Below are 54,653 nucleotides of genomic sequence, written 5' to 3'. Positions count from 1 at the left end.
CCGTCCCGGAGAGGACGATGCGGCCGGTCTCCATGACGTAGCCGCGGTCGGAGAGGGAGAGGGCGGCCTGGGCGTTCTGTTCGACGAGCAGGATGGTCGTGCCGGCGGCCTTGAGCTCGATGATGGTCGCCATGATCTTCTGCATCATCAGCGGCGACAGGCCCATGGACGGCTCGTCGAGCATGAGCAGTTTGGGCTGGGACATCAGGGCCCGCCCCATGGCGAGCATCTGCTGTTCGCCGCCGGAGAGGGTGCCGGCGGCCTGGCGGCGGCGTTCTCCGAGGATGGGGAAGAGGTCGTAGGCGCGGTCGACGTCGGCGGTGATGCCGGCGGTGTCGGTGCGCAGGAAGGCGCCGAGGAGGAGGTTCTCCTCGATGGTCATGCGGGGGAAGATGTGCCGGCCTTCGGGGGAGTGGGCGAGGCCGAGGGCGACGATCTTGTGCGCGGGGACGGTGGTGAGGTCCTGGCCGTCGAAGGCGATGCGTCCGGCGGTGGGTTTGAGGAGCCCGGAGAGGGTGCGCAGGGTGGTGGTCTTGCCGGCGCCGTTGGTGCCGATGAGGGTGGTGACCTCGCCCTGGTTGACGGTGAAGCTGATGCCCTTGACGGCTTCGATCTTGCCGTAGGCGACGCGGAGGTCCTCGACCTCGAGGAGTGCGGTCACTGGTCGGTCTCCGTAACGGTCTCCGCGACTGCGGGGGTGGTGCCTTCGAGCGGGGCGCCGAGGTAGGCGGTGATGACGCGTTCGTCGTTCTGGACGGTTTCGCGGTCGCCTTCGACGATCTTCTGGCCCTGGACGAGGACGGCGGTGCGGTCGCAGAGGTTGAAGATGAAGCGCATGTCGTGCTCGATGACGAGGATCGAGACGCCCTGGTCGCGGATGGCGAAGACGAGTTCCTCGGCCGCGCGGGTCTCCTGGGGGTTCATGCCGGCGGTGGGTTCGTCGAGCAGCAGGAGGCCGGGGTCGGAGGCGAGGGCGCGGGCGATCTCCAGCTTGCGCTGTTCGCCGTAGGGGAGGTTGCGGGCGAGGTGGTCGGCCTTGTCGGCGAGGCCGGTGAAGGCGAGGAGTTCCATGGCCTTCTCGCGGCTCTCGTTTTCGGCGCGGTGGTAGCCGGGGCCGCGGAGGATGGCGGAGAAGATGCCTTCCTTGGTGCGGGTGTGGCGGCCGACGAGGACGTTCTCCAGGACGGTCATGTTGGCGAAGAGCCGGATGTTCTGGAAGGTGCGGGCGATGCCGGCCTGGGTGACGAGGTGGGGCTTGGGCGGCAGGAGGGTGCCGCGGTAGCGGACGGCGCCCTCGGTGGGGACGTAGAGGCCGGTGAGGCAGTTGAAGAAGGTGGTCTTGCCGGCGCCGTTGGGGCCGATGAGGCCGATGATCTCGCCTTCGCCGACGGTGAGGCTGACGTCGTTGACGGCGGTGAGGCCGCCGAAGCGCATGGTGACGCCGGTGACTTCGAGCAGGGGTGTGGCGGTGGTGGTCATCTGGGTGGTCACGCCCCTGCCTTGGTGAGTGCGGCGCCGTCGCCGGCGGGCTGGGCCGGGATGGCGGCCTCGTGGAACTCCAGTTGGCGGCGCCGGTTGGGGATGAGGCCCTCGGGGCGGACGCGCATCAGGATGATGAGGGCGGCGCCGAAGGCGAGCAGCTGGTAGTCGGAGAGGAATTCGAGCTTCTTGGGGATGAGGAAGAGGAGGGTGGCGCCGGCGAGGGGCCCGCTGATGGTGCCCATGCCGCCGAGGATGACGGCGGCGAGCAGGAACGCGGAGTTGGGCGGGAGGGCCTCGGCGAAGGTGTACTGGTCGGGGGTGACGGTGTAGCTGACGTGGGCCTGGACGGTGCCGGCGAGGCCGGCGAGGCAGGCGCCGAGGGCGAAGGCGAGGAGCTTGAGGCGGAAGCCGTTGATGCCCATGGCCTCGGCGGCGGTCTCGTCCTCGCGGATGGCGACCCAGGCGCGGCCGATGCGGGAGTTGCCGACCCGGGCGAAGACGAGCACGACCAGGGCGGTGACGAGGAGCATCAGCAGGTAGTAGTTGGAGAAGCGGCCGAGCTCGATGCCGGCGACGGTGTGCGGCTTGCCGAGGTCGAAGCCGAGGATCTCCAGGTCGGGGATCCGGGGGATGCCGTTGGAGCCGTTGGTGACCTTGGGGCCGGTGGTGCCGTTGAGGTTGAGCATGGTGATGCGGAAGATCTCGCCGAAGCCGAGGGTGACGATGGCGAGGTAGTCGCCGCGCAGGCGCAGCGTGGGGGCGCCGATGAGGACGCCGAAGACCATGGAGACGGCGGCGCCGGTGAGCATCGCGGCCCAGAACGGGAACTGGACGTGGATGGGGGAGGCGGGGGAGCCGGAGACCAGGGCGGCGGCGTAGGCGCCGACGCCGAGGAAGGCGACGTAGCCGAGGTCGAGCAGGCCGGCGAGGCCGACGACGATGTTGAGGCCGAGGGCGACGGTGGCGAAGATCAGGATGTTGGTGGCGACGGACGTGTACTGGTCGCTCGTCTGGGTGAAGGGGAAGCTGGCGGCGGCGGCGAAGGCGGCGCCGGTGGTGACGGGGCGGTGCTTGACGGTCAGGGCGCGCAGCCGGGCGAGCAGGCCGGACCGGGTGAGGGCGGGGACGACGAGGGCGGCGAGCAGCAGGTAGCCGATGAAGAGTTCGCCGTACTCGGTGTCGATGCCGAAGGTGATCGTGAACAGTCCGAGGCCGAAGGCCAGGACGATGATCAGGACTTCGGCCCAGGAGGGGAGTTGGCGCGGCGCGGGCAGGGGCCGGTCGACGGTGCCCAGGCGCAGCCAGGTGTGGGCGAGGTGGCCGAGCTGGAGCAGCAGGACGACGCCGGCGGCGATGGCGAGGGCTCCCGCGAGGGCGGTCATCACGGGGGCGACGGGCTGGTCGCCGGGGATGGCGTGGGCGGCGAACCAGCCGGCGGGGGCGACGGGGACGAGCAGGAAGAGGCGCTTGTCGAGGATGCGCAGCGGGACGCGGGTGCGCCGGTCGAGGGGGAGGCCGAGGGCGCCGAGGACGGTGAGGAGGCCGCCGGCGGCGAGGATCCAGCCGCCGGCTTCGAGGTTGGCGAGGCCGCCGAGTTCGGTGGCGATGGCGGCGACGGAGAAGACGCTGACGGCGAGGGCGCCGGTGGCGGTGTAGAGGACGGCGTTGTGGCTGCGGGTGGGGGTGGCCCAGCGCAGGCCGGGGGTGCCGTGGGTGGCGAGGAGCAGGAGGAGGGTGAGGAGTCCGGCGGCGAGGGCGAGCCATTGGAGGCCGGCGGGTGAGCCGGTGTAGGTGAGGTCGCCGGGGAAGTCGGAGGTCCAGGTCCAGGGGAGGGCGGCGGAGGCGGCGGTGGTGAGGGCGCCGAGGCCGGTGAGGGCGGTGGCGGCGCGGGCCGGCAGGGGGATGACCGGGGTGGTTTCGGTGGTGGTGGTCATGGTGGTCACGCCCTGTCCGCGACGCGCTCGCCGAGCAGGCCCTGGGGCCGGACGAGGAGCACGAGGATGAGGAGTACGAAGGCCCAGACGTCCTTCCAGGCGCCGCCTCCGAAGAGGTGCATGCCGGGGAGGTGCTGGATGTAGCCGGTGGCGAGGCTTTCGGCGAGGCCGAGGGCGATGCCGCCGAGCATGGCTCCGTAGATGTTGCCGATGCCGCCGAGGACGGCGGCGGTGAAGGCCTTGAGGCCGAGGATGAAGCCCATGCGGAAGTCGACCTGGCCGCTGCGCAGTCCGTAGGCGACGGCGGCGACGGCGGCGAACGCGGCGCCGATGGCGAAGGCCATGACGATGATGCGGTCGGTGTCGATGCCCATGAGCTTGGCGGTGTCGGGGTCCTGGCTGGTGGCCTGCATGGCGCGGCCGGAGCGGGTGCGGGTGACGAACCAGCCGAGGGCGAGCATGCACAGCGGGGCGGCGATGAGCAGGAAGAGGTCGCTGCGCTGGATGGTGACGGAGCCGAGGCTGAAGGGGTCGCCGGGGATCTTGGGGAAGACCCGGGCCTTCTTGGCGTCGGGGTAGAAGGAGAAGACGAGTTGCTGGAGGAAGATGGACAGCCCGATCGCGGTGATGAGGGGGGCGAGTCGGGGGGCGTTGCGCAGGGGCCGGTAGGCGAAGCGCTCGGCGGCGACGGCGGTGAGGGTGGAGACCAGGATGCCGGCGATCAGCATGAGCGGCAGGGCCAGCCACAGGGTGGTGCCGCCGGGGAGGGCGAGGTAGGCGGTCAGGGCGCCGAAGCCGCCGACCATGACGATCTCGCCGTGGGCGAAGTTGATGAGCTGGACGATGCCGTAGACCATCGTGTAGCCGATCGCGACGAGTCCGTAGAGGGCGCCGAGGATCAGGCCGTTGGCCAGCTGCTGCGGTAGGTCGTGCACCGCTGGGCCTCCGTAGTGCGTTCGGGGTTGTCCGCGTGGGTGGTGGATGTGGGGGCGCGCGGGGGCACTCGTGGCGCCCCCGCGCGCTGTGCTGCTGGAAGGTGGTGCGGGCCGGCTCAGCGGTTGAGGTTCAGCCGTCGAGGGCTGAGCCGCTGGAGGCCCAGCTGTCGAGGGCTCAGCCGTTGAAGGCCCAGCCGCTGGAGGTTCAGCCGCTGGAGGTTCAGCCGTTGAAGGTGCCGGTCTTCTCCACGGTCCACTTGCCGTCCTTGACGGTGTAGACGGTGAGTTGCTTGTTGGTGGTGTCGCCGAACTCGTCGAAGGAGACCTTGCCGGTGACGCCGTCGAAGGAGACCTTCTGGACGGCGTCGACGACGGCGGCGCGCGGGTTGGCGGGCAGCTTGCCGTTGTTGGCGGCGGCGACGGCCTTGACGGCCTGGATGATGGCCCAGCCGCTGTCGTAGGAGTAGCCGCCGTAGGTCTCGTAGGGGTCCTTGTAGCCGGCGGCCTTGTAGTCGGCGATGAACTTGGCGGCGGTGGGGAGTTGTTCGACGGCGCCGCCGACGGCGGTGGCGTAGTCGCCGGCGCTCTTGGGGTTGAGCTTGATGAAGTCGGCGCTCTGCATGCCGTCGCCGCCCATCAGCGGGATGTTGACGCCGGCGTCCTTGAGCTGGAGGGAGAGCGGGCCGGCGGCGGGGTACTCGCCGCCGTAGTAGACGGCTTCGGCGCCGGAGGTCTTGACCTTGGTGACGATGGCGGAGAAGTCGCGGTCGTCGGGGTTGACGTGCTCCTCGCCGACGATGTTGCCGCCCTGCTTGGTGAATTCGGCCTTGAAGGTGGCGGCGAGGCCGGCGCCGTAGGTCTTCTGGTCGTCGATGAGGAAGACCTTGGACTTCTTGGCGTCCTTGGCGAGGAACTGGGCGGCGAAGGGGCCCTGGACGGCGTCGGTGGTGGCGGTGCGGAAGTAGGTCTTGAAGGGGCGCTTCTTCTCGCCGGTGACCCACTTCTCGCCCTGGCTGAGGGCGACGCCGGTGTTGGCGGGGGAGATCTCGACGAGGTTGGCGTCGTTGAAGATCTGCTGCATCGACTGGGCGACGCTGGAGTTGAGCGGGCCGACGACGCCGAGGACGCTGTTGTCGGCGACGAGCTGGGTGGCGTTCTGCTGGCCGGGGCCGGGCTTGGCGGTGTCGTCGAGGGCCTTGACCTGGAACTTGACGCCGGGGACCTCGTTCTGCTCGTTGGCCTTCTTGACCGCGAGGTCGACGGAGTTGCGGATGCCGATGCCGATGGCGGAGAGGTCGCCGGTGAGCGGGGCGTCGATGCCGATGGTGACGGTGGTGGCGGAGCCGCTGTTGCCGCTGCCTCCGTCGGCGGACTTCTTGTCGTCGCGGGAGCCGCACGCGCTGAGGCTCAGGGCGCCGATCACGGCAATGCTCACGACAATTGCGGAACGGTGACGCACGAGGGTCCCCTTCGGTTCGGGAGGCGCCGCGCCTGAGTTGGCGGGAGCCGGGATGCGCGGAGGGCCGGGCCCAATCCGTTGGCGCGGTGACTGGCCGTGACTCTAGATGCCTCTGGGCGACTCGGGCAGTGGTGTGGCGAGGCTGTGATTCTCTTGTTATGAGCACACAGAGCAGTTGTCTCAGCATGTGGTCGTTTTGGCGCGACCGATCCGCCGATGTAGGGCGTTTAGGGGCTGTTGGGGCGATGTAAGGGCCAGAAATGGGGGTTGCAGCTGGCCTGGTCGATAGTCGGACACCTGTGTCCGATTCACTTGTTCCGGTCATGCTCGTCCGGATTTCGGACAGCGAGGGCATGGCGAAGGAACTCCGGGCCGCCTGCGAGCCTCGGAGCGGGCCATTGCTCGGATTTCCTACTTGTTACGTAGCGTTACCTGCGCGGATTCCGGGCATGCTGCCGCGTCGGCCGCGCCCGGACATGCCGCCGCCCCCTTGTCCAGACCAACGCCTGCCCAGGGTGGCGGAAGGTCAAACAAGGGGGCGGTCAAGGGATTTGATGATCCGTCGGCACCGGGAAGGGTCCCGGCGCGGGGTCAGAGGTCGCGCAGCATGCAGGTCAGCCGGCAGCTGGTGACCCGCTTGCCGGTGTCGTCGGTGATCGCGATCTCGTACGTGGCGGCGGTGCGGCCCTTGAACACCGCCGTCGCCACCCCGGTGACCAGCCCGGAGGTGGCCGAGCGGTGGTGGGTGGCGTTGAGGTCCACCCCGACCGCGTACCGGCCGGGGCCCGCGTGCAGCATCGCGCCGATCGAGCCCAGCGTCTCGGCCAGCGCCGCCGACGCGCCGCCGTGCAGCAGCCCGTACGGCTGCTGGTTGCCCTCCACCGGCATGGTGCCGACCACCCGGTCGCCGGAGGCCTCGACGATCCGGATGCCGAGCTTCTCGCCGAGGGCGCCGCCGGAGAAGGTCTGCGGGTCGACGCCGAGCTTGGCGAAGTGGTCCAGCACGTCCTGCGGGACCTTCAGGACGGGGGCCGCGTCGGGGGCCGCGTCGGTCATGGGGAACTCCTGCCGCTCGGGGATCGTCATCGTGCTGCCTGTGATCGTACGACCGTCCTACTCGGCGGTAGCGGCCGTGTCCGGGGTCGGGGCGTGTCAACGGACGCCCCGGGCACGGCGGCCCCCGGCGCGCCCCCGCCGCCCGCGCCCCGCGCCCGATCGGCACGGCGCCCGACCGGCACGGCGCCCCTTTTGTCGGTGCCGGGCCATAGGATCGGTGGCCGGTAGTGGAATCGGCAGGAACGGGACGTTGACGTGGCTACGCAGAGTACGGACAAGGGCGCGACGGGTGGCGGCGGGGCCGGCCCGCGGCCCCGGCTGATGCTGCTCGACGGGCACTCGATGGCCTACCGGGCCTTCTACGCCCTGCCCGTGGAGAACTTCAACACCTCCACCGGCCAGCCCACCAACGCGGTCTACGGCTTCGCCTCGATGCTCGCCAACACCGTCCGGGACGAGCAGCCCACCCACCTCGCCGTCGCCTTCGACCTCTCCCGGCAGACCTTCCGCTCCGTCGAGTTCCCCGACTACAAGGCCAACCGCGCCAAGACGCCGGACGAGTTCCGCAGCCAGATCGGCCTGATCGGCGAACTGCTCGACGCGATGAACGTCCCCCGGCTGACGGCCGAGGGCTTCGAGGCCGACGACATCATCGCCACCCTGGCCACCGCCGCCGAGGCGGCCGGCTACGACGTCGACATCGTCACCGGCGACCGCGACTCCCTCCAACTGGTCACCGACCACATCACCGTGCTCTACCCGACCAAGGGCGTCTCCGAGCTCACCCGCTACACCCCGGAGAAGGTCGCCGAGAAGTACGGCGTCACCCCGCGCCAGTACCCGGACCTCGCCGCCCTGCGCGGCGACCCGTCCGACAACCTGCCCGGCATCCCCGGCGTCGGCGAGAAGACCGCCGCCAAGTGGGTCAACCAGTTCGGCTCCTTCGACGAACTCGTCTCCCGCGCCGACGAGGTGAAGGGCAAGATCGGCGAGAAGCTGCGCGAACACCTCGACTCGGTCAAGCGCAACCGCGTCCTCACCGAGCTCGTCCGCGACGTCGAACTCCCGCTCGGCGTCGGCGACCTGGCCCGCGCGCCGTTCGACAAGGCCGCCGTCGGCACGCTGATGGAGTCGCTGGAGTTCCGCAACGCCAACTTCCGCGACCGCGTCCACGGCATCGACCCGGCCGCCGGCGAGGAGGAGGCCGCGGCCGAACTCGCCCCCGGCGTCGAGGTCGACGGCGAACTCCTCACCGACCCGGGCACGCTGGCCGGCTGGCTGCGCGAGCACGCCGCCGACACCAAGGCCCCGGTCGCCCTCGCCGCGGTCTACCAGTGGGCGCTCGGCACCGGCGAGGTCGCCGAAGTCGCCCTGGCCGCAGGGGAGTCCGCCGCCTGGTTCGACCCGGCGCAGCTCGCCGAGGAGGACGAGCGGGCCTTCGCCGCCTGGCTCGCCGACCCGGCCGCCCCCAAGGCCCTGCACATCGCCAAGCAGGTCATGCGGGCCTTCGCCGAGCGCGGCTGGGCCATCGAGGGCGTCGTCGCCGACACCGCCCTCGCCGCCTACCTGGAGAAGCCCGGCCGCCGCACCTTCACCCTGGAGGTGCTCGCCGAGGAGTACCTGGCCCGCTCGCTCACCCCCGCCCCCGCCACCGAGGACGGCCAACTCGCCTTCGACGCCCCGGAGGAGGACCCGGCGGCCGGCGCCCAGGCACTCATGCTCCAGGCCCGCGCCGTCCTCGACCTCGCCGCGCTCTTCGACACCCGCCTCGCCGAGGTCGGCGCCACCGGGCTGCTGCGCGACATGGAGCTGCCGATCGCCGCCCTGCTGGCCCGGATGGAGCGCACCGGCATCGCCGCCGACCGCCCCTGGCTCACCAGCCTGGAGGCGCAGTTCGCCACCGAGATCCAGCGCGTGGTCGAGGAGGCGCACGCCGCCGCCGGGCGCGAGTTCAACCTCGGCTCGCCCAAGCAGCTCCAGGAGATCCTCTTCGGCGAGCTCGCCCTCCCCAAGACCAAGAAGATCAAGACCGGCTACACCACCGACGCCGACGCGCTCACCTGGCTCGCCACCCAGACCGACAACGAACTGCCGGTCATCCTGCTGCGCCACCGCGACCAGGCCAAGCTGCGCACCACCGTCGAGGGCCTGCTCAAGACGGTCTCGCCCAAGGGCCGCATCCACACCACCTTCAACCAGATGGTCGCCGCTACCGGTCGGCTCTCCTCGCAGGACCCGAACCTGCAGAACATCCCCGTCCGCACCGAGGAGGGCCGCGCCATCCGCCGCGCCTTCGTCGTCGGCGAGGGCTACGAGTCGCTGCTCACCGCCGACTACTCGCAGATCGAACTGCGCATCATGGCCCACCTCTCCGAGGACGAGGCCCTGTTGGAGGCCTTCGCCACCGGCGAGGACCTGCACACCACCGTCGCCTCCCAGGTCTTCGAGGTCCCGGGCACCGCGGTGGACGCCGAGATGCGCCGCAAGATCAAGGCGATGTCCTACGGCCTCGCCTACGGGCTGTCCGCGTACGGGCTCTCGCAGCAGCTCGGCATCAAGCCCGGCGAGGCCCAGGGCCTGATGGACACCTACTTCGAGCGCTTCGGCGGCGTCCGCGACTACCTGCGCCGGGTCGTCGACGAGGCCCGCGCCACCGGCTACACCGAGACGCTGCTCGGCCGCCGCCGCTACCTGCCGGACCTCAACAGCGACAACCGCCAGCGCCGCGAGATGGCGGAGCGGATGGCCCTCAACGCCCCGATCCAGGGCTCGGCCGCCGACATCGTCAAGATCGCCATGCTGCGGGTGGACGAGGCGCTGCGCGCCGCCGGCCTCACCTCCCGGATGCTGCTCCAGGTGCACGACGAAATCGTGCTGGAGCTGACGCCGGGCGAGCGCGAGCAGGTCGAGGCGATCGTCCGCGAGCAGATGGCCGGCGCCTACCCGCTGCGCGCCCCGCTGGACGTCTCGGTGGGCGTCGGCGCCAACTGGGAGGCCGCCGCGCACTGATCCGGCGGCGCGGTTCGGCGGTGCAGGGCTGCGGTGCGGTTCGGCGGTGCGGTTCTCGGCGGGCCCGGACACGGCTGGTGTCCGGGCCCGCCGCTCCGCTCCCGCGGGCCGTCGCGCAGCGGGCGCGACGATCGGCGGTGGGCAGCGGCGGATGGCGGAGAGCCCCTTGGCGGTCCAGAATGATCCGATGGTCACGCTTGAGACTCCGCGTCTGATCCTGCGTCGCTGGCGCGAGGAGGACGTCGCGCCCATGGCTGCCGTCAATGCCGACCCCGAGGTCATGCGGTGGATCCGTGACGGCAGCGTCCGTGACGAACAGCAGACCCGCGGCGGGATCCAGGCCTGGGAGAGCGAGTGGGAGACACAGGGCTTCGGCCTGTTCGCCGTGGAGATCCGGTCCACTGGTGAGCTGGCCGGGTTCACCGGCCTCTCGGTCCCCGAATTCCTGCCGGAGGTACTGCCGGCGGTCGAGGTCGGCTGGCGGCTGGGACGCTCCCACTGGGGGCGCGGCTTGGCCACCGAGGCCGCTGCGGCGGCTGTGCGGTTCGCGTTCGAGGAGCGAGGGCTGGAGCGGATCGTCAGCATCACTCAGGTGGGCAACGACGCCTCCGAACGGATCATGACCAAACTGGGGATGCAGCTGGCCCGTGAGACCGTCAGTCCCGCCGGCGGTCGGCGAGTACGGGTGTTCGCGTTGTCGTCGGACCAGTACGCCGCAACCCCTCGGCACTGAGCGCGGCCACCTCCCGCCGGCCCGCCTTCGGAGTCAGCTGCTCCCCGGCTTCCGTGCGTCGGCTGCGTCCGCTGCGTCCGCGGCGTCCGCGGCGTCGGCTACGTTCGCGCGGTGCAGGAACGCCTCGACGAGGCGGTCGGTGAAAGCCTGGTCCACGGGTTCCGCCGTCACCAGGACGCGGTGGTAGAGCGGTCCCACGAGTTGGTCGATCTCCGCCGCCATGTCGAGTCCGGCGGCGAGCTGGCCGCGTTCCACCGCGCGTTCCAGCGGGAGCCGGTCGCGTCGGCGCTGTTCGTCGAGGTACCCGGACCGCAGGGCGGCGGCGAACGCGGGATCGTGCTGGGCGTGCCCGATGAGGGCCTTGAAGACGGCGCCCGCGTCGGACCGGGTGAGGAACAGGGCCAGTTGGCGCAGGTGGGCGCGCAGGTCCGGGGCCAGGTCGCCGTGGTCCGGCGGGGTCAGGGCTTCGGTCGCGTCCTGGAGGAAGGCGTCCAGGAGGATGTCGGTCTTGGTCTTCCACCAGCGGTAGACGGTCTGCTTGGCGACGCCCGCCCGGGCGGCGATGCCCTCGATGGTGACGCCGGTGAAGCCCTTCTCGACCAAGAGGTCGTCGGCCGCCTCCAGCACTGCCTGCCGGGCCTGTTCGCTGCGGCCGTGCCGGTTGCCGTGGTGGCGTGCCGCCGGTTGTGACCCGGCCGCCGCGGCGGCCGTACTTCCTCGTTCCATGTCTGCCTCCTGGGGCCAGGGTAGGCCAGAACCGCTAGACGCAACGCAACGGTGCGTCTAGTCTAGGCCCATGACACCCACCAACACCCTCGAAGACCCCCGCGTCGCCACCGCCCTCGACCGGATGTTCCGGCATGCCGAGCAGGACGAGGCGACCAGCAGGCGGATCCGGGCGGCGTGGCCCCAGAACTCCGCGCCCCTCGGCCCGCAGGAGCAGGCCGACGCCAACGCCGAGGTGTACATGCCGATTTCCGCCCAGGGCGGCCGCCTCCTCTACAACCTGATCCGGGCCACCCGCCCCGCCACCGTCGTCGAGTTCGGCACGTCCTTCGGCATCTCCACGCTCCATCTCGCCGCCGCGGTGCGCGACAACGGGACGGGGCGGGTGATCAGTACGGAACTGAGCGCCGCCAAGGCCGCGGCCGCCCGCCGGACGTTCACCGAGACGGGACTGGACGACCTGATCACCGTCCTCGAAGGAGACGCCCGCGACACCCTCGCCGCAGTCGACGGCTCCGCGGACTTCGTCCTCCTCGACGGCTGGAAGGACCTGTGCCTGCCCGTCCTGCGACTCCTCGAACCACGCCTCGCGCCCGGCACCCTCGTCGTCGCCGACGACGTCGACCTGGAGGCCCTCGCGCCCTACCTCGACTACGTCCGCGACCCCGCCAACGGCTACCAGAGCGTCACGTTCCCCGTGGAGGACGGAATGGAGATCAGCTGCCGCCTCTAGACCCGTGTGGTGTCGTGATCGGTTGTGGGCACCGCCTTCTGCGTGGGGGTGGAACCCGGTACGACACTGGTCGTGACGCGTGGGCAACTCACGAATGCCCTGCGGGTGGACGGCCCGGATGAGGCCGACGTGGCCCCCCGGGCCGAGCCGGTCGCCGTCGGCCGACGGCCCGGAGGCCCGGCCCTGGGAAAAGGACGCGCGCCACTGTGTCCGGTCAGGCGATCATGGCTGCCATGACGGACGCAACCGGACCGGAGCCGCTGGGCGTGTGCCTCGTGGCCAATGTCGCTCAGGAGACCGGTCACGGCGAAGGCGGGTCGGAGATCCGCAAGGGGCTGCGGCACTTCGCGCCGGGGGCGAAGGTGTGGATCGCGCCGCCGGCCTGGGGCGACGGCGGTGACTGCGTCATCGTGGCCGGACGTCACCGGGGCAACAGCCGTCGCTACGTGCGGATCGTGATCAAGAGTCGGCTCCTGGCGAACTTCAGGGTCCACGCCGTCTACAGCCCGGCGCTGGTGCGCGCGTTGACGGAGGCGGGACCCGGCGAGGAGAAGGACTTCGGTGCCCGCTTCCTGTGGGACCCGGAGCAGGCGGAGAGCTGGGCGCGATCCCGGAACACGCCGAGGACGGGCTGAGGGCGGGCTGAGGGTGGGCTGAGGGCGGGCTGAGGGCGGCGAAACCGGCGCGCCGGTGGGGCGGCGCGCCGGGAACACTGCTCCGGGTCAGCCCGCGAGGTGCTCCAGGAGCAGCGGCACGATCCGCTCGGCGTCGGCCTCCGGCAGCCAGTGGGTGGCACCCTCCAGCGCGACGAACCGGTACGGGGCGCTGACGTGCTTGGCCGTCAGGTCGGCGGCGTCGCGGCCCAAAGCGCGGTCCTCGGTACCCCAGACGAAGAGCGTGCGGACGGTGATCTCGCCGGCCGGCACCCGGAGTTCCTCGTTGATCGCCCGGTACCAGTTGAGCCCGGCCGTCAGCACGCCCGGCTCGGTCAGCCGTCGGACGTTGGACTCGGCCTGGTCCGTCGGCAGTGCGCCCCGGTAGATCGCGCGCAGCCTGGCCGCGTCGTCGGCCAGCATGGCCTGTTCGGCCACGTGCTCCGGAAGGCGGAACTCCCTGATGTACTGGGAGCGTTCGCGCTGGTCGCTGTCGTTGTTCAGGGCCTCGTAGAGCGCCTCGGGGTGCGGGGTGGAGAGCACGGTCAGGCTGTGCAGCCGCTCCGGGTGGGTGGAGGCCAGCGCCCAGGCGACGAGGCCGCCCCAGTCGTGGGCGACCAGGTGGAAGCGCGGCGCGTCCAGGGCGTCGGCGAAGCCCAGCGCGTCCGCGACCAGCAGCTCGACGGAGTAGTCCGCGATGTCCGCGGGGCGGGCGTCGGGGGAGTAGCCGCGCTGGTCCACCGCCACCGCGCGGTAGCCGGCCGCGGCCAGCGCGGTCAGCTCGGCGCTCCAGCAGTCGGCGAACTCGGGGAACCCGTGCAGCAGCAGGACGAGTTCCCCGTCGGCGGGCCCGGCGGCCAGCGCGTCGAAGGTGTGCCGGCCGACGGTCAGACGAACGGCGGTGGGCAGGGGTGAGGACATGATCAGCTCCTGTTGGTAGCGCGTCAACAGGGCGATCACATCATAGGGTTGGGCGGGCGGATGCGGCGGGCGCTGCGGTGGCCGACGCCAGTGCTCGCCCTTGGCGCGAGGGCCCGGGCGCAGGAAGTCGGCGGGGCCGACTTCCTGCGCCCAGCTCGGCCCGTCGCCGTCGACGACCGCGCGCGGGGTCGCCGCCTTCGAGGTCTCGGGCGACGAGTGGAGCGGCGATCACGGCCGTGGATGCATGGCAGGCTGGCCCTGCATGGTGATCAGTGATGTGTCGTGGGCCGATGACGAGGTGTTGGCGGTGTGTCCTGAGCTGACGGATGCCGAACTCGACGAGTTGTTCAGCGCGTCGTGGCCGAATCACAAGCCGACCTCCTTCGCGCCGATGCTGGCCCGCAGCCTGGCTTGGATCGCGGCGCGCCGGGGGAACCGGCTGGTCGGATTCGTCAACGTCGTCGGCGACGGTGGTGTGCACGCCTTCGTCCTGGACACCACCGTGCACCCGGACGAGCGCGGGCAGGGGCTCGGGACCCGGTTGGTGAGGGCGGCTGCCAGCGAGGCGAGCGCACGCGGTGCCGAGTGGCTGCACGTCGACTACGAACCGCACCTGGAGTCCTTCTACGGTCAGTGCGGATTCCGGCCGACCGCCGCCGGGCTCATGCGACTCTGAGCGTTCCGCCTCCGTCGCAGGGATGACTGGGCAGTCTGAAGCGGTGGGTGATCGGTGAGGATCGTTGCCATGACTTACGTGATCGAAGCTGCTCGTCCGGGCGACTCCGCGCAGCTGGGGCCGTTGCTGCTGAGGGCTTGGCTGCAGACATACCCCAACCCGGAGGTGGGGATCGACGAGGACTGGATCCGTGAGCACCGCGGCTCGTCAGCTACCGCGGAAGGCATCAACCAGTGGCGGGAGTTCATCGAGGCAGCGAACCAGGACCCGGATCTGCTGTTCTGCCGTGTTCTCCGTTCTGAAACCGAGATCGTCGGCGTTCTCTGCGGGCGCCGCGGCGAGGTGGTCACTCTCGGACCGATGTATCTGCTGGAACACGTCCAGGGCCAGGGACTCGGTGGCCGCATGATGACCGAGTTCCTCACCTGGGCCGGAGCCACACCCATATGCCTATGGGCCACCGATTACAACGACAGCGCGGTCCGCTTCTACCAGCACCACGGATTCAAGGTCACGAGCGAGCGAGAGCTTTGGCAAGGAAAGCTGCCCAACCTCCGTATGACCCGCGAGGTCGCACCCAGCATCAACAGCTGAGCTACCCGCGTTGGCAGCAACTACCTCGAAGGCCAGCTGCGGGAGAACCCACGCCACGAGCTCGTGGGTGGGGCGAATGCAGACTCGACGGCCCGCCGCCGGAAGGGGTGGCGGGCCGCCCCGTGGACTGCTGCTGTTTCTCGTGAACATCCACGGTCCTCAAGATCGGCAACCGCGGCTCAAACCGGCAGACAAACGCTACTGCTGAAAGTGAACGAAGCCAGGGCGGTGTGCGGCGGGTGGACTCTGCGGGGGTTGGGGGCGGGTGTGCGCAGGAAGTCGGGTGGGTCGACTTCCTGTGTTCATGGGTGGGTTGCGTGGGTGGCTTGGGCTTGGGTGCGGCAGTGGGTGAGGGCGGGTTTGAGGCGGGGGTCGGGGGAGGGGCGGGCTGTGAGGAGTTCGCCGGCGGTGGTGAGGGTGGTCCAGTAGTGGGTGGGGTCGCCGGTGGTGGGGTGGGGTTGGGTGGCGGTGAGGGAGAGGTAGGCGGTGGTGAGGTTGCCGGTGGTGAACCAGCGGGTGAGGCCGTGTTGGTGGCCGGCGCGGATGCTGCCGTGGGCGTCGATGGCGGTGAGGAAGAGGTCGATGACGGCGAGGTCGCGGTCGTCGGGGGTTTTGGGGATGTCGAAGACGCCGAGGGCTTCGAGGAGTTCGCCGGTGTCGTTCTCTGTGCCGGGGCGGGGGTTGGCGAGGAGGGCGTCGTAGCAGTCGTCGAGGCGGCGTTGGGTTTCGGCGGCGGGGATGCCGAGGGCGGTGCAGACGGCGCGGGCTGAGCGCAGGGGTTGGCGGGTGCGGCGGGCGAGGGTGGCGTAGGTGTCGGCGGGGGTGGAGCCGGTGTCGAACAGGTGGCGGGCGGTGAGGGGGAGTCGCATGGTGGGTGCCTGTTCAGACGGTGAGGAGGGTGGAAGTGGGGGAGGGTGCGGGGGCGATCAGGGCCCAGACGAACTTGCCGACGCCGCCGGCGCGGGGGCAGCAGCCCCATTTCTCGGCGAGTTCGTTGACGAGGAGGACGCCGCGTCCGTGTTCGTCGTCGGGGGTGGGGGTGTGGAGGGAGGGGCGGCCGGTGCCGGCGTCGTGGACTTCGAGGCGCAGGCGGTCGGCGGTGAGGGAGAAGCGGATCTCGATGAGGCGGTCGGTGGGGGCGTCGGTGTGCTGGACGGCGTTGGCGAAGAGTTCGCCGAGGAGGAGTTCGGCGGTGTCGCGGTAGCGGTCGCCGGTGGGGAGGGCGGCGAGGTAGGCGCGGAGCAACTGCCGGGCGACGGGGGTGGATTCCGTGCGGGAGTCCAGGCGCGCGGCGAACGTTCGGGGGCGGGGCGCGGTACGGATTTTGAGCATGGCGGGGCACCTCAGGGGGCGGATGGGGGCGTGCGAAGGTAGTGCGCAATCACGCTTTGCATTCGAATGATCGCGTTCTGGTGTCAATCATCGAGGTTCCAGAGGTACGGTGATGGCCGAAATCGGGTGCCATGGGCACGTGGTGCGTGAGGGGGCCGGCTGTGGCACATCGGCGGTTCAAGCGGGAGCTGACAGCGAGTTCGGCGGAGCTGTTCGGCGAGGAGCTGCGGTTCTACCGGGAGCTGGCCAGCTACACCCAGGAGGAGCTGGGCAAGCTGCTGCACTGCAGCCGGACGAACATCACCCGGTACGAGACCGGTCAGCGCCGCATGCCGCCGGAACTGGTGGAGAAGGCCGACGAACTGCTCAACACGGGCGGTGCGTTGAGGCGGATCTGGGGGAGGGTGGACTGGAACGCCGGGATTGAACATCCGGACTGGTTTCAGAGTCACGTCGACATGGAATCCGAGGCCGTGGCTGCGAGGATCTTTCAGCTGGCCGTCGTGCATGGCCTCCTGCAGTGTCGCGAATACGCCGAATCAGTCCTGGCGGTCAGTGATGCGGCTGGGAAGCCCAAAGTGATCGAAGAGCGAGCGGCGGCTCGATTGGCGAGGCAGCGGCGGTTCCTGGAGTTGGATGGGCCGACTCTGCTGGTGATTCTGGACGAGAGCGCCATCCGAACTGTTGTCGGCGGGCCAAAGGTGATGAGGCGGCAGATGCAGCACCTGCTGGACGTTTCGAGACTTCCGAACGTGATCGTCCAGGTTGTGCCATTCACGCGTCGACCGGCCAATGCTGACAAGTCCATGGTGATGCTGGAGATGCCCGACGGCCGCACCTGCGTCTACTCCGAGAGCCTCGATCGCGGGCACTCCAGCGATGATCCGGCGATCGTTGTGCGGCATCGGTGGAGCTATGATCTGCTCCACGAGGCGGCACTGCCAGTAGCCGACTCGCTCGCGCTGATCGCCGACGCGCTGGAAGGGTTCAGAGATGACGAGGAACGAGCTCGACTCGACAGTCTGGCGCAAGAGCAGCTACAGCGGAAGCAACGGCGGAGACTGCATCGAGGTGGCCCCCGGATTCCCCGGCCTCGTCCCCGTGCGTGACTCCAAGGACCCGCAGGGGCCGGTGCTCGTCTTCCCGGCCTCGGCCTGGGCGTCCTTCCTCTCCTCCGTCCAGGCCGGTGACTTCCCGGAGCAGTGATCCGCTGACGGGGGCGCGTCGCTTTCCGCATGCGCCTGTCGCAGCCTGAAACGCGCCTTCTGACCAGGCGAAGCGCGGTTCGGTCCCTACGCTGGATATCGGCCCGCCAGCCCCGTCGAAGGACCGCGTATGCGCCGCTCCCGTCTCATGCTGTCCCTGGCCCTGTCCGCCGTGACCGCCTCCGCCCTCGTCGCCGCCGACGCCGCGCCGGACGGGCCGGTCCCGTCGGTCAGCCTGCCGGTGCTCCGCGACCCGCAGGCCCAGCAGAGGCTCCACCGCATGACGGACCCGGTGCAGGACTGGGTGGAGTCCGGCGCTCCGGCGGCGGACGGCTACGCCGGGACCGTGATCGACGCGTCGAACCAGCACGCCGACATCTACTGGAAGGGCGACGCCCCGACCGAGGTCCGGGCGCTGCTCGACGCGAACGCTGGCCCCGGCTACACCGTCGACGTTCACCAAAGCCCTTACTCCCGTGCGGAGATGCGTGCCGCGATCGACCGGTTCACCGCCGCTGTGGCGCCCGAGGCGTGGACGTCGATCGGCCCGCAGGAGGACGGCACCGCCATCGCGATCACGTACGTGCCGACGAAGGCGACGCGGCCGACCAGCGGCGCCACGACCGAGCAGGCGTACTCCCGGATGGCCGCCGAGATCGCCGGGATGCCGGTGACGGCCACCGTCGAGGGCATCCCGGCAGCGCTGTCCGGCAGCCGGCACTCCGACAGCACGCCGTACTACGCGGGCGCCGAGGTCAACACCGGCAAGGCCTCGTTCTGCTCGACCGCGTTCAGCGGTTGGAAGGACAGGGCGAAGGTGCTGCTGACCGCCGCACACTGCGGCGGCGGCCGGTACTACAACGGCACCGGCGGCTACATCGGCGACCTGTACGCGATCGGCGACGGTTTGGACGTCGGCATGATCGCGATCAACGGCAACGGCACCGGCCGGTTCTACGACGGTGCCTGGTCGGACAGCAGCGGTTCGTCGCGACGCACGTACGGGATCGGACGCAACAACGTGGGGGACCTCGTCTGCCTCAGCGGCGCCCAGTCGGGGTGGAAGTGCGACGTGGAGGTCAAGAAGGTCGATGTCGAGACGACGAACGACGAGGGGACGAAGATCAAGCCGGTGGACATCGCGGAGTCGAAGGGTGGTGACCGACGGGCGATCGGCGCGAAGGGCGACAGCGGCGGCCCCGCACTCGCCAACCCGTCCGGCGCGAACGGCGACATGGAGGCTCGCGGCGTGATCGTGGCCGGAAGGTCGGAGGTCGGTTGCCCGGCTGGATCGACGGCACACTCGACGACCTGCTACGCGCAGGTGCTCTACGTGCCGATGACGCCGGTGGTGAACCAGATGGGCTTCTCGATCTCCTGACGGCAGCGCGAGCCGGGAATCCCGCCCCCGCCGAGGAGGAGTGTCAGTTCCGCGGGTTGAGGCGGCGGGTGGGCTCCGCTGTCGACGGGTCCTCGGGCCAGGGGTGGCGGGGGTAGCGGCCTCTCAGCTCTGCGCGGACGGCGCGGTAGCCGTTCTGCCAGAAGGATGCGAGGTCGCCGGTGACGGCGGCGGGGCGGCCGGCGGGGGAGAGCAGGTGAATGGTCAGCGGGACGCGGCCGGCGGCCAGGGCAGGGGTCTTGGTCCAGCCGAAGAGTTCCTGCAACTTGACGGCCAGCACCGGGCGTTCGGTGGTGTAGTCGACGCGTATCTTCGAGCCGGACGGCACGGTGATGCGTTCGGGGGCCAGCTCGTCCAGGCGGCCTGCCTCGCCGGTGGACCAGGGCAGCAGGCGTTGCAGGGCGGCGGTCGTATCGATGCGGGCGAGGTCGGCGCGGCGACGGGCGCGGGAGAGTTCGGGCTCCAGCCATTCGTCGGCGCGTTCCAGCAGCGCGGCGTCGGAGACGTCCGGCCAGGGGTCGCCCATGGCGGTGTGGAGGAAGGCGAGGCGTTCGCGCAGGCCGGAGGGGAATGTCAGCAGGGTGCTGATGCCCTCGCGGGCCAGGCCTTCGAGGATGGCGGTGCGGACGAGGGCCCGGTCGGGGCGGCTGAGCGGCTTCTCGGCGAGTTCGATCGCGCCCAGCGACTCGACCCGGCGGGAGACGACCTCGTCGCGGCGGGTGTCCCAGTGGACTTCCTCGCGGGATTCGAGCAGCGAGGCACCGGCAAGCCGGGCGGTGTCCTCGTCCAGTGCCGCAGCGTGCAGGATCCGGGCGGACGGGGAACCGGCCGGGCGGTCGGCGACTGCGATGGCGAGCCACGGCAGTGCGCCGAGCGCGGTACCGGGCGCGAGTTCGGCAGCCGTCCCGGAGGCCATCAGGTACGGGCTGCGCTCGCCGGGGGCGGGGCGTTCGACCCGGGCGCGGGCGATGCGTTCGGGGAAGGCGAGGGCGACGACGAGGCCGGCGGCGGTCGTGTCGGGTAGCTGAGTGGCGGCTTCGGAGCCGGCGGCGCGCAGCAGGCGGCGGACTTCCTCGCGCCAGCGGCCGGCGTAGGGGTCGTTGGAGGAGCGGACCGCCCGCCAGACCGCGCCGAGGTCGTCGCCGAGGGCGCGCGGCGGTTCCTCGGAGAGCAGGGCGACCACCTCGGCGGCTCGACGGGCGCCGACGGCAGGGGCGCCGTCCACGAGCGCGCGCCCCAGACGGGGGTGCAGCCCGGTGCGGGCGAGGCGCACGCCGCGCGGAGTCGCCCGGCCGTCGGCGTCGACGGCGCCGAGGGCCTGGAGGGTCTGCCGGGCGGCGGCCATCGCCCCGGCGGGCGGGGCGTCGGGCAGGGCGAGGCCGGTGGCGTCCGGGTCGCCCCAGCAGGCGGCCTGGAGAGCGAACGTGGTGAGGTCGGCGAGGGCGATCTCGGGGGTGGGGAAGCGGGTGGCGAGGGCGTCCTCGGCCTCGTTCCAGCAGCGGTACACGGTGCCGGGGGCCTCGCGGCCCGCACGGCCGGCGCGCTGGCGGGCGGCGGCGAGCGAGGCGCGGACGGTGACCAGGCCGGCCAGGCCGCGGGCGTGGTCGGTGCGGGGTTCGCGGGCGAGCCCGGCGTCGATGACGACGCGGACGCCGGGCACGGTGAGCGAGGACTCGGCGACGGCGGTGGCGAGCACGACGCGGCGGCCGTCCGAGGGGGTGAGGGCGGCGTCCTGGACGGCCTGCGGGGCGCGGCCGTGGAGTTGTAGGACGTCCGCCGCCACGGTGGACAACTGCCCGGCGACACGGCTGATCTCGCCGACGCCGGGCAGGAAGCAGAGCACGTCGCCCGCTCGCTCGGCGAGTGCCCGCCGGACGGTGGCGGCGACGTGGTCGAGCAGCGCCGGGTCGACCCGGGTGCCGTGGGCGGGCCGGACGGCGCGCGGCGGCGGTGCCCACACCGTCTCGACCGGGTGGGAGACTCCGTGCGCCTCCACCACCGGCGCGCCGCCGAGGAGTTCGGCCCAGGCCGCGGTGTCGGAGGTGGCCGAGGCGCAGACCAGCCGCAGTTCGGGCCGCAGTGCCGCCCGGACGTCGAGGAGGAACGCGAGCGCGGTGTCGGCGTCCAGGTGCCGTTCGTGGCACTCGTCCAGGACGACCACGTCCACTCCGGGCAACTCCTGGTCGCGCTGGAGCCGTTGCAGCAGCACCCCGGTGGTGACCACCTCGACCACCGTCTCCGGGCCGACGCGACGGTCCCCGCGCACGGTGTAGCCGACCCGCCCGCCGACCGCCTCGCCCAGCAGCCAGGCCATCCGCCGGGCAGCGGCCCGGACGGCGAGCCGGCGCGGTTCGGCGACCAGCACGCGAAGCGTCGGGCGCTCGGGATCGAGCAGACCGGCGAGCGCGAGCGGCACCAGCGTCGTCTTGCCGGTGCCGGGCGGGGCGGCGAGGACGGCGGTGCCCGGCCCGTCCAGCGCGTCGTGCAGTGCGGGCAGGGCGCTGCGGACGGGCAGTTCGCGCCAGGCGGGGTTCAGCGAGGCGGGGTTCGGCGAGGCGGGGTTGGGCAAGGCGGCGTTCGGCAAGGCGTCAGCCCCGCTCGGCGACGAAGATCGCGGTGCCGGGGATCAGCCGCCCGCGCAGCGGGGACCAGCCGCCCCACTCCTGCTCCAGGCCGACCGGCCACTCGGGCTCGACCAGGTCGGTCAACCGGAAGCCGGCGCCGACGAGTTCGCGGACCCGGTCGCCGATGGTGCGGTGGTGCTCGACGTAGCTGGCACGGCCGTGCTCGTCCTCCTCGACGTAGGGGGTGCGGTCGAAGTAGGAGGAGGCGGCGGTGAGGCCCTCGACGCCGGGCTCGTCGGGGAAGGCCCAGCGGATCGGGTGGGTGACGGAGAACACCCAGCGGCCGCCGGGGCGCAGCACCCGGTGCACCTCGCGCATCAGGGCGGCGGTGTCGGCGCTGAACGGGACGGCGCCGTAGGCGGAGCAGGCGAGGTCGAAGGAGGCGTCGGCGAAGGGCAGGACAGCGGCGTCGGCCTGGACGACGGCGACGGGGGTGGCGCCGCGGCCGAGGTCGATCCGGCGGGAGTGCTGGAGTTGGCGGTGGGAGATGTCCAGGGCGACGGGGCGGGCGCCGCGGCCGGCCAGCCAGCGCGAGCACTGGGCGGCGCCGGCGCCGATCTCCAGCACGTCCTTGTCCGCGACCTCGCCGAGGAGGTGGGCGTCGGCCTCGTCGAGGCCTTCGGGGCACCAGGTGAAGCGGTCGTCGCCGAGGAACTCCCCGTGCTCGTCCTGGTACTCGTCGGCGTTGCGGTCCCACCAGTGCCGGCTGGCCCGGCTGCTCTCCCCGGTGCCGGCCGCGCGCCGTACCGCGTCGTCGCCGTCGCCGTCAAGATCATGCAGGTCGGACTGGGGGGTGGTGGCCACGGTGATAATGCCCATCGCGTAGGGTGTGGAGTGCGGAAGCGCCGCTGCCGAGACCGGGCCCGTCAAGGACCCGATCCTGGTGGTGGCATCCGGGGAAGGGCCCCCTTCGGGCGCCACCGCAAGGTGCGCAATCGGAGGATATGGCCTGATCCACACCGGGCTCCACCGTCTTGCCGCTCTTGGCGTTGACCGTGCCTGGCCGTCCCCGTATGCTACAAGTTGCGCTGCGGGCCTGCGCGCCTCAGACGGAGCAGGTCGCGCTCGCATCTGTCGAAGACCCCACGGTCGCAAGACGGACGCCGGATTTCTCGCTGTGCGGGAATGCCGGTGCGCCGTGTTCTTGGCTGTCCGGCTTTCGGTGGGAGCGATACGGGCCCTCCGCGTGGCATTACCTACGACTTTCATGTCCGTACCGGAGCCCTTTTCCTAATGACGAGCCCCACCGACTCCTCCCTCAGCACCACCCCGCAGGTCGCGGTCAACGACATCGGCGACGCCGAGGCGTTCCTCGCCGCCATCGACGAGACCATCAAGTACTTCAACGATGGCGACATCGTCGAGGGCGTCATCGTGAAGGTCGACCGTGACGAGGTCCTCCTCGACATCGGTTACAAGACCGAGGGCGTCATCCCGTCCCGCGAGCTCTCGATCAAGCACGACGTCGACCCGCACGAGGTCGTCGCCGTCGGTGACAACATCGAGGCCCTGGTTCTCCAGAAGGAGGACAAGGAGGGTCGTCTCATCCTGTCCAAGAAGCGCGCTCAGTACGAGCGTGCCTGGGGCACGATCGAGAAGATCAAGGAAGAGGACGGCATCGTCACCGGTACCGTCATCGAGGTCGTCAAGGGTGGTCTCATCCTCGACATCGGCCTCCGTGGCTTCCTGCCGGCCTCGCTCGTCGAGATGCGCCGCGTCCGCGACCTCCAGCCCTACGTGGGCAAGGAGCTCGAGGCCAAGATCATCGAGCTGGACAAGAACCGCAACAACGTGGTCCTGTCCCGCCGTGCCTGGCTGGAGCAGACCCAGAGCGAGGTCCGCCAGACCTTCCTCACCACCCTGCAGAAGGGCCAGGTGCGCTCCGGCGTCGTCTCCTCGATCGTCAACTTCGGTGCCTTCGTGGACCTGGGTGGCGTCGACGGCCTGGTGCACGTCTCCGAGCTGTCCTGGAAGCACATCGACCACCCGTCCGAGGTTGTCGAGGTCGGCCAGGAGGTCACCGTCGAGGTTCTCGACGTTGACATGGACCGCGAGCGCGTCTCCCTGTCGCTGAAGGCGACCCAGGAGGACCCGTGGCAGCAGTTCGCCCGTACCCACCAGATCGGCCAGGTCGTTCCGGGTAAGGTCACCAAGCTGGTTCCGTTCGGTGCGTTCGTCCGCGTGGACGAGGGCATCGAGGGTCTGGTCCACATCTCCGAGCTGGCCGAGCGCCACGTGGAGATCCCGGAGCAGGTCGTCCAGGTCGGCGACGAGATCTTCGTCAAGGTCATCGACATCGACCTCGAGCGTCGCCGCATCAGCCTGTCGCTCAAGCAGGCCAACGAGGCGCTGGGTGCCAACCCGGCCGAGGTCGAGTTCGACCCGACCCTGTACGGCATGGCCGCCTCGTACGACGACCAGGGCAACTACATCTACCCGGAGGGCTTCGACCCCGAGGCGAACGACTGGCTGGCCGGCTTCGAGAAGCAGCGTGAGGAGTGGGAGCGCCAGTACGCCGAGGCGCAGTCCCGCTTCGAGCAGCACCAGGCCCAGGTCATCAAGAGCCGTGAGGCCGACGCCGAGGCCGCTGCCGAGGGTGGCGACGCCGTCGCCGCCGCTGCCGGTGGCTCCTACTCGTCCAGCAGCGACGAGGGCTCCGGCGCTCTCGCCTCGGACGAGGCCCTGGCGGCCCTGCGCGAGAAGCTGGCGGGCGGCCAGAGCTGAAGCTCTGACCCGCTGCCAGTGCCTGGCGCATAGCTGAACGATGGGCCCCACCCGGAGAAATCCGGGTGGGGCCCATTTCGTTTTCCGCCTTTGGCCGGGGTCTTTTACTTCACGTTCTTTCGTTTTTCGCCTTCACTTATTTGTGGTTTATGTGAAGGAATTTTGTGAGATGTGGCTCATTGTCCGTCTATAGGTCGAACATCGGGTTGCACCTACATTGAGGGGAGCTGCCCGAAAGGCCTCCTTGATGCGCAACGCTCCCACCGCTGCCGGCGACCCCGCGGTCCCCGGGCGGCTCGCCGCCCTCGGCCGGTTCTGCTTCCGCCACCGCCGCTGGGTGCTCGGCCTCTGGGCCGTCGTCCTGGTCGTGGGCGTGCTGATCGGCGGCCGGGTCTTCGAAGGAACGGTGGCCGGTGCCTCCTCCGCCACCGCCGAAGCCGACCGGGGCAACGCGGTGGTCGCCGCGACCGACCCGGCCCGCGGCACCGTCACCGCCGTCGTGGACGGGAAGCCGGTCGACGACCCGGCCGTACGGGCCGCCGTCACCAAGGCCACCGCCGACCTCGCCGCCCTCCCCGGCGTCTCCTCCGCGCTCGACGCCTACGGCACCGGCCCGGCGCCCGCCGCACTGCGCTCCGCCGACGGCACCGCGAGCCTGGTCACCGTACGGATGGCCGACACCAGCACCTCCGCCCAGACCGACGCCGTCACTCAGCGCCTCGCCGCGCTGAACGGCGAGGCCGGCGCCCACGTCACCGTCGGCGGGGACCTGGTGCTCCAGGACGAGGTCAAGAAGCAGACCGAACAGGACACCCGCTTCGGCGAGATGGTGACGCTGCCGCTCACCCTGATCGTCATGGTGCTGGTCTTCGGCGGCCTCGCCGCGGCCAGCCTGCCGGTGATCGGCGCGGTCGCCTCGGTGGGCGGCGCGCTGCTGGCCATGTTCGGTTTCAGCCGGATCATGGACATCGACACCAGCGTGCTGCCGATCGCCACCGTGCTCGGGCTCGGGCTCTCGATCGACTACGCGCTGCTCATGGTGAACCGCTTCCGGGAGGAACGCGGGCACGGCGCGGGCATCGCCGCCGCCGTCGAACGCACCGCCGCGACCGCCGGGCGCACCGTCGCCTTCTCCGGCCTCACCGTCGCCGTCGCGCTCTCCGGCCTGTTCGTCTTCACCAGCCCGGTGCTCGGCGCGGTCGCCGCCGCCGGGGTGAGCGTGGTGGTGATCGCGGTCGCCGCCGCGCTGACCCTGATCCCCGCGCTGCTCGGCTTCGCCGGCTCCCGGATCAAGGCGCCCGCCGCGCCCGTCCCCGACGAGGGCTTCTTCAGCCGGACCGTCCGCCGGGTCGGCAAGCGGGCGGTGCCGGTCGCGCTCGCCTGCGTCGCCCTGTTGATGGCCGCCGGCGCGCCCTTCCTGCACGCCGACATGCGCAACTCCGGCGCCGCCGTGCTGCCCGCCTCCTCGGCCGGGCGGCAGGTCGCCGACGCCGTCGACCAGCGCTTCCCGCAGGCCGCGGCCGCGCCGATCACCGTCGTCGTAGAGGGCGGCGCGCCCGTCGCCCAGGCGTACGCGGACGACGTCGTCGCCAAGTTGCCCGGGGTCGCCGGGGTGCGGGCGGTGACCCCGGTGAGCGACTCGGTGTCCACCGTCGACGTGCTCGTCCACGGCGACCCGCAGGGCCACCAGGCCAAGCAGGTCGTCCAGGAGCTGCGGGCCGACCGCGGCGGGCTGAAGACCTACGTCACCGGCGGCGCGGCCTCGGTCGTCGACTTCAAGGACGAGCTGATGTCGCGGGGCCCCTGGGCACTCGGACTGGTCGCGGTCGGCACGTTGGTGCTGCTCTTCCTGATGACCGGCTCGGTGGTGATGCCGGTCAAGGCGCTGCTGATGAACCTGCTGTCGCTGGGCGCCTCGCTCGGCGCGCTCACCCTGGTGTTCCAGGACGGGTACTTCAGCGGGCTGCTCGGCTTCAGCCCCACCGGCGGGCTGGAGACCTTCATCCCGGTGCTGGTCTTCGCCTTCGCGTTCGGGCTGTCCATGGACTACGAGGTGTTCCTGCTCGCCCGGATCAAGGAACTGCGGGACAAGGGGCACAGCTGTACCAGGGCGGTGGAGCTCGGGGTCCAGCGCAGTGGCCGGATCATCACCTCGGCGGCGCTGCTGATGGTGATCGTGTTCGCCGGGTTCGCCCTCGGGGACATGCTCATGGTCAAGCAGATGGGCATCGCGCTGGCCGTCGCCGTCGCGGTGGACGCCACCCTGGTGCGCTGCCTGCTGGTGCCCGCCGCGATGAGCCTGTTCGGCGAGTTCAACTGGTGGGCGCCCGCCCCGCTGCGGCGCCTGCACCGGCGCTTCGGGCTGAGCGAGCACGTCGAACTGCCGACCGTCGGCGCGACGGCCGTTCCGGCTCCGCGGCCGGAGGCCAGGGACCTGGTGGGTTCAGCGCAGTCGGCGCAGTAGGTCGACGCCCGCCCTCAGGGTCAGCCGCTCCTCCGGGGTGAGGCGGGCCTCGATGGCGGTGGCGATCCGCTGCTCCCGGCGGGCGCGCTGCTCCAGCAGGGCGGCGCGGCCCGCTCCGGTCGCAGTGACCAGCAGTTTCCGGCCGTCGGTGGGGTGAGGCTGCTGGGTGACGAGCCCGGCCTCGGTCAGCAGGGCGACGGTGCGGGCCATCGACTGGTGGCGGACGCGCTGGTGCTCGGCGAGTTCGGCGACGGTGCAGGCGCGTTCGTCGCGGACGAGGACGCCGAGGACGCCGGCCTGGTTCTGCGGCAGCTCGTCGTCCGGGCGCAGGGAGCGGACCAGGTCGCCGATGGCGGCGCGCAGCTCGGCGGCGAGTTCGAGGGTTTCGGGAGCCGGACTGTTCATGGGAGAAGCCTACCGGGAGTCTCCACAGCAAAACTGTACAGTCATGCTGTATGGTCTGCCGCATGAGGATCACCAAGTTCGGACACGCCTGCGTACGCCTGGAGCACGACGGGACGACCGTCGTCGTCGACCCCGGGGCGTTCACCGACCCCGCCGCGCTGACCGGGGCCGACGCCGTCCTGATCACCCACGAGCACATGGACCACTTCGAGGAGGCCCGGCTGCGCGCCGCCCTGGAGGCCGACCCGGCCCTTCGGGTGTGGACCAACAGCGCGGTCGCCGCCCAACTGGACGGCGTGGCGCAGCGCGTCGCCGTGGTCGGCGAGGGCGACGCCTTCGAGGTCGGCGGGGTCGGGGTGAGCGTGCACGGCGAGTGGCACGCGGTCATCCACCGGGACATCCCGCGGGTGAAGAACATCGGCTTCCTCTTCGACGGCCGGCTGTTCCACCCCGGCGACGCCTTCACCGTGCCGCCGCACTCGGTGGACACCCTGCTGCTGCCGCTCGCGGCGCCGTGGAGCAAGGCCGGTGAGGTCGTCGACTACGTCCGGGAGGCCGCCCCGCGGGTGGCGGTGCCGGTGCACGAGGCGACGCTGAGCCCGATCGGGCACATGATCGCCACCCGGCTGCTCGGGCCGGACGGGCCGGGCACGGGCGCGGAGCTGACCGTGCTCGGCGAGGGCGAGAGCCTGGAGCTGGGCTGACGGTGCCGGGAGGCGGGGCCGGACCGGTGCTGGTTGCGCGATGGTCGGCCGCTGGTCCCGGCGGTCCGGGCGCCGGTAGCCTGACGCCATGCTGAAGATCGGACTGACGGGTGGCATCGGCGCCGGCAAGAGCGAGGTGTCCCGGCTCTTCGCCGCCCACGGCGCGGTGATCGTGGACTCCGACGTGATCGCCCGCGAGGTGGTCGCGCCCGGGACGGACGGTCTGGCGGCCGTGGCCGCCGAGTTCGGGCCGCAGGTGCTGCGCGAGGACGGCGCGCTCGACCGCCCGGCCCTCGGCGCGATCGTGTTCGCCGACCCGGCGCGGCTCCAGGCGCTGAACGCGATCGTCCACCCGCTGGTGCGCGCCCGGTCCGCCGAACTGGAGGCCGCGGCCGCGCCGGACGCGGTGGTGGTGCACGACGTGCCGCTGCTCGCGGAGAACGGCCTCGCCCCGCTGTACGACCTGGTCGTGGTGGTCGACGCGGCCGACGACGTGCGGGTGGAGCGGCTGGTGCGGCTGCGCGGGATGGCCGAGGACGAGGCCCGGGCCCGGATGGCCGCGCAGGCCTCGCGGGCGGACCGGCTGGCGATCGCCGACGTGGTGATCGACAACGGCGGGCCGCTGGAGGCGCTCGCGGCGCGGGTCGACGAGGTGTGGGCGGAGCTGGTGAAGCGCGCCGCCGCTGCCTGAGGTTCAGGCGGCGGTCAGCGGCAGACGGGCCCGGACGGCGAAGCCGCCCTCGGTGGTGGGGCCGGCGTGCAGGGTGCCGCCGAGATCGTCGGCGCGGGTGCGCATGCCGTCCAGGCCGTGGCCGCCGGAGGGCAGCCGGAGTCCGTCCGGGTCGGCCGCCGTGGCGGGGGAGTTGACGATGTCGAGGCGCAGCCCGTCCGGGTGGACCTCGACGGTGACGGCGACCTCGGCGGCCGGGGCGTGCTTGTGGGCGTTGGTCAGGGCTTCCTGGACGATCCGGTAGGTGGCGTACTGCACGGCCGGTCCGGGTGCGGGCAGTCCTTCGGCGGGGCCGGTGAGGGTGAGGTCGACGGCGAGTCCGGCCTGGCGGGACTCCTCGACCAGGGCGGGCAGTCCGTGCAGTGAGGGGCCCTGGTCGGAGGCCGGGGTGAGGACGCCGAGCAGGCCGCGCAGCTCGGTGAGGGCCTGGAGGCCGAGAGTGCGGATCAGGCCGAGGGTCTCCCGGACGGCGGTCGGGTCGTCGGCGGCCGCGACCTGGCAGGCGCCGGCGTGCAGGGTGATGAGGGAGACGCGGTTGGAGACCACGTCGTGCATCTCCCGGGCGAGCCGGGCTCGTTCGGCGGCGGCGGCGCGCTCCTCGGCGTACCGGCGGGCCGCCTCCAGCAGCCGGTTGCGTTCGGCGAGCGCGGCGACGGCGCGGGCGCGATGGTGGGCGGTGAGGCCGAGGGCGAGCGGGACGGCGCCGAAGACCAGCGGGTCCTCGGCCAGGTTGGCGAGGGCGGAGAGGCTGCTGACGTCCCCGAGGTCCATGGGGAGGAGCAGGCGCACCCCGGCCAGCACGGCCAGGACGGCCGGCACCCGGGTGGCGCCGCGCCGCGTGGCCAGCCCGTAGAGGGCGACGGCGAGCGGGAGTTGGCCGCCCAGCAGGGTGACGGCGGCGACGGCCGCCGGGTACCGCAGGCGGGCGGCGAGGGCGAGCGCGCCGGCCGCCACCAGGCCCGCGTTGACCGGTGCCGAGGTGGTCGGTCCGATGTCGGGGTCGCCCGCGGCGAGCGGGACGAGCACCAGCAGCACCAGGACGGTCGGCCCGAGCGCGACGATCGGGCCGGGCAGGCGCAGCGGCGGGCCCGGCAGCGGTACCGCGGCGAGGGCGGAGTCCAACTGGTCGGCGGGGTGGGTCCGGTGGGCCGCGCCGGCGTGGTGGGTGGCGTGGGGCTGGTGGGCGGCGTCGGCTTGGTGGGCGGCGTCGGGCTGGTCGGTGGACGGGTGGTGCTGGTGACGGGTGGGGTCCAACCGGCCGGTGGGGCGCCGGAGTCGGGGCCGCTGCTGGGTGGGCTGGCGCATGGGGGCATGCTCGCACACCCCGTCCGGCCCGGGGTGGCGAGCGGGCCGCAGTGGCCGGGAACAGCCTGGAATTCGCCTTCCCGGGAAGGGATCATGGTCGGATGGATGATCGTTTCTCTCCCGAGCCGCCGACCGTCGTCCGGCTGCCGCAGTACACCCGCGCCGACCATGACGAGATCCTCGGCCCCGGCGACGACCCGTACGGCGTCGCCTACACCGGACTGACCTGGCTGCCCAAGGACATCCACTTCGGCATCCGGGCCGCCGACGGCCGGCTCGTCGCGCACACCGGCCTGGTGCCGCTCCCGCTCACCGTCGGCGGCACCGACCTGGCGGCGATCGGCGTCGGCGGCGTCGCCGTCGCCCCCGACCGGCGCGGCGCCGGCCTCGCGCGGGCCGTGGTCCGGGCCGCCCTCGGCCACGCCCGCACCCTCGGCCACCGCCACGCGCTGCTGTTCTGCCGCCCGCCGCTGGCCACGTTCTACCGGGGGCTCGGATTCCGCGAGGTCGCGGAGGAGGTGACGGTGGAGCAGCCCGAGGGGCGGTTGGCGGTGATGCCGCTGCGCACCATGTGGGCGCCGTTGGCGGAGGGCGCCGGGTGGCCGGAGGGGCCGGTGCGGTTGCGCTCGCTGCCGATGTGACGTGCCCTGTGGGGATGGGGGGCGGGGGCGGGTTCTGGGCGGGGTCACTCCGGCCAGGCGGAGTTCTCGATCACGGCGACGAAGTCGGTCCGCTCGAAGTCCGGGTCGAAGTGGGCGAGGACGTCCGCCTTGACGTTGCCGAAGGCGGTCTCCGGCTTGGGCGCGACGCCGTCGTGGAAGGCGCGCAGGATGCCGCGCTTGAAGTCCGGGCGCGGATGGGCGGCGACCACGGCGTCCCGGTCGGCGGCGGCGAGGTCCGCGTACCCGATGCCGAGTACGTCCAGCTCCACGCCGGCGGTGGTCAGCGCGATCTCCGGCTCCAGGAACTCCGGGATGCCGGGCGTGGTGTGCAGGGCGATCGCCTCCCACACCAGGCGCACCCGCCGCTCGTCCACCCCGTGCCCGCGCAGGAACGCGGCGGCGGCCTCGGCGCTGTCCACCTCGAAGCGCCGACCGGAGGCGTGGTGCTCGGGGCCCAGGCCGAGATCGTGGAACATCGCGGCCAGGTACAGGAGTTCGGGATCGAAGTCGAGCCCCCGGCGGCGGCCCTGGAGGGCGCCGAACAGGTAGACCCGGCGGGAGTGGTGGTACAGCAGCTCGGTGGTGGCGTCCCGGACCAGCTCGGTGGCCTCGGCGGCGAGGCGGCTGTCGGGGATCCGCACCCCGGCGATCTCGGTGGCGGTCATGCGGTGGCCTCCAGGGTGGTGGTGCTCGGGTCGGTGCCCGGGACGGTGGCGGTCGGTACGGCGGCGGTTCGGTCGGCAGGGGTCGGGTCGGTCGCGGTCGGCGAGCCCGCCGCGTGGGCGACGGCGGCGCCGGCCAGCGCGCGGATCATGGCGTGCGCCCGGGTGCCGTCGCCGGACAGCTCCGGCTGGAAGAGCGAGGCGAGGAAGAACGGGTGGTCCGGCAGTTCCAGGACGCGCACCTCGCCCGCGCCGTCCGCGCCGCTGAACCGCAGCCCGTGCGCGCGCAGTTGGTCCAGGTAGTCGGCGTTGAGGCCGTACGCGCAGTGGTAGCGCTCCAGGGTGCGGGTGGTGCCGAGGACACGCTCGGCGAGCGTGCCGGGGGTGATCGCGACCGCCCCCTCGTGGCCGACCAGGGAGCAGGCCAGCGGCACGATCACCTGCTCGTCCCGCTCCGGGTGCTCCTCGCCGTGGACGGCCCCGTCGAGGCCGCAGACGTTGCGGGCGTACTCCAGCACCGCGTGCTGGAACCCGGCGCAGGTGCCGAGGAAGGGGATGCCGCGCTCGCGGGCCGTCCGGACGGCGGCCAGCGCGCCCGCCTCGCTGCGGTAGGGGCTGCCGGGGAGCAGCCAGACTGCGTCGAAGCCGTCCAGGGCGCCGGGCGCCCCGGCGTCCTCGGTGGGGATCCAGTAGGCGTCCAGGACGAGCTGCTCGCGCTCGGCGAGGGCGTCGAGCAGGCCGGGGATGCGGGCGTGCGAGCGGACGGCGGGGGAGCGGTCGCCGACCAGGGCGATCCGCGGGGTGAGGTAGGTCATGGGACTATCCTGACCCCGCACCCGAGATCAGCGCCAACGATGATTTCTTACCTCTCGATCAGAAGAGTTGATGACTGCCGTGGATCCGCAGCAGCTGCGCACCTTCGTCACCGTCACCCGCCTCGGCTCCTTCTCCGAGGCCGCGCGGGAACTCGGCTACACCCAGTCCGCGGTCTCCCAGCAGATCGCCGCCCTGGAGGCCGACCTCGGGACCGGCCTGCTCAGTCGCCGTCCGGTCGGCCCGACCGAGGCCGGCCTGCGGCTGCTGGAGCACGCGGCGCCCCTGCTGGTCCGGCTGGAGGCGGCGCGTGCCGACGTCGCACGCCTGGCCGGTGCCCCGAGTGCCCGGCTGGTGCTCGGTGCCACCCCGCTGGCAGTCGGAGCGACCCTGGGGCGCGCACTCGGCGAGGTGCGCCGGGCCCACCCGGCGGCCGACCTCGTCGTCCGGGTCCTCGCCCAGGACGCGCTGCCCGCCCAGGTCGCCACCGGCGAGGTCGACCTCGCCCTGATCGACGGCCTCGCCGCCCCCAGCGACCCGCTGCCGCTGCCCGACGTCGGCCCGCTCACCACCGTCGCCGTCGACGAGCAGCCCGTCGCCGTCGCTCTCCCGGTCGGCCACCCTCTGGCGGGCCGCACCGGCGTCGCGCTCGCCGACCTCTCCGCCGCCCGCTGGCTCGACGCCCCCGACCTCACCCCGACCGCCGCCCGGCTGCGCGCCGCCGCCGGCGTCGACGGCTTCCGCCCCGCCACCCGCTACCGGGGCACCGACGTGCACGGGCTGCTCGCCCTGGTCGCCACCGGGCACGGGCTCAGCCTGCTCCCGGCGTCCGTCCTCGCCGGGGCGCCCGGCGTCGCGTCCGCGCCGATCGCCGTCCCGCGGCTGGTGCACCGCACCGAACTGGTGCACGGCAGCCTGCCGGAGGGGCCGGCCGCGCTGCTGGCGCGGTTGCTGTCGGGCACACCCTGAGCCCGCTCCCCGGATCGCGCCGGGCGCCCGCGGTGTTTGTGGAGGCGCGATCACCGGGCGTTCACGTCCTGGGACTGACGGTGGTCGCATTGGTGGTGCTGTCATGGGCACAGTCGCCCGGCGCGAGGCCGGGCAAGGCCCAGGAGATCCCCCACATGATGCTCCGTCAGCGTCTCACCGTCGTCGCCGCGGCGGCCGTCCTCGCCGCCGCCGGGCTCGCGGCCGGCACCGCGCAGGCCGCCCCCGCCAAGGGCTCGCCCGTCAAGATCCGTCCGCTCGCCGCGAGTTGTTCGCAGGCCTACCTGCCGCTGCCCGACCCGTCCTGCACTCCGGGCGCCTACAACCCGGACGTCACCCAGGCCACCATCGGCCAGACCATCTGCGTCTCCGGCTGGACCTCCACCGTCCGCCCGCCGACCAGCTACACCAACGCGCTGAAGGCGCAGCAGATCGCGCAGTACGGCTACGCGGACACCAACCTGTCCGACTACGAGGAGGACCACTTCGTCCCGCTGGAGCTCGGCGGCGCCCCGCGCGACCCGCGCAACCTCTGGCCCGAGCCCCGTTACGGCGACCAGACCGCGACAGGCAAGGACGGCGTCGAGACCAAGCTGAAGAACGCGGTCTGCAAGGGCAAGGTCGGCCTCGACGACGCCCGCAGCGCCATCGTGACCGACTGGACCACCGCGCTCAGCAGCCTCGGCCTCTGACCCTCTGCCGCTCCGGCCCTTCGGCCTTCGGCCTTCGTGCTGGTGCGGCGGTCGGTCCGTCCGGTCCCCTGTGCCGGACGGGCCGACCTGCCGTCCGCCCCGGGCGCCGCCTCGGCGGTGCGCGGGGCCGTCTGTGGTGGTTCTGTGGTGGTGGTCGGGGCGCGGCGCCGGGTCAGCGGCCCGAGCGGGCCGAGCTGGCCGGGGCCGGGCCCGCGGTGGTGCCGGGCCGCGTGTGCGCGGCGCCGTCCGCCCGTTCCCGCTGCCCGGTCGCCTCGCGGATGCGGGCACTCGGCATGGCTGTTCCCTTCCCCCGTACGTTCTGCCGCCCGGCCGCCGGCCCGCTGCGCTCCTCTGTTCCGAGGGGCGGTCGGGCTCGGCTGCGTCGACGGCGGTCGAAACTTATGCCACCGGGCCGCCGGGAGCAAAGCGGGATACCGGCGGGTAGGCCGCCTTACCCGGCCGTTGCGGGGGCGTTGGTGGTGAAGGTGTGTGCGGGCGTGTCGGAAGGTATGGCGGGCCTTCGGCGCCCGACCGGTCGGCGGGACGGCGCGCGGTCGCGGATTCCCCCTGCCGGGCGGGGGTTCGCCGGTCGGCCGCAGCCCCGGCCCGCCCGCCCGTGCGGGCCCGCGGCCGGTCGCGGCGGACGGCCGATGCCAAGGCTTTCCCCCGACCGGATCCGCCGCCCTCCCTCCGGGTGACGGGCCTGGCTCGGCACGCCCCGGCACGCTCCCGGCCCCGGACCGGACCGGTGGCGGATCAGGCGTGGGTGCCGGGGACGCCGAGCTGCTGGGCGAGCCAGGGGAGGGCCTGGGCGAAGGTGGCGGCCCCGGTCTGCCAGGTGTGCTTGCCGGAGCCGACGGCGGTGGTGGTGCGGATGCCGTCCTTCCGAGCGGCGTCGTTGAGGGCCTTGGCGGACTCGATCTGGCCGTGCTCCTCGTCGCCCTGCCCGAAGTAGCCGGAGACGCCCTGGTACTTGGGGTGGTGGGCGAGGACGGTCAGCGGGTCGTGGGCGGCCCAGGCGGTCGCGTCGCCGCCGTACAGCTCCTGGACGGTGTGGTCCTTGTCGCCGGTGGCGGGGCCCTTGTCGCCGGAGAAGTCGCCGAAGTGGGTGAAGACGTCGGGGTGTTCGACGGTGAGGTCGACGGCGCAGGTGCCGCCCATGGACCAGCCGGCCACGCCCCACCTGTGCGGGTCGGTGGCGGCGTTGAAGGTCTTCTGGACGAACGGCGGGACGTCCTTGAGCAGATGGCTCTCGGAGTTGCCGTGCGGGCCGTCGACGCACTCGGTGTCGATCCGGAAGCCGCCGGTCGCGTCGACGAAGACGAGGATCGGCGCGAAGCCGTTGTGCTTGGCGGCGAAGTCGTCCGCGGTCTTCACCGCGTTGCCGGAGCGGATCCAGTTGTCGGGTGCGGCGAACTCGCCGCCGATCAGCTCCAGCGCCGGCAGCTTCGGCCGGTTCTGGCTGCGGAACCACGCGGGCGGCAGGTAGACGAGCTCCTGGCGGTGGGTGAAGCCGCTGGCCGTGCTGGGGATGTCCACCTGGACGATGCGGCCGGTCCTCGTCTTCCCGTGCAGGGAGCCGAGTTCGGCGAGCGTGATCTGCTCCGGCAGCGGCTGCCCGCCCAGTTCGCCGATCGCGTCGTCGAGGGTCGGGTAGTACCCGGTGGCGATGTTCACGCTGTTGGCGGCGCAGAACAGGGCGAGCAGCGCGGCCGGCGGCGCCAGCGCCCGGCGCCACCAGCGGGCGCCGCGCCAGCCGAACCCGAGCGCGCTGACCGCCGCGACCGCGACCCCGCCCCACAGCCACACCCCGAACGGGATCGGATCGGTGATCCCGGCGAGCGTGAGCACCCCGACGGCGGCGAGGGCGGTGAGCAGCAGCGCCGTCCCGAGGGCGATCGGGCCCCACTTCAGCCGCCAGGTCCGGTCCCGCCAGCCGAGGGCCGCCAGGAACAGGGCGAGGGCCACGGCCTGGACGGTCCAGGGGAACCAGCCGCCGAGCAGGGAGACGTTCATCTGGCGGAGGCTAGGGGCGCCGGATGAGAAGTCGATGAGAGGCTGGCAGGTCGCTGGGAGGCGGTTGGGAGGTACCGTCGGTGGCCCGCGTAGGCCCCGGTTGACGGGCGCGCGGCCGGGGGCGCTACATTTGAACGCGTTCAGGTTTGCTGCTAGGGGGAGTCATGGTGGTGGTGCCGACAAGCGCGCGCCTGCTGGCCGCGTTGGCGGCAGCCGTTTTCCTACTGCCGCTGACGCTGGTGGTGGCGCTCGGCGCCACCTGGCCGTACGTCCCGCAGCTGGTCGGGCTGCTCAGCGCCGCCGTGTGCGCCGTGCCGGTCTTCTACCGCCGGCGGAACCCGTTCCGGGTCGCCTGTGCGGCTGCCGGGTTCACCGTCGCGGCCGTGTGGGTGCCGCTGGCGATCCTGTGCGCCTTGATGGTGGCGACGTTCGGTGGTTGGGCCTGGCTCCTGTTCGCGCTGCTCCTGCCGGCCGCGGCGATCACCGCGCTGATCGCCGCCTTCCAGCGGGCGCGCGGCGCCGAGTGCGGCCGGGTGGCGGTCGCGCTCGGCCGGGCCATGGGGGCGCTGTCGCTGCTCTGCTGGGGGTACGTGATGCTCCGCTAGACGGGGTGGACGGCTTCGTGGCCAGGGACTGCCGAACGGAGGTCCGAGGGCCGGGGTGGTGATCACTCGCCGAGAGTGCCGACGGTGTTGCCGGGGTCGTCCAGCCAGACCGTGTTCGTCTCCGGGGTCACCGTGAGCCCGTAACGTTCCAGCCCTGGGCGCCCGTTGGACAGCCATGTCGAGGCTGCGGCCTCCAGCTCGGACCAGAGGCGCGCGGGCCGCCCTGGAAGGCGTGCGCGGTGCCGTCGTTCCGACTCTCCAGCACCGCCCATGATCCGTCGGGGTGGAGGCGGCGGTGACCAGATGGCCGAGCTGAGCCGACATGGTCTCGCTACTGCACACGGCGGTGTGGAGAACGTATTCCTCGACCAGCAGCCCGAACCGCTGGCGGCCGGAGAACAGCATGCGTTGACGCTCCAGTCGCGCCTCCACGGCCTCCTCGACGTCATCGATGGGGACACGATCGCGTTGGATCGAGCGCAGTACGGCAGCCGTGTACTCGGGCGTTTGTGCCATGCCGGGAATGACCCGGCTTGCGTACACGCGGAAGAGCCTGGTGCGCTGGTAGAGCGCGGCGACGGACTCCTGTGCGGCCCGCAACCCGGTGCGCTCCATGCGACGCCACTCGGTGTACATCGACTCGACGGCGCGGGCCGTGGCGATGAGGTCGGGGATCTGGTTCTCGGCATTGCAGGCAGCGCACCAGGCGCGGAGATCGTCCTCGGACGGAGCGGACTTGCCACTCTGGATCCGGCTGGTCTTGGCAGGATGCCACCCGCACCGGGCAGACAACTCGTCGCCAGTCAGCCCGGCGTCCCTGCGGATCTCGATCAGCCGGTTGTCGAGCGCCTTGCGGGCCTCGACAACGCTGGAGTACGGGGACGACGACATGTGCGAACTACCCGGTGCCGGTGGTGATTCAGACGGTGTACTGCGCGTGCGGGACAGCGCGCTCCCAAACCGCCTCGAAGGAGGCGGAGACCATCTTCACCGTGGCCGGGTCCTCGTTGAAGTGGTGGCCGGCCCAGTCGCCGTCGCCGGTGAACCATAGGAGTCCCGCATCTCCAGGTGGACCGCCGAACGCTCAGCGCTCCTCAGCAGTGCGCCAAAGTCCGGCACGTTCTGCGTCATCGCACACCTTCCGCAAGGCCGGGATCATCCGGACGGGGATACGGACGACGCCCTCATGGTCGGGGACGCCGATGGGGTGATCAGGTACCCACTCGGTCTCGCTGATGGTGCGGAGGGTGTCCGCGTCCGGGAGCCATCCCTGGACGACGATCTCCGCTTTCTCGTCTTCGAGCCACACCGTCGGAGATCCGCCGTTGGGGGTGTCCGGGTCGATCCCGGTGAAACGTAGTGCCATGACTGCCCCTTCCGTGAAGTCGGTTGCGAGTCCCTGCACTTAGCGCGGTGACGTGGACCGGGTGCGGCCGTCAAGCCGGGGGGCGGCCCCGTGCTCGGCGCGGGGCCGCCCAGGACAGCGGAGGTTAGAGAGCTGTCGGGAAGCCGTTGGACCGAACGCCCGCGACGAATGCCCGCCGGGCCTCGGGGCCGAAGCCGAGGGCCGGGCCGTGGGGGTCCTTGCTGTCGCGGACCGGGACGATGCCGGTGACGCCGTCGGCTACTTCGACGCAGTTGTCGTTCGGGCTGCTGGCGCTTGACTTCTTCCACTGCACGGGGAGTGCGGAGGCGACAGGGAAGTGGGTCACTTGAGCGTGTCTCTCCTCTGTGTGATGAGGTTGAGCGACTGGTCCAGAGACACGGCGGTTGCCGTGATCTCGCCGAACGCCGCTCGACAGACGTCGACTTGGTCCGGGCCCTCAACCCAGTCGCTGCCGGGCTGGTCGCCAGTCACGCTCTACGTGGCGATGGGGCGGTAGGCGGCCCGCCGTACGGGAGTGCGGTCCGTCGTACGGGAGGGCCGCCCGCCGCCGTCAGGCGGCGAAGCGCTCGCGCAGTGCCGCCAGGCCGGCCGCGAACACCCCGTGGAGGCGGTCGGCGGAGTCCTTGCGGTGCTCGGCGTCGACGTCGTACGTGGCGCCCCACTCGACGAAGCTGGCGTCGAGCGCGGTGACCGGGGTGACCCGCAGCGTCGCCCGGTAGCCGTACAGCTCGAATGCCCCTTCGGGGAAGCTGTAGGTGTAGCTGCGGGCCTCCTCGTCGTAGGCGAGCAGCGTCTCGTGCAGTGCCACGCCGTCGATCTCGAACACCCGGACCGACCCGATCGCGTTGCCCGTCAGCTCGTTGCCGAGGCTGCTGGCCGGCAGGTTCGGGTGCCAGCCGCCGAGGTTGTGGAAGTCCCCGAGCAGCTCCCACACCCGCTCGGCCGGAGCCTCCACCACCGTGCTGACCTTCGTGCCTGCCATCGTCGTTGCCGCCTTTCGCGTGCCTCCGTACGGACGGGCACCATCCTCGGGCCGCCGCGCGGCAGGCGCCAGGGGGCCTGGCGGTCGGCTCCGGGGCGTCACCTGCCCGGCGCGGCCGCTTCGAGGTCGTCGACGGTGCCGGACATGACGGTGCGCAGGTGCCGGGTGAGGTGCTCGGTCGGCCAGTCCCACCAGGCGAGGGCGAGCAGGCGGGCGATGTCCGGCCCGCTGTAGCGGGTGCGGATGAGCTTGGCCGGGTTGCCGCCGACGATCCCGTAGTCGGGGACGTCGTCGACGACGACGGCGCCGGAGGCGACGATCGCGCCGTGGCCGATGCGCACCCCGGGCATCACCATGGCGCCGTAGCCGATCCAGACGTCGTTGCCGACCACGGTGTCCCCCCGGCCGGCGAGGCCGGTGATCAGGTCGAAGTGCTCGGCCCAGCTTCCGCCCATGATGGGGAACGGGAAGGTCGAGGGGCCGTCCATGCGGTGGTTCGCCCCGTTCATGAGGAACCGGACCCCCGTACCCAGCGCGCAGAACTTCCCGATCACCAGCCGCTCCGGGCCGTAGTGGTAGAGCACGTTGCGCGTCTCGAAGGCGGTCGCGTCGTCCGGGTCGTCGTAGTAGGAGTAGTCGCCGACGTCGATCAGCGGGGACGTCACCAGTGGCTTGAGGAGCACCACGCGCGGCTGTCCGGCCATCGGGTGCAGCGTCGAGGGATCGGGCGGAACGGAACTCATGGCGACACGACTCCGGCTCGTCAGGTGTGAAGCGTGGGAGGGACATCGATCATCTCACCGTCTAGGATCGCGGATCATGGACGCGAGCACCGGCATGATCACCGTTCCGTCCGGCCGCGTCACGCTGTCGGACCGTCGCACGCAACGGAGTTGGAGCGTCGAGCTCGCCCCCTACGAGCTGGCGGCCTGTCCGGTCACCCGCGAGCAGTACGGCGCCGGGGCCGGCGACCGGCTCCCCGCCGACAGCGTCTCCTGGTACGACGCCGTCCACTACTGCAACGAACTGTCCCGGCGCCACGGCCTCACCCCCGCGTACCACCAGGACGGCGAGTCCGTCACCTGGGACCGCGCCGCCGACGGCTACCGGCTGCCCACCGAGGCCGAATGGGAGCACGCCTGCCGCGCCGGGACGGACGGCCCCCGCTACGGGCCGCTCGACGAGATCGCCTGGCACCGCGGCACCTCGGGCGCGCGCCCGCACCAGGTGGGCGGTCTGCGCCCCAACGGCTTCGGCCTGTACGACCTGCTCGGCAACGTGTGGGAGTGGTGCTGGGACGTGTACGACGCCGAGGTGTACGGCGGCTACCGGGTGCTGCGCGGCGGCGGCTGGTTCGACGAGCACTGGAGCTGCCGCGCCTCCGTCCGCCGCCGCAGCCACCCCACCCTGCGGATCGACGACGTCGGCTTCCGGCTCGCCCGGTCGATCACCACCTGAAGGCGCGCGCCGCGGGGAACCCGGGCCAGGTCACGGACCGTTGGGGTCTGCATGAACGATGCACCGGTGTCCCTCAGACCGATCGGCCAAGCCGACCTCGACCCGCTCGAAGTACTGCTGAACGACCCCCAGGCGGTGGGCCCGTTCCAGTGGTACGGGTGGCGCGACCCCGGGCGGTTCCGGCGCCGCTGGGCGGAGCACGGCCTGCTGGCGCCCGAGCAGTCGATGCTCGCGGTGCTGTCCGGGGACGAGTTCGCCGGGTTCGTCGCCTGGCGGCAGGTGGGCCAGGTGGACGTGGCGCCGTACTGGAACGTCGGCATCGTGCTCCGCCCGGAGGCGCGCGGCCGGGGCATCGGCACGCAGGCCCAACGGCTGCTGGTGGACTACCTGTTCGCCCACACCCCGGTGATGCGGCTGGAGGCGGACACCGAGGACGCCAACCTCGCCGAGCAGCGCGCGCTGGAGAAGTGCGGCTTCGTCCGCGAGGGCGTCCAGCGCAGCAGGGGCTTCCGGGACGGCCAATGGCGGGACATGGTCCTCTACAGCCTGCTGCGCACCGACCCCCGGCCCTGATCCGCAAGACCCGTCAGGCGGCCCCGAACCACTCCTCCGCGAGGGCGTCCAGCGTCCGCGCGGAGGGATTCAACTCCCTCAGGTACCACGGAAGGTGGCTGTACACGTGGAGCAGCGTGTACGCCATCAGCAGGCGCGGCTCGAAGCCGCGCCCGTAACCGGCCAGGAGGAGGCCGAGCAGGCGGGGGTCGGCGCGGGTGGTGAACAGGCCGACGGCGACGAGGTCGTAGGCCGGGTCGCCGACCATGGCGGGTTCGAAGTCGAGCAGGCCGGTGAGGCGCCAGCCGTCGGCCGGGTCGACGAGCAGGTGCTCGCGCATGAACTCGGTGTGCAGCAGGGCGCGTTGCGGCGCCCGGGGCAGCGGCGCGGCGGCCAGGAAGCCCGGGATCTGCTCCAGCCAGGCCTCGGGCAGGCCGCGTTCGCGCTGGCGGGCCACCGCCCCGGCCCGCTGCCGGTCCAGGAAGGCGCCCCAGTCGCCGGGGCCGAGGGTGTCGGCGAGCGGTCCGGGGTCGAGGGCGTGCAGGGTGGCCAGCGCCCGGCCGCAGTCGTGGGCGATCCGCTCCCGGTCGGCCTGCGGGATCCGCGGCCAGGCGGGGGCCAGGCCCTCGCCGGACAGTCGTGACATCAGCACGTAGCGCCAGCCGTTGACGTGGGCGGCGGCGGCCCGTACGTCGGGGGTGGGGATCGGCAGGGCGCCCTGGAGGCGGGTGAGGACGCGCTCCTCGGTGACGCCGTCCTCGGCGCTGGCGGCGGGGAACAGCTTGAGGACGTGCGCGTCGCCCACCGCGTAGACCGGGACGGACCCTTCCGCGAAGCGCTCCAACGGCAGCCCGGCGAGGCCGAGTTCGGCGCAGAGCGCCTCGGCTCCGGGGCGCATCACCGCCTCGTCGCGCACGATCGCGTCCCACTGTTCTTCCGTCTCCACCACCGGCAGCATGGGCGCACGGTAGGCGGACCGGCGTCGCCGCGGCAAAGGCTTTTCAGCGGTCGGGGCCGGCCGGCCCCGGCGCCCGGGACGGGCCGGGAGCGGGAAGCGGCCCGCGCCCCGAGCCGGAGCGGTTCACTGGGGCCCGCAGACGTCGGTGGCGGCGGGGGAGAGGGGTTCCGGGCCGCCGGCCGGGTCGCGGGTGAGGAGGTAGCGGGCTCCGGGGCCGGTGTCGGCGGCGCGGTCGGCGGCGTTGTAGAGGGAGCAGCGGGAGAGGGAGAGACAGCCGCAGCCGATGCAGCCGGTCAGCTTGGCCTTGAGACGCTGGAGTTCGGCGATCTGCTCGTCGATGCGGCTCTGCCAGGATTCGGCGACCCGGTCCCACTCGGCGCCGCTGGGGGCGGGGCGCTCGGGGAGCCGGTCGAGGGCGACGCGGGCCTCGTCGAGGGAGAGGCCGACGCGCTGGGCGGCGCGGACGAAGGCGATCCGGCGCAGCGTGCCGCGGGGGTAGCGGCGCTGGCCGCCGGCGGTGCGGGTGGCGTGGATGAGGCCGAGGCTCTCGTAGTAGCGCAGGGCGGAGGCGGCGAGGCCGCTGCGGCGGCCGAGCTGGCCGATGGTGAGCAGGTCGTCGCGGTGCGGGCCGGGTGATCGGCCGTGGTCCGGGGTCGCGGTCATGGGCACCCACTCTAGCCGCTTGACCTCAAGTCGACTTTAAGTTGCACCATCGTGGTCATGACGACGAACGCAACCGCGGACCTCGCGGAAACCGCCCGTTTCGAGGACCTGTCGGCGCTGATGGGTCTGATGACCGGCGACGAGAAGCACGGCCCGGCCGCCACCTCCACCCTGGACGCGCTCTGGGTGCTGTACGACCGGGTCCTGCGGGTGAGTCCGGAGCGGGTCGAGGCGCAGGACCGGGACCGCTTCCTGCTCTCCAAGGGCCACGGCCCGATGGCGTACTACGCGGTGCTCGCGGCCAAGGGCTTCATCGACCCCGGGGTGCTGCCGAGCTTCGGCGGCTACGACTCTCCGCTCGGCCACCACCCGGACCGGATGCTCGTCCCCGGGGTGGAGATCGCCTCCGGCTCGCTCGGGCACGGCCTGCCGCTGGGCGTCGGCACGGCGCTCGGGCTGCGGGCGCAGGGCCTGACCGACCCGGCGGTGTGGGTGCTGGTCGGCGACGCCGAGTTCGACGAGGGCTCCAACCACGAGGCGGTGGCCTTCGCCGGTGCGTACGGGCTGGAGCGGCTGCACGTGGTGGTGATCGACAACTCCTCGGCCACGCACGGCTGGCACGGCGGGATCGCGGCCCGGTTCGCGGCCGAGGGCTGGTCCGCCGTGACGGTGGACGGCCGCGACCACGAGGCGCTGTACCGCGCCTACACCGCCGAGCACCCGGGCCGCCCGCACGTGGTGGTCGCCCGGGTCGAGCCCAAGGACTCCTGAGCCCGAGGACCCCCACGCAAGCGCCAACCAGCACGAACCGAAAGGCACTTCACCGATGGACACCATGCGCGACCGCTTCATCGACGTCACCAGCCGCCTGCTGGACGAGGACCCCCGGCTGGCCGTGGTGCTCGCCGACATCAGTGCGGCCGCCTTCGCCCCGGCCCAGCAGCGCCACCCGGACCGGGTCGTCAACGTCGGCATCCGCGAGCAACTGCTGATCGGCGCGGCCGGCGGCCTGGCGCTGACCGGGATGCGCCCGATCGCCCACACCTTCGCCAGCTTCCTCGTCGAACGTCCCTTCGAGCAGGTCAAGTTGGACCTCGTCCACCAGGGCGTCGGCGCCGTCCTGGTGAGCGCGGCCGGCTCCTACGACTGGCCGGCCGGGGGCCGCACCCACATGTCCCCGGGCGACGTCGCCCTGCTGGACACCCTGCCGGACTGGACGGTCCACGTGCCGGGCCACCCGGACGAGGCCGAGCAGCTGCTGCGCCACGCCGTCGCGGACGGCGACCGCAACGTCTACGTCCGCCTCTCGGAGCACCGGAACGCGCAGGCCCTGCCGGTCGAGGCGGGCCGGTTCACCACCGTGCGGCAGGGCTCGCGCGGGGTGGTCCTCGCGGTCGGGCCGATGCTGGACGCGGTGCTCGCGGCCACCGAGGGCCTGGACGCCACCGTGCTGTACGCGGCGACGGTGCGCCCCTTCGACGCGGCCGGGCTGCGGGCGGCGGTGGGGGAGCGGGCGGACGTGGTGCTGGTGGAGCCGTACCTGGCGGGCACCTCGGCGAACGAGGCGCACGCCGCGCTGGCCGACCGCCCGCACCGGGTGCTGGGCCTGGGCGTGCCGCGCGAGGAGCACCGGCACTACGGCTCGATCCCGGAGCACCTGACCGCCTACGGCTTGGACGCGGCCTCGCTGCGGGAGCGGATCGACACCTTCCTGTGGTGACGTTCCTGTGGTGACGCGCGGGGTGGGTCAGCGCGCGACGGTCGCCACCGCGACCACCGCCACCGCGTCCGCCCCCAGCCGTGCCGCCGTCCCGTCCAGCGCCGCCGCCCCGAAGGCCGCGACCAGTTCGCGCCCGGTCCCGTCCAGTGGCAGGGTGGCCTCGGCGGGGCCGAGGTTGACGGCGATCCGGTACGGCCCCCGGTGCACCACCAGCCAGCGCGCCGCCTCGTCGTACGCCACCCGCACCGCGCCGAGGTCGGGGTCGGACAGCTCCGGCCGGTCGCGGCGCAGCCGGATCAACGTCCGGTGCCAGGTGAGGAGTTCGGCGTGCGGGGCGCGCCGGGGCTCGGTCCAGTCGAGGACGGAGCGCAGGACGGTGGCGGGCTCCTGCGGGTCGGGGACGGACTCGGCGGCCCAGCCGTGGTCGGTGAACTCCCGGCGCCGGCCCTGCCGGACGGCCTCGGCGAGCTGCGGGTCGGTGTGGTCGGTGAAGTACTGCCAGGGGGTGGCCGCGCCCCACTCCTCGCCCATGAACAGCATCGGGGTGAACGGCGAGGTGAGCACCAGCGCGGCGCCGCAGGCGAGCCGGCCGGCGGTGAGGCAGGTGGAGATGCGGTCCCCGAGGGCCCGGTTGCCGATCTGGTCGTGGGTCTGGAGGTAGCCGAGCAGCCGGTGTCCGCCGTCCGGCGGGAAGGGGCGGCCGTGGCCGCGGCCGCGGAAGCCGGACCAGGTGCCGTCGTGGAAGAAGCCACGGGTGAGCGTCTTGCTGAGGGCGGCGAGCGGGTGGCGGGCGAAGTCGCCGTAGTAGCCCTGGGATTCGCCGGTGAGCGCGCAGTGCAGGGCGTGGTGGAAGTCGTCGCTCCACTGCGCGGTGAGGCCCTGGCCGCCGGCCGCGCGCGGGGCGGTGGTGTGCGGGGTGTTGAGGTCGGATTCGGCGATCAGGAACAGCGGGCGGTTGGTCGCGACGGCCAACTTCTCGACCTCGTGGGACAGTTCCTCCAGGAAGTGGACGGCCCGGTCGTCCGCGAGGGCGTGCACGGCGTCCAGCCGCAGGCCGTCGATCCGGTAGTCGCGCAGCCAGCCGAGCGCGCTGCCGGTCAGGTAGCGGCGCACCTCGTCGGAGCCGGGGGCGTCCAGGTTGACCGCCGCCCCCCACGGCGTGTGGTGCCGGTCGGTGAAGTACGGGCCGTACGCGGGAAGGTAGTTGCCGGAGGGGCCGAGGTGGTTGTGGACGACGTCCAGCACCACGCCGAGGCCCTTGCGGTGGGCGGCGTCGACGAAGCGCTTCAGCCCCTCGGGCCCGCCGTACGGCTCGTGCACGGCCCACGGCGAGACCCCGTCGTAGCCCCAGCCGTGTCGGCCGGGGAACGGGCAGACCGGCATCAGTTCGACGAAGTCGACGCCCAACTCGACGAGGTGGTCGAGGTGTTCGGCGGCGGAGTCGAAGGTGCCGCGGGGGGTGAAGGTGCCGATGTGCAGCTCGTACAGCACGGCGCCGGGCAACGCGCGGCCGCGCCAGCCGGTCTGCGACCAGCGGAACGCGGCGTGGTCGACCGGGCGGCTGGGGCCGTCGGGGCCGTGCGGCTGCCAGGGGGAGCGCGGGTCGGGCAGTGGCGGCCCGTCGTCGAGGCGGAAGGCGTAGTCGCCGGCCGGAGCGCCGCCGGTCCACCAGCCCGGGCGCTCCGGGCACCGGGCCAGCGGATGGGCGGCGCCGTCGACCTCGACCTCGACCCGGTCGGTGGCCAGGGGCGCCCACACCTCGTAGGTCCGCACGCTCAGCTCCTCCTCGTCAGCAGGGCCACCGGCCGGTCCGCCAGCAGCCGCGTGACGGGCACCGGGCCCGCCGGGTGGGTCCGCAGCGTCAGCAGGTCCGTCCAGGGCCCGCCCTCGGGCAGCTCCAGGACGGTGCCGCGCCAGCCGCCGGCGCGTTCCAGCCCGTACGGGAGCCGGGTGACGGCGGTGACCACGTCGGCGCCGCGGGCGAAGGACAGCAGGTGGTCGGCGGCGGGGCCGGCGGCGCTCAGCGGCCGGTAGGGCCCGAGCGGGCGCTCGCGCCGCAGGTGCAGCGCCGCCCTGGTGAGGTGCAGCTTCTCGCGGGCGAGGTCGCCGGGGCGCGGGGCGGCAGCGTCGGTGAGCCGGACGGCGAGCGCGCCGAGGTCCACCACGCCCCGGTTGTCCGGGTCGACGAGCGTGTACAGCGGTTCCTCGCTGCCCTGGTAGAGGTCGGGCACGCCCGGGACGGTGAGGTGCAGCAGCGCGGCGGCGAGGGTGTTGGCGCGGGCGTAGGGGGCGAGGGCGTGCACCAGGCCCTCGATCCGGGGCAGCAGCCCGGGGTTGGTGTGGACGGCGCGGGCGCGCGCGGTGAGCGCCTGCTCGAAGCGGGTGTCGGGGGTGGTCCAGGAGGTGTGCAGCTTGGCCTCGCGGGCGGCCTTGAGGAGGGCGGCGACGAGTCGGTCGGGGTCGATCGGCCAGGCGGCGACGAGGGTGTGCCAGAGCAGCCAGTCGCCGTCGCGGGCACCGTGGTCGTGGTCGTGGTCGCCTTCGCCGTCGGGGCCGGCGCCTGGGCCGGGCCCGGCGGCGGTGGACCAGGCGGCGGCCTCGGCGGCCCAGGCCTCGGGCCGCTCGGCGAGGACGGCGAGCCGGGCGCGGGCGTCGGCGCTGCGCTTGGTGTCGTGGGTGGACAGCACGGTCATGCTGTGCGGCCAGGCGCGCTCCAGGTAGCGGCACCAGTCGTGGAACCGGGCCGGCGACAGCCCCGGCCGGCCGGGCTCGCCGCCGACCTCGTTGAGGCCGGGCAGCGCGTTCCACCGGTAGAAGGCGGTGTCCTCGACGCCCTTGGCGGCGACGGCGGCGGCGGTCTGCGCGAAGCGCTCGCAGAACTCGTCCTTGTGCGGCCCGCTCCCCAGCTCCCCGAGGGCCAGGGCGGCGACCAGCCGGTCCGTCGGGTCGGCCGAGCCGCCCAGCGCCGCGCGCACCTGCTCGGCCGAGGCCGGCGGCACCGGCTCCCCGGGCCGGGCGTACGGCCGGTACGCCGGGTAGCCGGTGAACAGCCGCCGCAGCGCCGCGCGCAGCCGCCAGGGCGCGTGGTCGGCGTGCGCGGGCTCGGCGGCGCCGATCCGCAGCGCGATCCGCACCAGCCGGTCGACCTCGGCGGCCAGCTCGCCGTGCGGCGCGGTCATGTCGGCCCGCCCGCGCCGGGCGGCGGCGACCGCCGGGTGGGGGTCGGCGCAGGGTTCGCCGCCCGGCGCGGAGCCGGTCAGGAACGCCGCGTACGCCCCGGCCAGCCGGCAGGCGCCCGCGTGGTCGGTGAGCACGCCGTCGATGCGGCGCAGCGCGTCGTAGCCGGTGGTCCCGGCGACCGGCCAGTCCGCGGGCAGCCGCTCGTCGCCGGTGAGGATCTTCTCGACGACGGTGTACGCCCCGCCGGTGGCGCCGGCGAGGCGGCGCAGGTAGCCGCGCGGGTCGGCGAGCCCGTCGGGGTGGTCGATCCGGAAGCCGTCGACGACGCCGTCGGCGTGCAGCCGCAGCAGGGTGGCGTGGGTGGCGGCGAACACCTCGGGCTCCTCGACCCGGACGGCGATCAGCTCGTTGACGGTGAAGAAGCGCCGGTAGTTCAGTTCGGTGCGGGCCAGCCGCCACCAGGCGAGCCGGTACCACTGGCGGGCGAGCAGCTCGTCCAGCGGCAGCCCCGAGGTGCCGGGCCGCAGCGGCAGCTCGTGGTCGTGGTAGCGCAGCACCTCGCCGTCCACCGCCAGCTGGTCCAGCACGGCGCCGAGCCGGTCGCCGAGCAGCGGCAGCAGCACCCGGCCGCGCGCGGGGGCGTCGGCGGGGCCGGGCTGGGCCACCCAGTCGATGTCGAACCAGCGCGCGTACGGCGAGTCGGGGCCGTCGCGCAGCACCTGCCACAGCGGCTGGTTGAGCCGCTCGGGGACGGGCACCGCCATGTGGTTGGGCACCACGTCGACGAGCAGCCGCAGGCCGTGCCGGTGGGCGGCGTCGGCCAGCGCGCGCAGGGCGCCCTCGCCGCCGAGCTGCTCGCTGACCCGGCCGTGGTCGACGGTGTCGTAGCCGTGGGTGGAACCGGGGGCGGCCTCCAGCAGCGGGGACAGGTGCAGGTGGGAGACGCCGAGGGCGGCGAGGTAGGGGACGGCGGTGGCGGCGTCGTGGAGGGTGAAGCCGGGTTGCAGCTGGAGGCGGTAGCTGGCCGTGGGGGCGGTAGCGGTGGCGGATGAGGGGGAGGTGGCGGCCGGGCGGGGCGGTGCGGGCTCGGCGGCGGAGGTCATAGGTCCATGAGTACCCGGGGGAGCCCGCCGCCAAGACCCGCTGCTGGTCCGAACAGGTGAGCGCGGGGTGTCAGGCCGGCCGCTGGAGCACCATCAGCGAGCGGTCGGTGAGCCACAGCGCGTCCCCGGCCTTGACCCGCGCGCCCGTGCCCGGGGCGGGCAGCCGGGCCTGTGCGGTGTCGACCACGACCTGCCACTCCTGCCCGTGGTCGGCGGGCAGGGTGAACTCCAGCGGCTCGAAGTGCGCGTTGAACATCAGCAGGAAGGAGTCGTCGACGATCCGCCCGCCGCGCCGGTCCGGCTCGGAGATGGCGTAACCGTTGAGGAAGACGGTCAGCGACTTGGCGTAGCTGGCGCCCCAGTTGCGCTTGGTCATCTCCTCCCCGCCGGGGGTGAACCAGGCGATGTCGGTGAGGTCGTCGTGGCCGCCCGAGTCATGGCCGCCGGAGGGGTGACCGCCGGAGGGGTGACCGCCCGAGGGGTGACCGCCGGAGAGGTGGCCGCCCGAGGGGTGACCGCCGGAGAGGTGGCCGCCGGCGGCGAGCGTCCCCGGCCCGGGGCGACCGGGGACCGGCCGCCCGTGGAAGAAGCGCCGCCGCCGGAACACCGGGTGGTCGCGGCGCAGCCAGATCATCCCCTGGGTGAACTCCAGCAGCCGCGCCTCGGGCCCGTCGCCGTCCGGCCAGTGCAGCCAGGTGAGTTCGTTGTCCTGGCAGTAGGCGTTGTTGTTGCCCTGCTGGGTGCGGCCGAGTTCGTCGCCGTGGGAGAGCATCGGCACGCCCTGGGAGAGCATCAGGGTGGCGATGAAGTTGCGCTGCTGGCGGGCTCTGAGCTCCTCGACGGCCGGGTCGGTGCCGGGGCCCTCGACGCCGCAGTTCCAGGAGCGGTTGAAGGACTCGCCGTCGCGGTTGTCCTCGCCGTTGGCCTCGTTGTGCTTGTCGTTGTAGGAGACGAGGTCGCGCAGGGTGAAACCGTCGTGGCAGGTCACGAAGTTGATGGAGGCGATGGGGCGGCGGCCGTCGTCCTGGTAGAGGTCGGAGGAGCCGGTGAGCCGGGAGCCGAACTCGGCGAGGGCGGCGGTCTCGCCGCGCCACAGGTCGCGCACGGTGTCCCGGTACATGCCGTTCCACTCGGTCCACAGCGGCGGGAAGTTGCCGACCTGGTAGCCGCCCTCGCCGAGGTCCCAGGGTTCGGCGATCAGCTTGGCCTGGGAGACCACCGGGTCCTGCTGGACGAGGTCGAAGAAGGAGGAGAGCCGGTCGACCTCGTGGAACTGCCGGGCCAGGGTGGCGGCGAGGTCGAAGCGGAAGCCGTCGACGTGCATCTCGGTGACCCAGTAGCGCAGTGAGTCCATGATCAGCTGGAGCACGTGCGGGCTGCGCATCAGCAGGCTGTTGCCGGTGCCGGTGGTGTCCTCGTAGAACCGCTGGTCCTGGGCGAGGCGGTAGTAGGAGACGTTGTCCAGCCCGCGCAGGGACAGCGTCGGTCCGAGGTGGTTGCCCTCGGCGGTGTGGTTGTAGACGACGTCCAGGATCACCTCGATCCCGGCCGCGTGCAGGGCCTTGACCATCGACTTGAACTCCTGCACCTGCTGGCCCCGGTCGCCGCTGGAGGCGTAGGAGGAGTGCGGGGCGAAGAACCCGATGGTGTTGTAGCCCCAGTAGTTGGTCAGGCCCAGGTCGCGCAGTCGGTGGTCGCGGACGAACTGGTGCACCGGCATCAGCTCGATCGCGGTGACGCCGAGCTTGGCCAGGTGCTCGATCACCGCCGGGTGGGCCAGGCCCGCGTAGGTGCCGCGGATCTCCTCGGGGATGCCGGGGTGCAGCCGGGTGAGGCCCTTGACGTGCGCCTCGTAGATGACGGTGCGGTGGTAGTCGGTGCGCGGCGGGTGGTCGGTGCCCCAGTCGAAGTACGGGTTGATCACGACCGAGTGCATGGTGTGCGGGGCGGAGTCGAGGTCGTTGCGGCGCTCGGGCGCGCCGAAGTGGTAGCCGTAGACGGCCTCGTCCCAGTCGATGTGCCCGCTCATCGCCTTGGCGTACGGGTCCAGCAGCAGTTTGGCGCTGTTGTGCCGCTGGCCGAGGCCGGGGTTGTACGGGCCGTGGACGCGGAAGCCGTAGCGCTGGCCGGGCTGGACGCCGGGGAGGTAGGCGTGCCGGACGAAGGCGTCCGTCTCGCGCAGTTCGACGGCCGTCTCCGAGCCGTCCTCGTCGATCAGGCACAGCTCGATCCGGTCGGCACTCTCGGAGAACACCGCGAAGTTGGTGCCGGCCCCGTCGTAGGTGGCGCCGAGGGGGTAGGGCTTACCGGGCCAGACCTGCATGAGTCCTCAACTTCCTTGCATTCAACGGAAACTGACGTGTAGTCCGATAACGCGCCCGGACCCGGACGCTCTCTTCCCGGCCGGGCGGTCGGGCATGTGCGGCGCTCGCGCGCCGTGACGCACGGCACAGTGCGCATACTCCCCGAGCCTTCCCCCGGCGGCCGGGACATGTGCTGCCGGTTCGCCCGAACGGGTGTCCAGTCGGCATTCCTGTGATAAGTGCGGGCCGGTGGCGGGCGGGCTTGTGGCGGGCGGGCTTGCGATGGGCGGGGCCTGCGACGGGCGTGGGTCTGTGAAGGGTGGGCCTGGTGGTGGTGCCGGGCCCCGTGGGCCATCCGGCTGCACACCGCTCGCGGCGGGCAGTACCCTTGATCGTCCGGCCGTCCCCGGGCCGGTGGCGTTCCATCAGTCGCGCAGGGGCGGAGCGTAGAGCAGCAAACCAGGTGAGGTGGCGCATGGTGTTCCCCGCCGGCGGCCGCGGCCCGGGGCCCGACGGCCCCGACCGGGGCGGCGCCCGCAGCGAGGCGCCCACGGTCGTCATGCGCCCCACCCTGTCCGGCCGTCCCCTGGTGCCCGCCCAGGGCGGCCCGGTCGAGGTCCCCGCCCTCGCCTGGTCCGCCGCCGAATGGGAGGACGCCTACCAGCGGGTCCGCCTGTCCGGCCGCGCCTACGTCTGGCTCAACCTCGTCGAGCAGCGGCTGCGCTCCCTCGTCGACGAGGTGCTGCACCCCATCTACGCCCCCGCCCACGGCGAGGACTGGGTCACCGCCGCCGCCGGCCCCGCCGGCGAGGAGTGGGCGCACCGGGCCGGCGCCGTCCGCGAGGTCAGCCGCCGCAAGGGCTACCTGCTCGACCCGGCGGACGACGACCCGCTGGTCTTCCTCACCCTGCCCCAGCTGCGCGAGCTGATGGTCCAGCACTGGCCCTGCTTCGAGCCCTACCTGTCCGACCGGCGCGAGATCGAACTCGCCCTGGACGAACTGGAGGTGGCCCGGCACGTGGTCTCCCGCAACCGGGTGCTCACCCAGACCGTCCTCGCCCAGACCGAACGCGCCGCCGCCCGCCTGCTCGCCGTCCTCGACGGCGGCGCCGGCGGCGTGCCCGCCGACGTCGTCGAGTCGCTGGTGGCCGGCCGGTACGCGGACGTCGTCGCCGTGCACGCCGACCGCGTCCGTCTCCAGCGCGACCTGCCCGTCGAGGACCTGCTGGACGGCGCCCGGCGCCTGGACGCGCTCGGCATCGGCCTCGGCATGCTCTGCCAGAACTACACCGGCAAGCGGCTGGTGCGCCTGGCCGGCGACGGCTGCCGGGTCCGTCTGCTCTTCCTCAACCCGGCGAGCAGTGCCGTCCGCCGCCGTGAACGCGAACTCGGCCTCGGGCGCGGCGAGTTGTCGCGCTCCATCGAGATGAACATCATGCACGTGCGCCGGGTGCGGGCCCGGCTGCGCGACCAGGGCGGCTTCGAGATCCGGGTCTTCGACGAGACCCCGCGCTTCACCGCCTACCTCGTCGAGGGCCCCCGCCCGACCGGCCAGGTCGGCGGCCGCCGCCAGAGCCGCGACCTCGGCGTCATCCAGCCCTACCTGCGCCGCGCCCGGGGCATGGAGTCCCCGGCCCTGGTGCTGCGCGGCGGCGCCGGCCAGCAGCCCGGCGGCAGCGAACAGGGCCTGCTGGAGGTCTACCGCGAGGAGTTCGAGGGCGCCTGGGGCGACTCCCGGCCGGTGTCCTGAACCCTCCCCCCACCTCTGACGGACCATCGGATCCCTCTCTCCACCCCCGGGTGGAGACCCGGAACTCCATCCGTGCGGCGGCGACACCCCCGGGCCGCGCCGCACAAGCTGGAGGCGGGGTCGCGGCCGCACGAGCGACGCGACGACGTCGAGGGGAGTGCGCCGTGGTGTACGGAACAAAGCGCGGGACAGGACGGGGGGCAGCGCGCGGAAGGCTGCGTGAAGGGCCCGGGGCGGGGCTTGGGACGGGGCCTGGCGGAAGGCTGCCGGGGAATGCCCGCCGAACCGCCCGCCGGCGCTGGCCGTTCGCGCTGGCCGGCGTGGCGGCAGCCCTGCTGGGCCTGCTGCCGGCCGTCCCCGCCGAGGCCCGGGAGGCGGGCGGCTGCCGTATGGCGACCTCCGCCGGCCGCCTGCAAGGGGTGGCCCAGGACGGCCGGTGCGCCTACCTGGGCGTCCCGTACGCGGCGCCGCCCACCGGCGAGCGCCGGTTCCGCCCGCCGCAGCCCGCCGTATCCTGGCCCGGAACGCTGCGCGCCACCCAGGCCCGCCCCGGCTGCCCGCAGGACCTGAGCGCGGGCGGCGGCGGCACCGAGGACTGCCTGTACCTCAACGTGTGGTCGGCGCACCACGGCGGCGCCCGCAAACCCGTCATGGTCTTCCTGCACGGCGGCGCGGACGAACTCGGCGCCGCCGCCCAGCCCGTCTTCGACGGCGGCCTGCTGGCCGAGCGCGGCGACGCCGTCGTGGTGAACCTGGACTACCGGCTCGGCATCCTGGGCTGGACGGAACTCGGCGCGCTCGACCCGTCCTACGCCGGCTCGGGCAACAACGGGCTGCGCGACGAGAGCGCCGCGCTGACCTGGGTGCGCCGGCACATCGGCGCCTTCGGCGGCGACCCGGGCAACGTCACCGTCTTCGGCCAGTCGGCCGGCGCGATCTCGATCAGCGCCCTGCTGGCCGGCGACCACCCCGAGCGCCTCTTCCGGCGCGCCATCGTCGAGAGCGGGCCCGGCTACCTGGTGCACACCGCGGCCGCCGCGCGGGCCACCGCCGGAAAGGTCTTCGCCACCGGCGGCATCCACACCGTCGCGGACCTCGACCGGCTGAGCACCCAACAGGTCCTCGAACTCCAGGAACAGGTCCAGCACGGGCTCTCCGGACTGTCCTCCGCGGTCTTCTTCGGCCCCTCCATCGACGGGGCGCTGGTGCCCGGCCCGGTCGTCGAACGGATCGCCGCCGGCAGCGCCCGCGACGTCGACGTGATGACCGGCACCACCGAGAACGAGACCGACTACTGGGCGCTGTTCGACCCCACGCTGCCGGACCTCCCGCTGAGCGCCTACCGCAACCTGCCCCCCGTGCTCGCCGACCGCAAACAGCAGATGTACGACCGGTACGCCGCCGACCGCCCCGGGGCCACCGAGGGCCGGGTGGTGAACGCGATGCTCACCGACCAGACCGAGCGGATCCCCACCCTGCGCCTGGCCGAGGCCCAGTCCCGCTGGCGGCCCACCCACGTCTACCAGTTCGACTGGCACGTGCCCTACGTCCCCGGCCTGCCCGCCGCCCAGAACCTGGGCGCCATGCACACCCTGGAACTGCCCTTCGTCTTCGGCGGCCTGGACCTCGGCGCGATCCCGCGCGGCGCGCAGACCGTCGCCGCACAGCGGCCCGAACTCACCCGGCTGTCCGAGCGGATGGCCGACGCCTGGGCCTCCTTCGCCCGCGAGGGCGACCCGGGCTGGCCGTCCTACACCGCCGACGCGCGGGCCACCCGGATCTGGGACCTGAACCCCAGCGTCCAGTACGCCCCGCACGACGACGAACGCGCCCTCTGGGACGACTACTCCTTCCCCGCCCTGGACCTCGGCACCCGCTGAGGCCTTCCCGCCTTCCCGCCGGAGCAGGGGGCCGGGCCACCGCCCGGCCCCCTCGGCACGCCCCGCCCCGGCGTCCGGCCCCTGAAACCCGCTGGCCAGGCCGGTGCGGCCGCTGCCACACTGCGGGCCGTGAACAGCCTCCCCGCCTGGACCCTGCGCCCCGCCACCGCCGCCGACGTCGAACCCGTCGCCGAACTCAAGGCCGTCGTCCTGCGCGCCGACCTCGAACGCCTCGGCCGCTACGACGACGACCGGGTCCGCCGGCGCCTGCGGGCGGGCTTCTCCAGCCGCCACAGCTCCGTCATCCTCGTCGACGGCGCCTTCGCCGGCTCCGTCACCGTCCGCCCCGCCGAGCAGGGCGGCCGCTGGATCGAGCACTTCTACCTCGCCCCCGCCCACCAGGGCCGCGGCCTCGGCACCGCCGTCCTGCGCCACCTCCTCGCCCAGGCCGACGCCGCCGGCGAGCCCGTGCGCCTC

Annotated in this window: 51 protein-coding genes and 2 pseudogenes (2 of these 53 running past the window's edge); 24 read left to right on the top strand and 29 right to left on the bottom strand. The window is 72.7% G+C overall.

Features of this window, described 5'->3' with window-relative positions:
• The 6 genes from ACIP37_RS21600 to ACIP37_RS21575 all read right to left on the bottom strand — a co-directional run.
• On the bottom strand, positions 1-661 hold the 5' portion of the coding sequence (locus tag ACIP37_RS21600) for an ABC transporter ATP-binding protein (RefSeq protein WP_350881732.1). It extends 56 nt beyond the left edge of the window; the window shows 661 of its 717 coding nt (coding positions 1-661); it begins with the start codon at positions 659-661; the stop codon falls past the left edge of the window.
• Positions 658-1,479, bottom strand: a complete 822-nt coding sequence (locus ACIP37_RS21595) for an ABC transporter ATP-binding protein (protein ID WP_363588927.1) — start codon at positions 1,477-1,479, stop codon at positions 658-660. Before ACIP37_RS21595 ends, ACIP37_RS21600 begins: the two co-directional genes overlap by 4 nt.
• An 8-nt stretch (positions 1,480-1,487) precedes the next feature.
• Positions 1,488-3,416: a branched-chain amino acid ABC transporter permease gene (locus ACIP37_RS21590; RefSeq protein ID WP_400812015.1), complete on the bottom strand. Its 1,929-nt coding sequence runs from the start codon at positions 3,414-3,416 to the stop codon at positions 1,488-1,490.
• A 5-nt stretch (positions 3,417-3,421) separates the two neighbouring features.
• Positions 3,422-4,351: a branched-chain amino acid ABC transporter permease gene (locus ACIP37_RS21585; protein ID WP_063347149.1), complete on the bottom strand. Its 930-nt coding sequence runs from the start codon at positions 4,349-4,351 to the stop codon at positions 3,422-3,424.
• 220 nt (positions 4,352-4,571) lie between these two features.
• Positions 4,572-5,810, bottom strand: a complete 1,239-nt coding sequence (locus ACIP37_RS21580) for a branched-chain amino acid ABC transporter substrate-binding protein (protein WP_363588910.1) — start codon at positions 5,808-5,810, stop codon at positions 4,572-4,574.
• A 591-nt stretch (positions 5,811-6,401) separates the two neighbouring features.
• Positions 6,402-6,866 carry a hotdog fold thioesterase gene (locus tag ACIP37_RS21575; RefSeq protein WP_363368771.1) on the bottom strand — a complete coding sequence of 155 codons (465 nt, stop codon included), beginning with the start codon at positions 6,864-6,866 and terminating at the stop codon, positions 6,402-6,404.
• A 321-nt stretch (positions 6,867-7,187) separates the two neighbouring features.
• Here ACIP37_RS21575 and polA point away from each other — a divergent pair, with 321 nt between their 5' ends.
• Complete coding sequence (gene polA / locus ACIP37_RS21570) at positions 7,188-9,875, top strand: DNA polymerase I (RefSeq protein ID WP_400812019.1); 2,688 nt, start codon at positions 7,188-7,190, stop codon at positions 9,873-9,875.
• A gap of 187 nt (positions 9,876-10,062) precedes the next feature.
• The gene (locus tag ACIP37_RS21565; RefSeq protein ID WP_363588908.1) at positions 10,063-10,608 is read left to right on the top strand and encodes a GNAT family N-acetyltransferase; all 546 of its coding nucleotides are present in this window, start codon (positions 10,063-10,065) and stop codon (positions 10,606-10,608) included.
• A gap of 33 nt (positions 10,609-10,641) precedes the next feature.
• Here the strand turns inward: ACIP37_RS21565 and ACIP37_RS21560 are convergent, their stop codons facing one another.
• Positions 10,642-11,334, bottom strand: coding sequence for a TetR/AcrR family transcriptional regulator (locus ACIP37_RS21560; protein WP_363588906.1), 693 nt, complete (start codon positions 11,332-11,334; stop codon positions 10,642-10,644).
• 70 nt (positions 11,335-11,404) lie between these two features.
• Here ACIP37_RS21560 and ACIP37_RS21555 point away from each other — a divergent pair, with 70 nt between their 5' ends.
• Positions 11,405-12,067 (top strand): class I SAM-dependent methyltransferase, encoded by a 663-nt coding sequence (locus ACIP37_RS21555; RefSeq protein ID WP_363588904.1) that lies wholly within the window; start codon positions 11,405-11,407, stop codon positions 12,065-12,067.
• A gap of 233 nt (positions 12,068-12,300) precedes the next feature.
• Positions 12,301-12,702, top strand: coding sequence for a hypothetical protein (locus ACIP37_RS21550; RefSeq protein WP_400844297.1), 402 nt, complete (start codon positions 12,301-12,303; stop codon positions 12,700-12,702).
• Positions 12,703-12,789: 87 nt separating this feature from the next.
• Here ACIP37_RS21550 and ACIP37_RS21545 read toward each other — a convergent pair whose 3' ends face one another.
• The gene (locus ACIP37_RS21545) at positions 12,790-13,641 is read right to left on the bottom strand and encodes an alpha/beta fold hydrolase (protein WP_400812007.1); all 852 of its coding nucleotides are present in this window, start codon (positions 13,639-13,641) and stop codon (positions 12,790-12,792) included.
• Positions 13,642-13,885: 244 nt separating this feature from the next.
• Here ACIP37_RS21545 and ACIP37_RS21540 point away from each other — a divergent pair, with 244 nt between their 5' ends.
• Both ACIP37_RS21540 and ACIP37_RS21535 read left to right on the top strand, forming a co-directional pair.
• Entirely contained in the window at positions 13,886-14,317 is a 432-nt protein-coding gene (locus tag ACIP37_RS21540) for a GNAT family N-acetyltransferase (RefSeq protein ID WP_400844294.1), read from the top strand.
• A 69-nt stretch (positions 14,318-14,386) separates the two neighbouring features.
• On the top strand, positions 14,387-14,911 hold the full coding sequence (locus ACIP37_RS21535) for a GNAT family N-acetyltransferase (protein WP_400812011.1): 525 nt from the start codon (positions 14,387-14,389) through the stop codon (positions 14,909-14,911).
• 302 nt (positions 14,912-15,213) lie between these two features.
• On the opposite strand, the gene ACIP37_RS21530 is transcribed toward ACIP37_RS21535, so the two are convergent.
• Both ACIP37_RS21530 and ACIP37_RS21525 read right to left on the bottom strand, forming a co-directional pair.
• The gene (locus ACIP37_RS21530; RefSeq protein WP_400844291.1) at positions 15,214-15,780 is read right to left on the bottom strand and encodes a hypothetical protein; all 567 of its coding nucleotides are present in this window, start codon (positions 15,778-15,780) and stop codon (positions 15,214-15,216) included.
• 13 nt (positions 15,781-15,793) lie between these two features.
• A complete protein-coding gene (locus ACIP37_RS21525; protein WP_400844288.1) occupies positions 15,794-16,243 on the bottom strand; it encodes an ATP-binding protein in 450 nt (149 codons plus the stop codon).
• Positions 16,244-16,404: 161 nt separating this feature from the next.
• On the opposite strand from ACIP37_RS21525, the gene ACIP37_RS21520 reads away from it, so the two are divergent.
• The 3 genes from ACIP37_RS21520 (at position 16,405) to ACIP37_RS21510 (ending at position 18,829) form a co-directional block, all read left to right on the top strand.
• Positions 16,405-17,352 (top strand): helix-turn-helix transcriptional regulator, encoded by a 948-nt coding sequence (locus tag ACIP37_RS21520; protein WP_363618958.1) that lies wholly within the window; start codon positions 16,405-16,407, stop codon positions 17,350-17,352.
• Positions 17,315-17,449 (top strand): DUF397 domain-containing protein, encoded by a 135-nt coding sequence (locus ACIP37_RS21515; RefSeq protein WP_400810825.1) that lies wholly within the window; start codon positions 17,315-17,317, stop codon positions 17,447-17,449. Before ACIP37_RS21520 ends, ACIP37_RS21515 begins: the two co-directional genes overlap by 38 nt.
• Before the next feature lie 129 nt (positions 17,450-17,578).
• Positions 17,579-18,829 carry a hypothetical protein gene (locus ACIP37_RS21510; RefSeq protein WP_400810824.1) on the top strand — a complete coding sequence of 417 codons (1,251 nt, stop codon included), beginning with the start codon at positions 17,579-17,581 and terminating at the stop codon, positions 18,827-18,829.
• A gap of 43 nt (positions 18,830-18,872) precedes the next feature.
• On the opposite strand, the gene hrpB is transcribed toward ACIP37_RS21510, so the two are convergent.
• Positions 18,873-21,383, bottom strand: a complete 2,511-nt coding sequence (gene hrpB, locus ACIP37_RS21505; protein ID WP_400810829.1) for an ATP-dependent helicase HrpB — start codon at positions 21,381-21,383, stop codon at positions 18,873-18,875.
• 52 nt (positions 21,384-21,435) lie between these two features.
• On the bottom strand, positions 21,436-22,290 hold the full coding sequence (locus ACIP37_RS21500) for a class I SAM-dependent methyltransferase (protein WP_363584190.1): 855 nt from the start codon (positions 22,288-22,290) through the stop codon (positions 21,436-21,438).
• A gap of 414 nt (positions 22,291-22,704) precedes the next feature.
• Here ACIP37_RS21500 and rpsA point away from each other — a divergent pair, with 414 nt between their 5' ends.
• Positions 22,705-24,195 (top strand): 30S ribosomal protein S1, encoded by a 1,491-nt coding sequence (rpsA, locus tag ACIP37_RS21495; RefSeq protein ID WP_063347134.1) that lies wholly within the window; start codon positions 22,705-22,707, stop codon positions 24,193-24,195.
• Between the two features lie 247 nt (positions 24,196-24,442).
• The gene (locus ACIP37_RS21490) at positions 24,443-26,659 is read left to right on the top strand and encodes an MMPL family transporter (RefSeq protein WP_400810821.1); all 2,217 of its coding nucleotides are present in this window, start codon (positions 24,443-24,445) and stop codon (positions 26,657-26,659) included.
• Here ACIP37_RS21490 and ACIP37_RS21485 read toward each other — a convergent pair.
• Positions 26,639-27,064 carry a MarR family transcriptional regulator gene (locus ACIP37_RS21485; protein WP_363584187.1) on the bottom strand — a complete coding sequence of 142 codons (426 nt, stop codon included), beginning with the start codon at positions 27,062-27,064 and terminating at the stop codon, positions 26,639-26,641. The genes ACIP37_RS21490 and ACIP37_RS21485 overlap by 21 nt on opposite strands.
• 62 nt (positions 27,065-27,126) lie before the next feature.
• Between ACIP37_RS21485 and ACIP37_RS21480 the strand changes: the two genes are divergently transcribed.
• Both ACIP37_RS21480 and coaE read left to right on the top strand, forming a co-directional pair.
• The gene (locus ACIP37_RS21480; protein WP_363584185.1) at positions 27,127-27,768 is read left to right on the top strand and encodes an MBL fold metallo-hydrolase; all 642 of its coding nucleotides are present in this window, start codon (positions 27,127-27,129) and stop codon (positions 27,766-27,768) included.
• 88 nt (positions 27,769-27,856) lie between these two features.
• A complete protein-coding gene (coaE, locus tag ACIP37_RS21475; RefSeq protein WP_400334352.1) occupies positions 27,857-28,459 on the top strand; it encodes a dephospho-CoA kinase in 603 nt (200 codons plus the stop codon).
• 3 nt (positions 28,460-28,462) lie between these two features.
• Here coaE and ACIP37_RS21470 read toward each other — a convergent pair whose 3' ends face one another.
• Positions 28,463-29,803 (bottom strand): sensor histidine kinase, encoded by a 1,341-nt coding sequence (locus ACIP37_RS21470; protein WP_400810818.1) that lies wholly within the window; start codon positions 29,801-29,803, stop codon positions 28,463-28,465.
• 101 nt (positions 29,804-29,904) lie between these two features.
• On the opposite strand from ACIP37_RS21470, the gene ACIP37_RS21465 reads away from it, so the two are divergent.
• Entirely contained in the window at positions 29,905-30,444 is a 540-nt protein-coding gene (locus ACIP37_RS21465) for a GNAT family N-acetyltransferase (protein ID WP_363584179.1), read from the top strand.
• A gap of 44 nt (positions 30,445-30,488) precedes the next feature.
• Here the strand turns inward: ACIP37_RS21465 and ACIP37_RS21460 are convergent, their stop codons facing one another.
• Complete coding sequence (locus tag ACIP37_RS21460; protein ID WP_400810817.1) at positions 30,489-31,130, bottom strand: HD domain-containing protein; 642 nt, start codon at positions 31,128-31,130, stop codon at positions 30,489-30,491.
• Positions 31,127-31,942: a hypothetical protein gene (locus tag ACIP37_RS21455; protein WP_400810816.1), complete on the bottom strand. Its 816-nt coding sequence runs from the start codon at positions 31,940-31,942 to the stop codon at positions 31,127-31,129. The genes ACIP37_RS21460 and ACIP37_RS21455 overlap by 4 nt, the downstream gene beginning before the upstream one ends.
• 79 nt (positions 31,943-32,021) lie before the next feature.
• Here ACIP37_RS21455 and ACIP37_RS21450 point away from each other — a divergent pair, with 79 nt between their 5' ends.
• Together ACIP37_RS21450 and ACIP37_RS21445 are read left to right on the top strand one after the other, a co-directional pair.
• Positions 32,022-32,909 carry a LysR family transcriptional regulator gene (locus ACIP37_RS21450; protein ID WP_400810828.1) on the top strand — a complete coding sequence of 296 codons (888 nt, stop codon included), beginning with the start codon at positions 32,022-32,024 and terminating at the stop codon, positions 32,907-32,909.
• A 155-nt stretch (positions 32,910-33,064) separates the two neighbouring features.
• Complete coding sequence (locus tag ACIP37_RS21445) at positions 33,065-33,619, top strand: hypothetical protein (protein WP_363584171.1); 555 nt, start codon at positions 33,065-33,067, stop codon at positions 33,617-33,619.
• A gap of 172 nt (positions 33,620-33,791) precedes the next feature.
• Here the strand turns inward: ACIP37_RS21445 and ACIP37_RS21440 are convergent, their stop codons facing one another.
• Positions 33,792-33,914, bottom strand: a complete 123-nt coding sequence (locus ACIP37_RS21440) for a hypothetical protein (protein ID WP_363584169.1) — start codon at positions 33,912-33,914, stop codon at positions 33,792-33,794.
• Between the two features lie 461 nt (positions 33,915-34,375).
• Positions 34,376-35,635, bottom strand: a complete 1,260-nt coding sequence (locus ACIP37_RS21435; protein WP_400334363.1) for an alpha/beta hydrolase — start codon at positions 35,633-35,635, stop codon at positions 34,376-34,378.
• Positions 35,636-35,805: 170 nt separating this feature from the next.
• On the opposite strand from ACIP37_RS21435, the gene ACIP37_RS21430 reads away from it, so the two are divergent.
• On the top strand, positions 35,806-36,240 hold the full coding sequence (locus ACIP37_RS21430) for a hypothetical protein (RefSeq protein ID WP_363630306.1): 435 nt from the start codon (positions 35,806-35,808) through the stop codon (positions 36,238-36,240).
• Between the two features lie 291 nt (positions 36,241-36,531).
• Here ACIP37_RS21430 and ACIP37_RS21425 read toward each other — a convergent pair.
• From ACIP37_RS21425 to ACIP37_RS21400, 6 genes and pseudogenes are all read right to left on the bottom strand, one after another.
• Positions 36,532-37,131: pseudogene (locus ACIP37_RS21425) on the bottom strand (Scr1 family TA system antitoxin-like transcriptional regulator); the annotation flags it as partial.
• Positions 37,132-37,159: 28 nt separating this feature from the next.
• Positions 37,160-37,282, bottom strand: a pseudogene (locus ACIP37_RS21420) (DUF6879 family protein); the annotation flags it as partial.
• Between the two features lie 42 nt (positions 37,283-37,324).
• Positions 37,325-37,606 carry a hypothetical protein gene (locus ACIP37_RS21415; RefSeq protein WP_363630275.1) on the bottom strand — a complete coding sequence of 94 codons (282 nt, stop codon included), beginning with the start codon at positions 37,604-37,606 and terminating at the stop codon, positions 37,325-37,327.
• Positions 37,607-37,730: 124 nt separating this feature from the next.
• Complete coding sequence (locus ACIP37_RS21410) at positions 37,731-37,952, bottom strand: DUF397 domain-containing protein (RefSeq protein WP_363630273.1); 222 nt, start codon at positions 37,950-37,952, stop codon at positions 37,731-37,733.
• A 225-nt stretch (positions 37,953-38,177) separates the two neighbouring features.
• Positions 38,178-38,609, bottom strand: a complete 432-nt coding sequence (locus ACIP37_RS21405; protein WP_363618976.1) for an SRPBCC family protein — start codon at positions 38,607-38,609, stop codon at positions 38,178-38,180.
• Between the two features lie 98 nt (positions 38,610-38,707).
• On the bottom strand, positions 38,708-39,352 hold the full coding sequence (locus ACIP37_RS21400; RefSeq protein ID WP_363618977.1) for a CatB-related O-acetyltransferase: 645 nt from the start codon (positions 39,350-39,352) through the stop codon (positions 38,708-38,710).
• Positions 39,353-39,428: 76 nt separating this feature from the next.
• On the opposite strand from ACIP37_RS21400, the gene ACIP37_RS21395 reads away from it, so the two are divergent.
• Together ACIP37_RS21395 and ACIP37_RS21390 are read left to right on the top strand one after the other, a co-directional pair.
• On the top strand, positions 39,429-40,067 hold the full coding sequence (locus ACIP37_RS21395) for an SUMF1/EgtB/PvdO family nonheme iron enzyme (RefSeq protein ID WP_363630272.1): 639 nt from the start codon (positions 39,429-39,431) through the stop codon (positions 40,065-40,067).
• Positions 40,068-40,133: 66 nt separating this feature from the next.
• Positions 40,134-40,640, top strand: a complete 507-nt coding sequence (locus tag ACIP37_RS21390) for a GNAT family protein (RefSeq protein ID WP_363584158.1) — start codon at positions 40,134-40,136, stop codon at positions 40,638-40,640.
• Positions 40,641-40,653: 13 nt separating this feature from the next.
• Here the strand turns inward: ACIP37_RS21390 and ACIP37_RS21385 are convergent, their stop codons facing one another.
• Together ACIP37_RS21385 and soxR are read right to left on the bottom strand one after the other, a co-directional pair.
• Complete coding sequence (locus tag ACIP37_RS21385) at positions 40,654-41,577, bottom strand: phosphotransferase family protein (RefSeq protein ID WP_400810813.1); 924 nt, start codon at positions 41,575-41,577, stop codon at positions 40,654-40,656.
• 123 nt (positions 41,578-41,700) lie between these two features.
• Positions 41,701-42,240 carry a redox-sensitive transcriptional activator SoxR gene (soxR, locus tag ACIP37_RS21380; protein ID WP_400810811.1) on the bottom strand — a complete coding sequence of 180 codons (540 nt, stop codon included), beginning with the start codon at positions 42,238-42,240 and terminating at the stop codon, positions 41,701-41,703.
• A gap of 57 nt (positions 42,241-42,297) precedes the next feature.
• Between soxR and ACIP37_RS21375 the strand changes: the two genes are divergently transcribed.
• Together ACIP37_RS21375 and ACIP37_RS21370 are read left to right on the top strand one after the other, a co-directional pair.
• Positions 42,298-43,011 carry a transketolase gene (locus ACIP37_RS21375; RefSeq protein ID WP_363584153.1) on the top strand — a complete coding sequence of 238 codons (714 nt, stop codon included), beginning with the start codon at positions 42,298-42,300 and terminating at the stop codon, positions 43,009-43,011.
• A gap of 55 nt (positions 43,012-43,066) precedes the next feature.
• Entirely contained in the window at positions 43,067-43,960 is an 894-nt protein-coding gene (locus tag ACIP37_RS21370; RefSeq protein ID WP_400810809.1) for a transketolase family protein, read from the top strand.
• Positions 43,961-43,987: 27 nt separating this feature from the next.
• Here ACIP37_RS21370 and treZ read toward each other — a convergent pair whose 3' ends face one another.
• The 3 genes from treZ to glgX all read right to left on the bottom strand — a co-directional run bounded on the left by treZ (position 43,988) and on the right by glgX (position 50,566).
• Positions 43,988-45,733, bottom strand: a complete 1,746-nt coding sequence (gene treZ / locus ACIP37_RS21365) for a malto-oligosyltrehalose trehalohydrolase (RefSeq protein WP_400810807.1) — start codon at positions 45,731-45,733, stop codon at positions 43,988-43,990.
• 2 nt (positions 45,734-45,735) lie between these two features.
• On the bottom strand, positions 45,736-48,243 hold the full coding sequence (gene treY, locus ACIP37_RS21360) for a malto-oligosyltrehalose synthase (protein ID WP_400810806.1): 2,508 nt from the start codon (positions 48,241-48,243) through the stop codon (positions 45,736-45,738).
• 70 nt (positions 48,244-48,313) lie between these two features.
• A complete protein-coding gene (gene glgX, locus ACIP37_RS21355) occupies positions 48,314-50,566 on the bottom strand; it encodes a glycogen debranching protein GlgX (RefSeq protein WP_400810804.1) in 2,253 nt (750 codons plus the stop codon).
• Between the two features lie 455 nt (positions 50,567-51,021).
• Here glgX and ACIP37_RS21350 point away from each other — a divergent pair, with 455 nt between their 5' ends.
• The 3 genes from ACIP37_RS21350 to ACIP37_RS21340 all read left to right on the top strand — a co-directional run.
• Entirely contained in the window at positions 51,022-52,296 is a 1,275-nt protein-coding gene (locus ACIP37_RS21350) for an SAV2148 family HEPN domain-containing protein (protein WP_371516519.1), read from the top strand.
• A 320-nt stretch (positions 52,297-52,616) separates the two neighbouring features.
• Positions 52,617-54,176: a carboxylesterase/lipase family protein gene (locus tag ACIP37_RS21345; protein ID WP_400810801.1), complete on the top strand. Its 1,560-nt coding sequence runs from the start codon at positions 52,617-52,619 to the stop codon at positions 54,174-54,176.
• A gap of 129 nt (positions 54,177-54,305) precedes the next feature.
• A protein-coding gene (locus ACIP37_RS21340) for a GNAT family N-acetyltransferase (protein ID WP_363584142.1) crosses the window boundary here: on the top strand, positions 54,306-54,653 show its 5' portion. The gene runs 108 nt beyond the window's last position; the window shows 348 of its 456 coding nt (coding positions 1-348); it begins with the start codon at positions 54,306-54,308; its stop codon lies off the right edge, out of view.

The sequence above is a fragment of the Kitasatospora sp. NPDC088861 genome (genome assembly GCF_044750105.1).
Lineage (GTDB): Bacteria > Actinomycetota > Actinomycetes > Streptomycetales > Streptomycetaceae > Kitasatospora.
The sequence above is the reverse complement of the archived record's forward strand: the minus strand, read 5'-3'. Positions and strand labels throughout refer to the sequence as shown.

Excerpts from the sequence above, each read along its gene's own strand:
- ACIP37_RS21465 (WP_363584179.1), top strand. The coding sequence starts at position 29,905 with ATGGATGATCGTTTCTCTCCCGAGCCGCCGACCGTCGTCCGGCTGCCG.
- ACIP37_RS21395 (WP_363630272.1), top strand. The coding sequence starts at position 39,429 with ATGGACGCGAGCACCGGCATGATCACCGTTCCGTCCGGCCGCGTCACG.
- ACIP37_RS21595 (WP_363588927.1), bottom strand. The coding sequence starts at position 1,479 with ATGACCACCACCGCCACACCCCTGCTCGAAGTCACCGGCGTCACCATG.
- ACIP37_RS21490 (WP_400810821.1), top strand. The coding sequence starts at position 24,443 with ATGCGCAACGCTCCCACCGCTGCCGGCGACCCCGCGGTCCCCGGGCGG.
- soxR (WP_400810811.1), bottom strand. The coding sequence starts at position 42,240 with ATGACCGCGACCCCGGACCACGGCCGATCACCCGGCCCGCACCGCGAC.
- ACIP37_RS21565 (WP_363588908.1), top strand. The coding sequence starts at position 10,063 with ATGGTCACGCTTGAGACTCCGCGTCTGATCCTGCGTCGCTGGCGCGAG.
- ACIP37_RS21510 (WP_400810824.1), top strand. The coding sequence starts at position 17,579 with ATGCGCCGCTCCCGTCTCATGCTGTCCCTGGCCCTGTCCGCCGTGACC.
- ACIP37_RS21500 (WP_363584190.1), bottom strand. The coding sequence starts at position 22,290 with ATGGGCATTATCACCGTGGCCACCACCCCCCAGTCCGACCTGCATGAT.
- ACIP37_RS21440 (WP_363584169.1), bottom strand. The coding sequence starts at position 33,914 with ATGCCGAGTGCCCGCATCCGCGAGGCGACCGGGCAGCGGGAACGGGCG.
- ACIP37_RS21550 (WP_400844297.1), top strand. The coding sequence starts at position 12,301 with ATGACGGACGCAACCGGACCGGAGCCGCTGGGCGTGTGCCTCGTGGCC.
- treY (WP_400810806.1), bottom strand. The coding sequence starts at position 48,243 with ATGACCTCCGCCGCCGAGCCCGCACCGCCCCGCCCGGCCGCCACCTCC.
- ACIP37_RS21460 (WP_400810817.1), bottom strand. The coding sequence starts at position 31,130 with ATGACCGCCACCGAGATCGCCGGGGTGCGGATCCCCGACAGCCGCCTC.
- ACIP37_RS21455 (WP_400810816.1), bottom strand. The coding sequence starts at position 31,942 with ATGACCTACCTCACCCCGCGGATCGCCCTGGTCGGCGACCGCTCCCCC.
- ACIP37_RS21560 (WP_363588906.1), bottom strand. The coding sequence starts at position 11,334 with ATGGAACGAGGAAGTACGGCCGCCGCGGCGGCCGGGTCACAACCGGCG.
- ACIP37_RS21525 (WP_400844288.1), bottom strand. The coding sequence starts at position 16,243 with ATGCTCAAAATCCGTACCGCGCCCCGCCCCCGAACGTTCGCCGCGCGC.
- ACIP37_RS21350 (WP_371516519.1), top strand. The coding sequence starts at position 51,022 with ATGGTGTTCCCCGCCGGCGGCCGCGGCCCGGGGCCCGACGGCCCCGAC.
- ACIP37_RS21375 (WP_363584153.1), top strand. The coding sequence starts at position 42,298 with ATGACGACGAACGCAACCGCGGACCTCGCGGAAACCGCCCGTTTCGAG.
- ACIP37_RS21470 (WP_400810818.1), bottom strand. The coding sequence starts at position 29,803 with ATGCGCCAGCCCACCCAGCAGCGGCCCCGACTCCGGCGCCCCACCGGC.
- ACIP37_RS21400 (WP_363618977.1), bottom strand. The coding sequence starts at position 39,352 with ATGAGTTCCGTTCCGCCCGATCCCTCGACGCTGCACCCGATGGCCGGA.
- ACIP37_RS21480 (WP_363584185.1), top strand. The coding sequence starts at position 27,127 with ATGAGGATCACCAAGTTCGGACACGCCTGCGTACGCCTGGAGCACGAC.
- ACIP37_RS21590 (WP_400812015.1), bottom strand. The coding sequence starts at position 3,416 with ATGACCACCACCACCGAAACCACCCCGGTCATCCCCCTGCCGGCCCGC.
- ACIP37_RS21555 (WP_363588904.1), top strand. The coding sequence starts at position 11,405 with ATGACACCCACCAACACCCTCGAAGACCCCCGCGTCGCCACCGCCCTC.
- ACIP37_RS21445 (WP_363584171.1), top strand. The coding sequence starts at position 33,065 with ATGATGCTCCGTCAGCGTCTCACCGTCGTCGCCGCGGCGGCCGTCCTC.
- ACIP37_RS21435 (WP_400334363.1), bottom strand. The coding sequence starts at position 35,635 with ATGAACGTCTCCCTGCTCGGCGGCTGGTTCCCCTGGACCGTCCAGGCC.
- ACIP37_RS21385 (WP_400810813.1), bottom strand. The coding sequence starts at position 41,577 with ATGCTGCCGGTGGTGGAGACGGAAGAACAGTGGGACGCGATCGTGCGC.
- coaE (WP_400334352.1), top strand. The coding sequence starts at position 27,857 with ATGCTGAAGATCGGACTGACGGGTGGCATCGGCGCCGGCAAGAGCGAG.
- glgX (WP_400810804.1), bottom strand. The coding sequence starts at position 50,566 with ATGCAGGTCTGGCCCGGTAAGCCCTACCCCCTCGGCGCCACCTACGAC.
- ACIP37_RS21415 (WP_363630275.1), bottom strand. The coding sequence starts at position 37,606 with ATGGCACTACGTTTCACCGGGATCGACCCGGACACCCCCAACGGCGGA.
- polA (WP_400812019.1), top strand. The coding sequence starts at position 7,188 with ATGCTGCTCGACGGGCACTCGATGGCCTACCGGGCCTTCTACGCCCTG.
- ACIP37_RS21540 (WP_400844294.1), top strand. The coding sequence starts at position 13,886 with ATGGCAGGCTGGCCCTGCATGGTGATCAGTGATGTGTCGTGGGCCGAT.
- ACIP37_RS21530 (WP_400844291.1), bottom strand. The coding sequence starts at position 15,780 with ATGCGACTCCCCCTCACCGCCCGCCACCTGTTCGACACCGGCTCCACC.
- ACIP37_RS21485 (WP_363584187.1), bottom strand. The coding sequence starts at position 27,064 with ATGAACAGTCCGGCTCCCGAAACCCTCGAACTCGCCGCCGAGCTGCGC.
- rpsA (WP_063347134.1), top strand. The coding sequence starts at position 22,705 with ATGACGAGCCCCACCGACTCCTCCCTCAGCACCACCCCGCAGGTCGCG.
- ACIP37_RS21575 (WP_363368771.1), bottom strand. The coding sequence starts at position 6,866 with ATGACCGACGCGGCCCCCGACGCGGCCCCCGTCCTGAAGGTCCCGCAG.
- ACIP37_RS21535 (WP_400812011.1), top strand. The coding sequence starts at position 14,387 with ATGACTTACGTGATCGAAGCTGCTCGTCCGGGCGACTCCGCGCAGCTG.
- ACIP37_RS21370 (WP_400810809.1), top strand. The coding sequence starts at position 43,067 with ATGGACACCATGCGCGACCGCTTCATCGACGTCACCAGCCGCCTGCTG.
- ACIP37_RS21405 (WP_363618976.1), bottom strand. The coding sequence starts at position 38,609 with ATGGCAGGCACGAAGGTCAGCACGGTGGTGGAGGCTCCGGCCGAGCGG.
- ACIP37_RS21545 (WP_400812007.1), bottom strand. The coding sequence starts at position 13,641 with ATGTCCTCACCCCTGCCCACCGCCGTTCGTCTGACCGTCGGCCGGCAC.